The sequence below is a fragment of the Mycobacterium scrofulaceum genome, from assembly GCF_001667885.1.
GTDB classification, from domain to species: domain Bacteria; phylum Actinomycetota; class Actinomycetes; order Mycobacteriales; family Mycobacteriaceae; genus Mycobacterium; species Mycobacterium scrofulaceum_C.
Genome location: NZ_LZJW01000062.1, coordinates 1 through 57,671 on the forward strand (window position 1 = coordinate 1; position 57,671 = coordinate 57,671).

General features: G+C 68.7%; 48 protein-coding genes, 2 pseudogenes and 1 riboswitch (1 of these 51 running past the window's edge). Of the genes and pseudogenes, 32 read left to right on the forward strand and 18 right to left on the reverse strand.

The window, feature by feature from the left end; all coding sequences use genetic code 11:
* Positions 1 to 73: 73 nt before the first annotated feature.
* The 9 genes and pseudogenes from A5681_RS08990 to A5681_RS09030 form a co-directional block, all read left to right on the forward strand.
* Positions 74 to 1,063 (forward strand): annotated as a pseudogene (locus A5681_RS08990) (S8 family serine peptidase); the annotation flags it as partial.
* A gap of 19 nt (positions 1,064 to 1,082) precedes the next feature.
* On the forward strand, positions 1,083 to 2,279 hold the full coding sequence (gene eccE / locus A5681_RS08995; RefSeq protein WP_067272477.1) for a type VII secretion protein EccE: 1,197 nt from the start codon (positions 1,083 to 1,085) through the stop codon (positions 2,277 to 2,279).
* Complete coding sequence (eccA, locus tag A5681_RS09000; protein WP_067272481.1) at positions 2,276 to 4,108, forward strand: type VII secretion AAA-ATPase EccA; 1,833 nt, start codon at positions 2,276 to 2,278, stop codon at positions 4,106 to 4,108. The genes eccE and eccA overlap by 4 nt, the downstream gene beginning before the upstream one ends.
* Before the next feature lie 238 nt (positions 4,109 to 4,346).
* Positions 4,347 to 4,632: pseudogene (locus tag A5681_RS09005) on the forward strand (WXG100 family type VII secretion target).
* A 618-nt stretch (positions 4,633 to 5,250) separates the two neighbouring features.
* The gene (locus A5681_RS09010) at positions 5,251 to 6,510 is read left to right on the forward strand and encodes a PPE family protein (protein WP_067272484.1); all 1,260 of its coding nucleotides are present in this window, start codon (positions 5,251 to 5,253) and stop codon (positions 6,508 to 6,510) included.
* Positions 6,511 to 6,565: 55 nt separating this feature from the next.
* The gene (locus tag A5681_RS09015) at positions 6,566 to 7,978 is read left to right on the forward strand and encodes a PPE family protein (RefSeq protein ID WP_067272487.1); all 1,413 of its coding nucleotides are present in this window, start codon (positions 6,566 to 6,568) and stop codon (positions 7,976 to 7,978) included.
* A 96-nt stretch (positions 7,979 to 8,074) separates the two neighbouring features.
* Complete coding sequence (locus A5681_RS09020; protein ID WP_067272490.1) at positions 8,075 to 8,398, forward strand: DUF732 domain-containing protein; 324 nt, start codon at positions 8,075 to 8,077, stop codon at positions 8,396 to 8,398.
* 91 nt (positions 8,399 to 8,489) lie between these two features.
* Positions 8,490 to 8,810, forward strand: coding sequence for a DUF732 domain-containing protein (locus A5681_RS09025; RefSeq protein ID WP_067272493.1), 321 nt, complete (start codon positions 8,490 to 8,492; stop codon positions 8,808 to 8,810).
* Between the two features lie 179 nt (positions 8,811 to 8,989).
* Positions 8,990 to 9,700, forward strand: coding sequence for an MgtC/SapB family protein (locus tag A5681_RS09030; RefSeq protein WP_067272496.1), 711 nt, complete (start codon positions 8,990 to 8,992; stop codon positions 9,698 to 9,700).
* Here A5681_RS09030 and A5681_RS09035 read toward each other — a convergent pair.
* Entirely contained in the window at positions 9,697 to 10,893 is a 1,197-nt protein-coding gene (locus A5681_RS09035; RefSeq protein WP_067272499.1) for an NAD(P)/FAD-dependent oxidoreductase, read from the reverse strand. The genes A5681_RS09030 and A5681_RS09035 overlap by 4 nt on opposite strands.
* A 95-nt stretch (positions 10,894 to 10,988) precedes the next feature.
* Between A5681_RS09035 and A5681_RS09040 the strand changes: the two genes are divergently transcribed.
* Positions 10,989 to 11,927, forward strand: a complete 939-nt coding sequence (locus tag A5681_RS09040) for a sterol desaturase family protein (RefSeq protein WP_419866302.1) — start codon at positions 10,989 to 10,991, stop codon at positions 11,925 to 11,927.
* A 94-nt stretch (positions 11,928 to 12,021) separates the two neighbouring features.
* A complete protein-coding gene (locus A5681_RS09045) occupies positions 12,022 to 12,702 on the forward strand; it encodes a hypothetical protein (RefSeq protein ID WP_067272504.1) in 681 nt (226 codons plus the stop codon).
* A gap of 5 nt (positions 12,703 to 12,707) precedes the next feature.
* Here the strand turns inward: A5681_RS09045 and A5681_RS09050 are convergent, their stop codons facing one another.
* Positions 12,708 to 13,163 (reverse strand): nitroreductase/quinone reductase family protein, encoded by a 456-nt coding sequence (locus A5681_RS09050; RefSeq protein WP_067272506.1) that lies wholly within the window; start codon positions 13,161 to 13,163, stop codon positions 12,708 to 12,710.
* A gap of 113 nt (positions 13,164 to 13,276) precedes the next feature.
* Here A5681_RS09050 and A5681_RS09055 point away from each other — a divergent pair, with 113 nt between their 5' ends.
* The 3 genes from A5681_RS09055 (at position 13,277) to A5681_RS09065 (ending at position 16,094) form a co-directional block, all read left to right on the forward strand.
* On the forward strand, positions 13,277 to 13,960 hold the full coding sequence (locus A5681_RS09055; RefSeq protein WP_197498556.1) for a TetR/AcrR family transcriptional regulator: 684 nt from the start codon (positions 13,277 to 13,279) through the stop codon (positions 13,958 to 13,960).
* Between the two features lie 120 nt (positions 13,961 to 14,080).
* Complete coding sequence (locus A5681_RS09060; protein ID WP_067272512.1) at positions 14,081 to 14,581, forward strand: VOC family protein; 501 nt, start codon at positions 14,081 to 14,083, stop codon at positions 14,579 to 14,581.
* Between the two features lie 49 nt (positions 14,582 to 14,630).
* Entirely contained in the window at positions 14,631 to 16,094 is a 1,464-nt protein-coding gene (locus tag A5681_RS09065; RefSeq protein WP_067272515.1) for an FAD-binding protein, read from the forward strand.
* A 52-nt stretch (positions 16,095 to 16,146) separates the two neighbouring features.
* On the opposite strand, the gene A5681_RS09070 is transcribed toward A5681_RS09065, so the two are convergent.
* On the reverse strand, positions 16,147 to 18,072 hold the full coding sequence (locus tag A5681_RS09070; protein WP_067272518.1) for an ABC transporter ATP-binding protein/permease: 1,926 nt from the start codon (positions 18,070 to 18,072) through the stop codon (positions 16,147 to 16,149).
* Positions 18,073 to 18,165: 93 nt separating this feature from the next.
* On the opposite strand from A5681_RS09070, the gene A5681_RS09075 reads away from it, so the two are divergent.
* From A5681_RS09075 to gcvP, 12 genes are all read left to right on the forward strand, one after another.
* Positions 18,166 to 19,818, forward strand: a complete 1,653-nt coding sequence (locus tag A5681_RS09075; RefSeq protein ID WP_067272520.1) for an acetolactate synthase — start codon at positions 18,166 to 18,168, stop codon at positions 19,816 to 19,818.
* Positions 19,819 to 19,915: 97 nt separating this feature from the next.
* Positions 19,916 to 22,240 (forward strand): accessory Sec system translocase SecA2, encoded by a 2,325-nt coding sequence (gene secA2, locus A5681_RS09080; protein ID WP_067272524.1) that lies wholly within the window; start codon positions 19,916 to 19,918, stop codon positions 22,238 to 22,240.
* A 98-nt stretch (positions 22,241 to 22,338) separates the two neighbouring features.
* On the forward strand, positions 22,339 to 22,968 hold the full coding sequence (locus A5681_RS09085) for a CDP-alcohol phosphatidyltransferase family protein (protein ID WP_067272527.1): 630 nt from the start codon (positions 22,339 to 22,341) through the stop codon (positions 22,966 to 22,968).
* Positions 22,961 to 23,887 carry a DUF881 domain-containing protein gene (locus A5681_RS09090; RefSeq protein ID WP_067272530.1) on the forward strand — a complete coding sequence of 309 codons (927 nt, stop codon included), beginning with the start codon at positions 22,961 to 22,963 and terminating at the stop codon, positions 23,885 to 23,887. The genes A5681_RS09085 and A5681_RS09090 overlap by 8 nt, the downstream gene beginning before the upstream one ends.
* A 55-nt stretch (positions 23,888 to 23,942) precedes the next feature.
* Positions 23,943 to 24,275 (forward strand): small basic family protein, encoded by a 333-nt coding sequence (locus A5681_RS09095; RefSeq protein ID WP_067272533.1) that lies wholly within the window; start codon positions 23,943 to 23,945, stop codon positions 24,273 to 24,275.
* The gene (locus A5681_RS09100) at positions 24,238 to 25,176 is read left to right on the forward strand and encodes a DUF881 domain-containing protein (protein WP_082968281.1); all 939 of its coding nucleotides are present in this window, start codon (positions 24,238 to 24,240) and stop codon (positions 25,174 to 25,176) included. Before A5681_RS09095 ends, A5681_RS09100 begins: the two co-directional genes overlap by 38 nt.
* 28 nt (positions 25,177 to 25,204) lie before the next feature.
* Positions 25,205 to 25,603 carry a glycine cleavage system protein GcvH gene (gene gcvH, locus A5681_RS09105; protein ID WP_067272536.1) on the forward strand — a complete coding sequence of 133 codons (399 nt, stop codon included), beginning with the start codon at positions 25,205 to 25,207 and terminating at the stop codon, positions 25,601 to 25,603.
* A 262-nt stretch (positions 25,604 to 25,865) separates the two neighbouring features.
* Entirely contained in the window at positions 25,866 to 26,327 is a 462-nt protein-coding gene (gene garA, locus A5681_RS09110; protein ID WP_276038948.1) for a glycogen accumulation regulator GarA, read from the forward strand.
* Positions 26,327 to 27,082, forward strand: coding sequence for a MerR family transcriptional regulator (locus tag A5681_RS09115; protein ID WP_067272539.1), 756 nt, complete (start codon positions 26,327 to 26,329; stop codon positions 27,080 to 27,082). Before garA ends, A5681_RS09115 begins: the two co-directional genes overlap by 1 nt.
* Before the next feature lie 105 nt (positions 27,083 to 27,187).
* Positions 27,188 to 27,682, forward strand: coding sequence for a bifunctional nuclease family protein (locus A5681_RS09120; RefSeq protein WP_046184273.1), 495 nt, complete (start codon positions 27,188 to 27,190; stop codon positions 27,680 to 27,682).
* 281 nt (positions 27,683 to 27,963) lie between these two features.
* A complete protein-coding gene (locus tag A5681_RS09125) occupies positions 27,964 to 28,569 on the forward strand; it encodes a MerR family transcriptional regulator (protein WP_067272542.1) in 606 nt (201 codons plus the stop codon).
* 41 nt (positions 28,570 to 28,610) lie between these two features.
* A riboswitch (glycine riboswitch) is annotated at positions 28,611 to 28,709 on the forward strand.
* A gap of 172 nt (positions 28,710 to 28,881) precedes the next feature.
* Positions 28,882 to 31,719: an aminomethyl-transferring glycine dehydrogenase gene (gene gcvP, locus A5681_RS09130; protein ID WP_067272545.1), complete on the forward strand. Its 2,838-nt coding sequence runs from the start codon at positions 28,882 to 28,884 to the stop codon at positions 31,717 to 31,719.
* Between the two features lie 98 nt (positions 31,720 to 31,817).
* On the opposite strand, the gene A5681_RS09135 is transcribed toward gcvP, so the two are convergent.
* The 6 genes from A5681_RS09135 to A5681_RS09160 form a co-directional block, all read right to left on the reverse strand.
* Complete coding sequence (locus tag A5681_RS09135; protein ID WP_067272549.1) at positions 31,818 to 32,678, reverse strand: haloalkane dehalogenase; 861 nt, start codon at positions 32,676 to 32,678, stop codon at positions 31,818 to 31,820.
* A gap of 67 nt (positions 32,679 to 32,745) precedes the next feature.
* Positions 32,746 to 33,999, reverse strand: a complete 1,254-nt coding sequence (gene kasB / locus A5681_RS09140) for a 3-oxoacyl-ACP synthase KasB (RefSeq protein ID WP_067272551.1) — start codon at positions 33,997 to 33,999, stop codon at positions 32,746 to 32,748.
* Positions 34,000 to 34,234: 235 nt separating this feature from the next.
* A complete protein-coding gene (locus tag A5681_RS09145) occupies positions 34,235 to 36,319 on the reverse strand; it encodes a substrate-binding domain-containing protein (protein ID WP_067272553.1) in 2,085 nt (694 codons plus the stop codon).
* Positions 36,320 to 36,427: 108 nt separating this feature from the next.
* The gene (locus A5681_RS09150; RefSeq protein ID WP_067272554.1) at positions 36,428 to 38,623 is read right to left on the reverse strand and encodes a malate synthase G; all 2,196 of its coding nucleotides are present in this window, start codon (positions 38,621 to 38,623) and stop codon (positions 36,428 to 36,430) included.
* Positions 38,624 to 38,904: 281 nt separating this feature from the next.
* Positions 38,905 to 39,945 carry a hemolysin family protein gene (locus A5681_RS09155; RefSeq protein WP_067272556.1) on the reverse strand — a complete coding sequence of 347 codons (1,041 nt, stop codon included), beginning with the start codon at positions 39,943 to 39,945 and terminating at the stop codon, positions 38,905 to 38,907.
* Complete coding sequence (locus A5681_RS09160) at positions 39,942 to 41,312, reverse strand: hemolysin family protein (protein WP_067272560.1); 1,371 nt, start codon at positions 41,310 to 41,312, stop codon at positions 39,942 to 39,944. The genes A5681_RS09155 and A5681_RS09160 overlap by 4 nt, the downstream gene beginning before the upstream one ends.
* 294 nt (positions 41,313 to 41,606) lie before the next feature.
* Here A5681_RS09160 and A5681_RS09165 point away from each other — a divergent pair, with 294 nt between their 5' ends.
* A complete protein-coding gene (locus A5681_RS09165; protein WP_067272563.1) occupies positions 41,607 to 42,233 on the forward strand; it encodes a GNAT family N-acetyltransferase in 627 nt (208 codons plus the stop codon).
* Between the two features lie 61 nt (positions 42,234 to 42,294).
* On the opposite strand, the gene A5681_RS09170 is transcribed toward A5681_RS09165, so the two are convergent.
* The 4 genes from A5681_RS09170 to A5681_RS09185 all read right to left on the reverse strand — a co-directional run bounded on the left by A5681_RS09170 (position 42,295) and on the right by A5681_RS09185 (position 46,716).
* Complete coding sequence (locus tag A5681_RS09170) at positions 42,295 to 43,731, reverse strand: GuaB1 family IMP dehydrogenase-related protein (protein ID WP_067272567.1); 1,437 nt, start codon at positions 43,729 to 43,731, stop codon at positions 42,295 to 42,297.
* Between the two features lie 42 nt (positions 43,732 to 43,773).
* Complete coding sequence (gene gndA, locus A5681_RS09175) at positions 43,774 to 45,231, reverse strand: NADP-dependent phosphogluconate dehydrogenase (protein ID WP_067272571.1); 1,458 nt, start codon at positions 45,229 to 45,231, stop codon at positions 43,774 to 43,776.
* A gap of 100 nt (positions 45,232 to 45,331) precedes the next feature.
* Positions 45,332 to 46,282: a M56 family metallopeptidase gene (locus tag A5681_RS09180; RefSeq protein WP_067272574.1), complete on the reverse strand. Its 951-nt coding sequence runs from the start codon at positions 46,280 to 46,282 to the stop codon at positions 45,332 to 45,334.
* Positions 46,283 to 46,296: 14 nt separating this feature from the next.
* The gene (locus tag A5681_RS09185) at positions 46,297 to 46,716 is read right to left on the reverse strand and encodes a BlaI/MecI/CopY family transcriptional regulator (protein ID WP_067272577.1); all 420 of its coding nucleotides are present in this window, start codon (positions 46,714 to 46,716) and stop codon (positions 46,297 to 46,299) included.
* 305 nt (positions 46,717 to 47,021) lie between these two features.
* Here A5681_RS09185 and A5681_RS09190 point away from each other — a divergent pair, with 305 nt between their 5' ends.
* A complete protein-coding gene (locus A5681_RS09190) occupies positions 47,022 to 47,411 on the forward strand; it encodes a PaaI family thioesterase (RefSeq protein ID WP_067272581.1) in 390 nt (129 codons plus the stop codon).
* A 209-nt stretch (positions 47,412 to 47,620) separates the two neighbouring features.
* Here the strand turns inward: A5681_RS09190 and A5681_RS09195 are convergent, their stop codons facing one another.
* The 4 genes from A5681_RS09195 to A5681_RS09210 all read right to left on the reverse strand — a co-directional run bounded on the left by A5681_RS09195 (position 47,621) and on the right by A5681_RS09210 (position 51,367).
* Entirely contained in the window at positions 47,621 to 49,009 is a 1,389-nt protein-coding gene (locus A5681_RS09195; protein WP_067272584.1) for an NAD(P)/FAD-dependent oxidoreductase, read from the reverse strand.
* A 207-nt stretch (positions 49,010 to 49,216) separates the two neighbouring features.
* A complete protein-coding gene (locus A5681_RS09200) occupies positions 49,217 to 49,597 on the reverse strand; it encodes a DUF4189 domain-containing protein (RefSeq protein WP_067272587.1) in 381 nt (126 codons plus the stop codon).
* Between the two features lie 115 nt (positions 49,598 to 49,712).
* Complete coding sequence (locus A5681_RS09205; protein ID WP_067272590.1) at positions 49,713 to 50,630, reverse strand: LLM class F420-dependent oxidoreductase; 918 nt, start codon at positions 50,628 to 50,630, stop codon at positions 49,713 to 49,715.
* 59 nt (positions 50,631 to 50,689) lie between these two features.
* Positions 50,690 to 51,367, reverse strand: coding sequence for an SDR family oxidoreductase (locus A5681_RS09210; protein WP_067272592.1), 678 nt, complete (start codon positions 51,365 to 51,367; stop codon positions 50,690 to 50,692).
* Between the two features lie 234 nt (positions 51,368 to 51,601).
* Here A5681_RS09210 and modA point away from each other — a divergent pair, with 234 nt between their 5' ends.
* The gene (gene modA / locus A5681_RS09215) at positions 51,602 to 52,360 is read left to right on the forward strand and encodes a molybdate ABC transporter substrate-binding protein (protein WP_067272596.1); all 759 of its coding nucleotides are present in this window, start codon (positions 51,602 to 51,604) and stop codon (positions 52,358 to 52,360) included.
* Here the strand turns inward: modA and A5681_RS09220 are convergent, their stop codons facing one another.
* Positions 52,361 to 55,018 (reverse strand): ATP-binding protein, encoded by a 2,658-nt coding sequence (locus A5681_RS09220; protein ID WP_231996261.1) that lies wholly within the window; start codon positions 55,016 to 55,018, stop codon positions 52,361 to 52,363.
* A 131-nt stretch (positions 55,019 to 55,149) separates the two neighbouring features.
* On the opposite strand from A5681_RS09220, the gene A5681_RS09225 reads away from it, so the two are divergent.
* The 3 genes from A5681_RS09225 to A5681_RS09235 all read left to right on the forward strand — a co-directional run.
* Positions 55,150 to 55,947, forward strand: coding sequence for an ABC transporter permease (locus tag A5681_RS09225; protein WP_197498557.1), 798 nt, complete (start codon positions 55,150 to 55,152; stop codon positions 55,945 to 55,947).
* Between the two features lie 8 nt (positions 55,948 to 55,955).
* Positions 55,956 to 57,053 carry a sulfate/molybdate ABC transporter ATP-binding protein gene (locus tag A5681_RS09230; protein ID WP_067272606.1) on the forward strand — a complete coding sequence of 366 codons (1,098 nt, stop codon included), beginning with the start codon at positions 55,956 to 55,958 and terminating at the stop codon, positions 57,051 to 57,053.
* A 108-nt stretch (positions 57,054 to 57,161) separates the two neighbouring features.
* Positions 57,162 to 57,671 carry the start of an alanine and proline-rich secreted protein Apa gene (locus A5681_RS09235; protein WP_067272610.1) on the forward strand. It continues 555 nt past the right edge of the window, so only the first 510 of its 1,065 coding nucleotides appear in the window; its start codon is at positions 57,162 to 57,164; its stop codon lies off the right edge, out of view.

Genomic DNA, 57,671 nt, shown 5'->3' on the forward strand with positions numbered 1-57,671 from the left:
GGGGTAGTCGACGCCTACCACGTGGCTCCCGCCCGAGTAGCCCGGGATCGTCCCCGTGCCACCGCCGGCGCCGTCGGCCGGCCCCGACGCGTTCAGCGGCGTCGCGCCCGACGTGGACATCATCGCGATCCGCCAGTCCAGCCAGGCCTTCGGCCTCAAGGACGCCTACACCGGTGACGAGGACCCGCAGACGCGGGCGAAGATCGACGGGGTCCAGACGATGGCCCGGGCGATCGTGCACGCCGCCAACATGGGCGCGCAGGTCATCAACATCTCGGACGTGACCTGCATGAGCGCGCGCAACATCGTCGATCAGCGCGCGCTCGGCGCGGCGGTGCGCTACGCGGCGGTCGACAAGAACGCCGTCATCGTGGCCGCGGCGGGTGACACCAACAAGAAGGACTGCAAGCAGAATCCGCCGCATGATCCGTTGCAGCCCAACGATCCTCGCAACTGGAACTCCGTCACCACCGTCGTGACACCGTCCTGGTTCAGCGACTACGTCCTGACGGTCGGGGCGGTCGACGAGGATGGCCGCCCGCAGACCGGCGGCCAGGGCCAGGGATCGACGAGTGTGGCCGGCCCGTGGGTGGGCATCGCCGCGCCGGGCACCGACGTGGTCGGGCTGTCCCCGCGCGACGACGGCGTCATCAACGCGATTGACGGACCAGACAACACGTTGCTCGTTCCGTCCGGCACCAGCTTCTCGGCCGCGATCGTGTCCGGCATCGCCGCGCTCGTCCGGGCCAAGTTCCCGCAACTGTCGGCATACCAGGTCATCAACCGGTTGACCCGCACCGCCCGCGCGCCTGCGCGTGGCGTGGACAATCAGATCGGTCACGGCATCGTCGACCCGGTGGCGGCGCTGACGTGGGACGTACCCGAAGGACCGTTGAAGCCACCGCAGCAGCTTTCGGCGCCGCTCAACATTCCGAAGCCCGCCCCGAACCGGGATATGGTGCCGGTGTGGGTGGCCGGCGGAGGCTTGCTCGCGGCGTTACTGATCGGTGGGGGCGTGTTTGGTACGGCGATGCTGATGAAGCGATCGCGGAAGCAGCAATAAGGGCGGAGCAGTAACAGTCATGAAAGCTCAGCGCAAACTCGGGTTGTCGTTGTCCTGGCCACGGGTCACCGCGGTGTTCCTGGTCGACGTCGCCATCTTGGTGGTGGCCAGCCACTGCCCGGAGTCCTGGCAGGGCACCTACCGCATCGCGTTCTGGGTGGGTGTCGGCTTGGCGGTGCTGGTCGCGTTGCTCTCATTGGTCACCTACCACGGCGTCACGGTGACCTCGGCGTTGGCGACCTGGCTGTGGGATTGGTCCGCCGATCCGGGGACCGCGCTGGGCGCCGGCTGCACGCCGGTGCTCGACTACCAGCGCAGGTTCGGGCGCGACAAGGTCGGTGTGCGCGAGTACGAGGGCCAGCTGGTCTCGGTCATCGCGGTGAACGGCGGCGACGACGACCCGTCGTCGCGCCATCGGCACCGGAACTCGCCGCCGACCCTGCTGGTGCAGGCAGTGGCTGATGGCTTGCGGCAGTTCGACATTCACCTCGATAACATCGACATCGTGTCGGTCAAGGTGCGCCGCGGCGGCAACGCCGCCGAGTTGTCCAAGCTCGACGACTGGGGCCCCGAGGAGTGGGAGGTGGCCAACGGACAGCCCACCTCCTACGTGCGCCGCACCTGGCTGGTGTTGCGGATGAACCCGCAGCGCAACATCGCCGCGGTCGCGGTCCGGGATTCGCTGGCTTCCACTTTGGTGGCCGCCACCGAGCGGCTGGCCCAGGACCTCGACGGGGTCACTTGCGCCGCAAAGCCGTTGACCGCCGAGGAGATCACCGAGGTGGACCGCGCGGTGCTGGCGGATTTGGAGCCCACCTGGAGCCGGCCCGGCTGGCGCCACCTCAAGCACTTCAACGGTTTCACCACGAGCTTCTGGGTGACGCCCGCCGATCTCACCACCGACACCCTCGACGAGTTGTGGCAGGCGGACACCGTCGCCACGGTGCTGACGGTCCGGCTGACCGCCCCCGCGGGCCGGCCGCAGGTGTCGGCCTGGGTGCGCTACCACACCGAGAAGCGGCTGCCCCGCGACGTCGCCGCAGGCCTCAACCGCCTCACCGGACGCCAGTTGGCCGCGGTGCGTGCGAGCTTGCCCGCCCCCGCCACGCACGCCTCGCTTGTCGTGCCGAGCCGCGCCGTGCGGGACGATGACGAGCTCACGCTGTCGGTCGGTCAGTTGCGAGAGAGCCCGGCGGGCGTGCCTGTGGCGCAATGACGCGGCCCCAATCGACCGCTGAGGGCGCCCGCAATGCGATGGTCGCCGGCCTGTTGGCATCGGGAATCTCGGTCAACGGGTTGCAACCCAGCCACAACCCGCAGGTTGCCTCGCAGATGTTCACCACGGCCAGCAACCTGGACCCGGGCATGTGCGACGCCTGGCTGGCGCGCTTGCTGGCGGGGGAGCGCAGCATCGAGGTGCTCGCCGGCGCATGGGCGTCGATCCGGACGTTCGGGTGGGAGACCCGACGGCTCGGGGTCACCGACCTGGAGTTCCGGCCCCAGGTTTCCGACGGGCTGTTCCTGCAGCTGGCCGTCACCAGCGCCGAGTCGTTGGCGTGTGCCTACGCGGCCGTTCTGGCCGAGGCCAAACGCTACGAGGAGGCATCGGAACTGCTCGACGGGGTCGAACCGCGGCAGGCCTTCGAGCAGGAGCTGGTCGACTACGTGCGGGGCGTGCTGTATTTCCGCACTGGGCGGTGGCCGGACGTGCTCAACCAGTTCCCCGAGGGCAAGGTCTGGCGTCAGCCGGAGCTGAAGGCCGCCGGCGCCGCGATGGCGACGACGGCGCTGGCGTCGCTAGGGGTCTTCGAGGAGGCACTGCGCCGCGGCCAGGACGCCGTGGAGGGTGACCGGGTGCCCGGCGCGGCCAACATCGCCCTGTACACCCAGGGCATGTGCCTGCGCCATTTGGGCCGCGAGGACGAGGCCGTCGAACTGCTGCGCCGGGTGTATTCACGGGATCCGAAGTTCAGCCCGGCCCGTGAAGCGCTGGACAACCCGAACTATCGACTGGTCCTGACGAACCCGGAAACCATTGAGGCGCGGACGAATCCGTGGGACCCCGACAGCGCGCCGACCCGCGCCGAGACGGAGGCCGCTCGCCACGCGGAGGAGGCCGCGAAGTACCTGGCCGAGGGCGACGCGGAGCTCAACGCGATGCTGGGCATGGAGCGCGCCAAGCGGGAGATCAAGCTCATCAAGTCGACGACGAAGGTGAACCTGGCGCGCGCCAAAATGGGCCTGCCCGTGCCGGTGACGTCGCGCCACACCCTGTTGTTGGGCCCGCCCGGAACCGGTAAGACCTCGGTGGCGCGCGCCTTCGCCAAGCAGCTGTGCGGCTTGACCGTGCTGCGCAAGCCGGTCGTGGTGGAGACCAGCCGGACCAAGCTGCTGGGTCGCTACATGGCCGACGCGGAGAAGAACACCGAGGAGATGCTCGAGGAAGCCCTCGGTGGGGCGGTCTTCTTCGACGAGATGCACACGTTGCATGAGAAGGGCTACCAGCAGGGCGACCCCTACGGCAACGCGATCATCAACACGTTGCTGCTCTACATGGAGAACCATCGCGACGAACTCGTCGTCTTCGGTGCGGGTTACGCGAAGGCGATGGAAAAGATGCTCGACGTGAATCAGGGTCTGCGCCGGCGGTTTTCGACCGTGATCGAGTTTTTCAGCTATACCCCGGATGAGCTAGTCGCGCTGACCCGATTGATGGGCCAGGAGAACGAGGACGTCATCACCGAGGAAGCAGCCCACTCGCTATTGCCTTCCTACACCAGGTTTTATCTCGACGAGAGCTACTCCGAAGACGGCGACCTGATTCGCGGGATCGACACCCTCGGAAATGCCGGCTTTGTGCGCAACGTGGTGGAGAAGGCCCGCGATCACCGCAGTTTCCGCCTAGACGATGAGGACCTCGACGCGGTGTTGGCCAGCGACGTGACCGAGTTCAGCGAGCGTCAACTGCTGCGATTCAAGGAGCTCACCCAGGAGGATCTCGCCGAGGGCCTGAGCGCGGCGGTCGCGGAGAACAAGCCGACGTAATCCGGCTTCCGCGTTTGGCCCGGTATGCCGGGAATCCCGCATTCGGCAAAGCGGCCGCATCACGCATGCGAAAAGCCCTCACCGGCGGTCTTGCGGTCGTTCGAATTCGGGTGACCGGGCCGTCAACAAACGACCGTCACCGGAAGTAACGGCCTCCCAGGAAACTGTCAGCAGCTAATCAGCGGCGCGGCAGCATACTCCGTTTACCCTTCGTGTTGGTGAACGGTAGGGGTACGGGATGGCAACTAATTACCAGTTCGGCGATGTAGACGCGCACGGCGCAACGATTGGCGCCCGGGCGGTCTCCTTGGAGGCCGAGCATCAGGCCATCGTTCGGGATGTGCTTGCTGCGGGTGACTTCTGGGGGCAGTGCCGGCCCGGTGGCCTGTCAGCAGTTCATCGTCCAGTTGGGCCGCGACTTCCAGGTGATCTATGAGCAGGCCAACGCCCACGGGCAGAAGGTGCAGAGCGCCGGCAGCAACATGGCCAGCACCGACAACGCCGTCGGTTCCAGCTGGGCCTAATTGCGTCTGAGACCGAGGTAATTCTTTCGGGCTGACGCGAGCGGTGGCGCGAATGCTCCGCCACCGCCATTTGCGGCAACGCCGCAAACAGGAATTATTGCTGTCCTTCGATATTGCTCGGGAGGCTTATAGCTTACACGTCGTCGCGCAAATTGAGATCGTTCAGCGGAATGAGCCGGAGTGCTATTTCGTGAATTGACGCATGCAATAAATCGCGGTCTACTAATTCAGTAGACCGTTGCTCGATCCTGTCTGTAACGCAGATCACCTGGCCATATCGATCCGCGGTAAGTAGCTGTCCGCGCAAGGATCTCACAGGGGTCACCCGCCCTGTGACATTCACCTTTTACATTCCGTTACGCGCCGGGAACCCGCACCGAATAAATTTTGCTCACGCTGATCGTATGTTGATTGAGCGGCGTGTGGCGTGAGCCGGACACCAATCTTGTCGGGGGCATCAGCTAAAGGAGAAAATGGTCTGTTGTCTGCAATACGCGAAATAAGCCCATGGCTTCTGTAGCCGATTTCATGTGTTTCCTTAGAACCCCGGCGCGGATGCGGCCGAGGCAGCAAACCCGCGCCTACCATGGCGGCCACTTGGGGGACCGGAGGTAGTCGATGCTGGATTTCGGAGCGCTTCCGCCGGAGATCAACTCGGGGCGGATGTATGTCGGTGCGGGCTCAGGTCCGCTGCTGGCCGCTGCGGCGGCGTGGGACGAATTGGCCGCGGAGTTGCAGGCCGCCGGCGCGTCGTACAACTCGGCGGTCGAGGCGCTGGCGACGGGCCCGTGGACGGGCCCGTCGTCGATCGCGATGGCCGCCGCAGCGGCGCCATACGTCGCATGGATCCATGCGACCGGCGCCCAGGCGGAAGAGGCCGGCGCCCAGGCCAAGCTGGCCGCCGGCGCCTACGAGGCGGCGTTCGCGGCCACCGTGCCGCCACCGGTGATCGCGGCCAATCGCGCCCTGCTGGCGACCCTGATCGCGACCAACATCCTCGGCCAGAACACGCCGGCGATCGCCGCCACCGAAGCGCAGTACATGGAGATGTGGGCACAGGACGCCGCGGCGATGTACGGCTATGCGGCGTCGTCGGCGGCCGCGTCGCAACTGGCACCCTTCGCCGAACCGCCCCAGACGACCAACGAGTCGGCCGGGCCGATGCAGGCGGCCGCCGTCACCCAGTCCAGCGCGCAGTCCGGCGGCAACACCGCGACGCAGCTGTCTCAACTGAGCACGACGACGCAGGCCGCGGTGAACGCCGGCAATGCGGCGCCGAATGCCGGAACAACGGGGACCGGCCTCAGCACCGGGATCGGGCAGAACCTGGACTACTGGAACAACATCTGGTCGGTGTTGACCGGCCCGTATTCCCCCCAGTCATGGAGCAGCGTCCCGGGTGGTCCGTTCCTCTCGTTCGGTCAGGCGTACGCGTGGGGTCAGAACGGCCAGAGCGCCGCTGCCTATCTGTCCGGGCCGAAGGCGATTTCAGGCGCCCTCGCGCCGCTGACCAGTGGCTCGAGCGCGGTGAAGCCGATGCTCAGCTCGGCCGTGGGGCCCGTGTCGGGGTCCATGGGGGAGGCGCGCCTGGTTGGCGCCCTGTCGGTGCCACAGGGTTGGACGCAGGCGGCTCCGGCGATCCGAACGATCGCCCAGGTGCTACCGACCAACCTGGCGGCCGCCCCCGCCGCTCTGGCGGGCGAAGAGGGTGTCTTCAGTCAGATGGCCCTGTCCAGCCTGGCGGGACGCGCGATCGCCGCCAGCGCCACCCACTCTGTCGGTGGCACCGCCGCGGCGGCCGGCTCATTGGGCGGCGCGATCGCCGAGGCCGACCCCGCCGCGGCCACCATCATCGTGATCCCTTACATCGAGGAGTAGCGGCGATGACCAGCACGCACAGCAGTCCGGCACCGGCCCGAGTGAGGGGATAGCGATGTTTTACGGAGCCTTTCCGCCCGAGTTCAACTCAGGCCGGATGTACAGCGGCCCGGGAGTGGGTTCGCTCGTTGCCGCGGCCACCGCCTGGGAGAACCTGGCCACCGAATTGCAGTCCGCCGCGACCGCGTATTCGTCGGTGATCTCGAGCCTGGCCACCGGCCCTTGGGCCGGTCCGGCGTCGATCGCCATGGCTTCGGCGGCGACCCCGTACGTGGCCTGGATGCAGCAAACCGCCGCCCAGGCCCAGGAAGCCGCGTCCCAAGCCGCTTCAGCGGCGGCCGCATACGAGGCGGCGTTCGCCGCCCACGTGCCGCCCCCGGTGATCGCGCAAAACCGTGCGCTACTGGCGCAGCTGATGGCGACCAATCTGTTCGGGCAGAACACGGCGGCGATCGCAGCCACCGAGACCGAGTACGGCGAGATGTGGGCCCAAGACGCGGTGGCGATGGACACCTATGCCAGTTCATCGGAGGCGGCCACGCGGTTCGCAGCGTTCACCGACCCGCCGCAGACCACCTCCGGCGCGGCCACGCCGATGCAAGCGGCGGCGGTGAGCCAGGCCGCCGGCACGTCGGCCGGCAGCGTGGGATCCACCATCAACGCGGCGGCCACCTCGCTCACGGCGGGCCCGGGCAATCCGATACTGGGCTGGCTCTCGCAGCTCGCCACCGAATACAACACCGCCATCACCACCTTCTTGAAGGGCTTCGGCACGACTCCGGGCGGCACCCCGCTGATCACCGCCATGTACAACGCGGTGAAGGTGCCGTTGGGGCTGACCACGCAGTTCAACGACGTCGGGTTGCTGATCAACTTCCCGCTGTCGCAGTGGCTCAAGTTCGCCCCACCCGTCGCCTACGGGGCGCTGCCGAAGGACGCGCTGGGGGCCGGCCTCGGCGCGTTGGGCTTCGGCCGGGGCACGCTCTACGACGCGATCAGCCCGGCGGCGGGCTTTGCGCGTGGCACGTTGGTGGGGCAGTTGACCGTTCCGCCCAGCTGGGCCTCGGCCACTCCGGCCATCAGGACGGTTGCGGCCGCCTTGTCGGCCGCCGGACCCGAGGCCGTGCCAGCGGCCGCGCTGGGCGAGGGCAGCCTGTTCAGTTCGATCGGGATGGCGGGGATGCTGGGCAGCGCCCTGGGTGCCGGCGGACCGACCGTGGTGGGCGCCGGCGTGCGCAACCGAATGAAGCCGATCAAGGACCTCAAAGACAAGCAATCGCCGGAACAACTGAAGCGTCTGGTCGCGCAGATATCGGAAAAACCCGAAACCGTGCAGCACCACAACGTCGACCAGGAGGGGCTCGACGCCCTGCTCGAGCAGCTGGCGAAGAAGCCCGGCATCCACGCGGTGCACTTGAAAAAGGGGGACAAGTCCAAGGTCCTGCCCGCCGATGCCCAGTTGGGTTAAGGGGCAGGGCATTCGGCATCCCGCGACCGGTTGTAACGAATCAGGTCGGCGCGCAACGTGTCTCGACATAATGCCGCCGCCATGAGAAGGTAGGCAATGAAACGGCTACTCGCGCTCCTGGGCGCTCCCCTCGTAATCGTCCTGGCCGCACCGGCATACGCCGATCCGCCGCCCGTGCCGGACGGTGACGACGGCGCGTTCCTCTCCGCGCTGCATCAAGCCGGGTTCAGCTTCGCCAGCCCGGACGCGGCCGTCGGGGCGGGCCGCGCGGTGTGCTCGTGCCTGAACAACGGCGAGTCGGGCCTGGAGCTCGTGCACGACGTGAAGATGCACAACCCGGGAATGGACATGGAGATGGCGTCCAACTTCGCGATGATTTCCGCGAAGTACTACTGCCCGCACCAACTCAGCAAGGCCTGACCCGCGCCGGCCGAGTTGAGCTGAACGGTAAGGCGATTCAGCCGTGATTCAGCGCTGCGCTCGACGTGCCGTCGTGAGACAATCCTCGGCTATGAGGCTGCTGGTGACGCTGATCGGCGTCTGGGCTGCGATCGGGCTCGCCGTGCCCGCGTACGGTGACCCGGATTCCGGCGCCGTCGACGAGTCGGGCTTTCTCGCCTCGCTCCGCAGCGCCGGCATCACCTATAAGACGCCCGACGCGGCGGTCCAGTTCGCCAGGGCCGTGTGCGAATCGATGAACAGCGGCGAGTACGGCCCCCAGATGGTCAACGAGTTGAAGGCCCAAAACCCCGGGCTCACCGACGATCACGCGACGTCGTTCCTGGCGATCGCCGCGAAGTACTACTGCCCGCAGAAACTGAGCGCCCGATAGCGCGAGACGCGCCCGAGGGCCCCGTCTTGACCGCGACGCAACCGTAAGGCGCCCCACAGGTTTCGCGCGCGTTGCCGCATCGCATCCGGTTCGGTTAGGGTCCACCCGCTGTTCACCTGGGCCTGATTAGCTGCGGCTACAGCTGCGCGCCCGGGTTGAACGAGGGGGAAGGAGTGCCGATGGAGACGCTGAGCGTCGCCGACTTCGCGCTTCGGCTCGCCGTCGGGGTGGGCTGCGGCGCCCTGATCGGCCTGGAGCGGCAATGGCGGGCGCGCCGGGCCGGCTTGCGCACCAACGCCCTGGTGGCGGGCGGCGCGACGTTGTTCGTTCTGTACGCCGCGGCCACCGCGGACACCAGCCCCACCCGGGTCGCGTCGTATGTGGTGTCCGGCATCGGGTTCTTGGGCGGTGGCGTGATCCTGCGCGAGGGAGTCAACGTCCGGGGCCTCAACACCGCCGCGACCCTGTGGTGCTCCGCGGCGATCGGCGTCCTGGCCGCGTCCGGGCACCTGGTGTTCGCGTTGATCGGCACGGGGACCGTCATCGCGATCCACCTGTTCGGGCGCCCGCTGGGCCGCCTGATCGACCGCGACAACACCGGCGACGAAGACGAAAGCCTGCGGCCCTACCTGGTGCAGGTGGTGGCCCGCCCGAAGCACGAGAAGTACGCGCGCGCCCAGATCGTGCAGCACGCGAGCGGCAACGACATCACGCTGCGCGGAATCCACACCGCGCACGCCGGCGACGACGAGGTCACCTTGACCGCTCACCTCCTCATGGACGGGGACGCCCCGTCCCGGCTGGAGCGGTTGGTCGCGGAGCTCTCGCTGCAGCCGGGGGTCCGCGCGGTGCAGTGGTACGCCGGCGACCAAGCGCAGTCGGAGCGCTAAGGGCGGGACTGTAGTTGCGGCGCCGCCGCGGCCAGCAGGTCGGCGCGGTCGCCGGTCAGCGGGGGATAGATCCGCCGGGTGTTGATCGTCCGCTTCGTGTCCTTGGCCGCCGCGCCGCTCGATACGACAACCCGATCCCACCCTTCGGTATAGACCGCGCCGGCCGGTCCGAGATCGAGAACCGTGACATACCAAGGGATCCGGAGGCGCAGAAGGGGTTCCCCGAACAGGTCGCTGATGACGTTGTATCCGGCATAGCGGCCCATAGGCCGGCCGTGTTGGCACGACATCACCGAGAGGTGGTCGTCGTCCATGCGAGCGGCGGCGACGTCACCCGCGGCGAAGACCGCGGGCACCCCGATGACGCGGAGATAGTCGTCGACGCGCACCCGCCCCAGGCCGTCGCGCTGCACCGGCAGTTGCTCGGTCAGCGGGCTGGCCCGCATGCCGGCACACCACACCACGGTGGCCGCGCTCAGGTGCTCGCCCGAGGTGAGTGACACCCCGCCCTCGTCGATCGCGGCGACGCCCACCCCGGCCAGGGCCTGCACGCCGTTGGCCGACAAGGCCTCCTCGATCACCGGACGCGCCGAGGCGCCCATGTCGGAGCCGATGCGGCTGCGATCCAGCAACACCACCCGGGGAGCGACCCCCCTCCCGGCGAACAGCCGCCGCAACCTGTCCGGCAGTTCGCAGGCGACTTCGATCCCGGTCAGCCCCGCCCCGACGACCACGACGGTGCCGGCCGCTTCCGTCGGCGGACCGCCGGCCAGGTCGCGGAGGTGGTCACCCAGCGCGAGCGCGCCGGCATAGGTGTCGACGTCGAAGGCGAACTCCCGCAGGCCCGGGAGGGCGGGTTTGACCACGCGGCTGCCCGACGCCAGCACCAGCCGGTCGTAGTCGTATGTCGCACCGTCCGACGTGGCGATGGTGCGGGCGGTGGTGTCGATGGCGGTCACCTCGGCGGCGACGTGTGCCACCCCGGCCGGGTCGAGCACGTCGGCGAGCGGGATGCGGCAGGGGGCCAGGTCGGCCTCGTAGTTGCGCACCCGGATGTCGTGAAAGGGCTGCGTGGACACCACGGTGATGTCGACGGCGCCCGCCGGGACGGCGAGCTCGTCGAGCCGGCGGGCGGCGCCCAGCGCCGCCCACAATCCGGCGAACCCCGAGCCGATCACCACCACCGCGCTCAATGCTCGACACCTCACGTCGGTCGATCCCGTCCCCACAGTGTGGGCCGCATGCCGGACCAAGGCGACCCGGCGTTCCGGTCAGTCGTCGTAGTCTTATGCCTGTGAGTGCGCTTTCCGATGTCGTGGCCGCGCTGCCCCCGCAGATGCGGGACCCGGTGCTGCTCGCCATTCCCTTCTTTTTGCTGCTGTTGACCCTGGAATGGGCGGCGGCCCGCAAGCTGGAAAGCATCGTCGAGGACGGCCGGCCGGCTTCCGGCTCGTACCTGACCCGCGACTCGCTGGCCAGCATCTCGATGGGGCTCGTTTCGGTGGGCACGACGGCCGCGTGGAAGACGCTGGCCTTGCTGGGCTACGCCGCGCTCTACGCATACGTGGCACCGTGGCATCTCTCGGTCGGCCGGTGGTACACGTGGGTGATCGCGCTCGTCGGCGTCGACCTGCTGTACTACGCCTATCACCGGATCGCGCACCGAGTGCGGTTGATCTGGGCCACCCACCAGGCGCACCACTCCAGCGAATACTTCAACTTCGCCACGGCCCTGCGGCAGAAGTGGAACAACAGCGGCGAAATCCTGATGTGGGTCCCGCTGCCGCTGCTGGGGATACCGCCGTGGATGGTGTTCTTCAGCTTCTCGATCAGCCTCATCTACCAGTTCTGGGTGCACACCGAGCGGATCGACAAGCTGCCCCGGCCGTTCGAGTTCGTCTTCAACACCCCGTCGCACCATCGGGTGCACCACGGGATGGACCAGATCTACCTCGACAAGAACTACGGAGGCATCCTGATCATCTGGGACCGACTGTTCGGCAGCTTCCAAGCCGAACTGTTCCGGCCGCACTACGGCCTCACCAAGCGGGTCGACACGTTCAACATCTGGAAGCTGCAGACCCGGGAATACGTCGCGATCGCCCGCGACTGGCGTTCGGCGACTCGCCTGCGCGATCGGTTGGGCTACGTCTTCGGGCCGCCCGGATGGGCGCCGCGCGGCGCGGCGCAGGTCGAACCGGCCATGCCGGTGGCGACCTCGCCGTAACGCGGATGGCGGACGGCGCGAAGACTTCTGCGTAACGCAAAGTCACGCCGTAATCTCAAATCGGTCGAGATTTGGCCCCGACGGATCGGAGTTCATGGTGCGTCGCCTGGCAATGCGCGCATTCATCGCGTCGGTCACCGTCGTGGCGCTCGCGCACTGGCTGCCGCTTGCGCCGGCCGAGGCCGACCCGGTCGTGGTCTATCCGGGCATGGAGATTCATCAGGGCAACCGCGTCTGCACGCTGGGCTATGTCGACCCCGGCCTCAAGATCGCGTTCACCGCGGGGCACTGCCGGGGCGGCGAGGGGGTCGTCACCGACCGGGGTGGAGCGGTCATCGGCCGCCTGGCGGCCTTCCGGGACAACACTCCCAGCGGGACGACGGTGGCCACCGACCAGTTGATCACCGACTATGAGGCGATCGTGCTGGACAACGGCGTCATGGCCAACAACGTCCTGCCGGGCGGGCGTCAACTGATCTCGAACCCGGCGGCCGCGCTGGCACCCGGGCAGGCGATCTGCCATTTCGGCGTGAGCACCGGCGAAACCTGCGGGACGGTGGAAAGCGTGAACAACGGCTGGTTCACCATGTCGCACGGCGTGCAGAGCCACAACGGTGACTCCGGCGGCCCGGTGTACCTGCCGTCCAGCGCCGGTCCCGGGCTGCTCGTGGGGATCTTCAACAGCGTCTGGGGCGACTTTCCGGCCGCGGTGTCGTGGCGGGCCACGTCCGAAGAGGTCCGTGAGGATCTCGGGGTGGCGCGGGGCGCCCGGTAGGCCGGTCAGCGGGTCGCGTCGACCTCGGCCAGGGCGAACACCGGGATGGTGGGCGCGACGGCGCGGAATTGCTCTTCGGTGCTGTCCGGGGTCAGGCCGGCGACGTAATCCTTGACCTGCCAATACCAGCGGTCCAGATAACGTCGCAGCAGGTCGGGCTTGGCCGCATCGGCCACCTCGCTGACCCGGGCGCGCCGCCTGCGCCACCGGGGACCCGCCTCGACGACGCCCGCGGCCCGGACGTTGCGGGCCCACTGGGTGTTGCCGCGGGGCGAGACCAGGTAGTCGACGCCGTCGACGGTCAGCAGGTTGACGACGACCGCCCGCGGTTTACCGCTCTTGCGCCCGCGAACCCGCAGCGCATGGGTCCCGGCGATGCTGACACCCATCTCGGCGAGCCAGCGAATCACCGTGTTGGCGGCCCGTGCCGCCCGGTTCGGTTCCTCGTAACGCGTCGTCATGTCGCGTCCCTTTCTCGCAACTTGACGAGAGCAGTGCTCTCTTTGGGGCAGACACTGCCACACGCCCGGCCAGGAAGCAAGAGCGGTGATCTCGGTTGTGTCAGACTGACCGCGTGGGCAAACGGCAGGACACCCGGGAGCAGACCGAGGCGCGCATCATCGCGCTGGGCCGCCAGCAGCTGGTGGATCGCGGGGCGGCCGGGCTGTCCGTGCGGGCGATCGCCCGGGAGCTCGGCATGGTGTCGTCGGCCGTGTACCGGTACGTGTCCAGCCGCGACGAATTACTGACGTTGCTGTTGGTCGACGCCTACTCGGACCTGGCCGACGCCGTGGACCGCGCGCGCGAGACGGCCGGGGAGCTGTGGAGCGACGATGTCACCGCGATCGCCCGGGCGACCCGGCGGTGGGCCGTCGCGCACCCCTCCCGCTGGGCCCTGCTGTACGGCAGCCCGGTGCCGGGGTACCACGCACCGCCCGAGCGCACGGTGGCCGTGGGCACCCGGGTCGTGGCGGCCCTCTTCGACGCCGTCGCATCCGGCATCGCCACCGGGGACATCAGGCTGACCGATGTCGTTGCCGCAGAACCGATGTCGTCGGACTTCGAGCGGATTCGCCACGAATTCGGATTTCCCGGCGACGACCAGGTGGTCGCCAAGTGCTTTCTGCTGTGGGCCGGCGTGCTGGGTGCGATCAGCCTGGAGGTGTTCGGGCAATACGGCAGCGACACCCTGACCGACCCCGAAGCGGTGTTCGATACGCAGCTTGGGCTGCTGGTCGACGTGCTGAGTCAGCATTGACGGCTCCCGCCCCAAATTAGAACGTGTTCACCCAGCTCCGGGGGACAAAGGCGGTGCCCAGTGGGCAAAGTTTTCCCGACCCTTTCTGGCGGCCCCCGCACTGGACTATCCTGCGAAACGATGACCCTCCCCGCCCAATCGCCGACGCAGATCGCGTGGGTGACCACCGACCTCGATGCCACCGAAACCGCCCTCACCGGCCTGTTAGGGGTACGCAAGTGGGTACGGATACCCGAGGTGCACTTTGCTCCGGAGTCCTGCAGCTACCTCGGCGAGCCGGCCGATTTCGTCGCCAGCATCTCGCTGAGCTATCTCGGCGACATGCAGCTGGAGCTGATCCAGCCGGTGCGGGGGAAGAACATCTATAGTGACTTTCTGCGCGACTCCGGGCAGGGCCTGCACCACATCTGCATGGAGGCCGAGAGCCCTGAGCAATTCGACGCGGCGTTGGCGGACGCGGTCGCATTCGGGGCCTCGATCGTGCAGCAGGGCGTGATGCCCGGCGGGATCCAGTTCGCCTACGTGTCGGCGCCGCAAGCCGCGGTGCCGTTCGTGGAAATCGCCTACATAGCGCCCGAGATGAGGGCGTTCTACGACTACATCAAACAGGAACAGCGGTGAGCCGCGCCGGCGACGAGGTCGTGCGCAGCGATGAAGGGGAGTGGCGCCAATGAGCACCGAAATTCCGGCGACGGTCAACGCGGACGACGTCACGTCGTGGTCCGATGACGTCGACGTGGTGGTGGTCGGCTTCGGCATCGCGGGCGGCTGTGCGGCCGTCAGCGCCGCGGCCGCCGGGGCGCGGGTGCTCGTGCTCGAGCGCGCCGCCGTGGCGGGCGGCACGACTTCGCTTGCGGGCGGCCACTTTTACCTCGGCGGGGGTACGGCGGTCCAGCAGGCGACCGGGCACCCCGATTCGCCCGAGGAGATGTACAAGTACCTGGTCGCGGTGTCCCGGCAGCCGGACCACGAGAAGATCCGGGCCTACTGCGAGGGCAGCGTCGAGCATTTCAATTGGCTCGAAGACTTGGGCTTTCAGTTCGAGCGCAGCTACTTCCCGGGCAAGGCGGTCATCCAGCCCAACACCGAAGGGCTGATGTTCACCGGTAACGAGAAGGTGTGGCCCTTCCTGGAAAAGGCGGTGCCCGCACCGCGCGGCCACAAGGTCCCCGTGCCCGGTGACACCGGGGGCGCCAGCATGGTGATCGATCTGCTGCTGAAGCGGGCCGTCAGCCTGGGCGTGCAGATCCGGTACGAGACGGGAGCCACCGAGCTCGTCGTGGACGGTTCGGGCACCGTGTGCGGCGTCATGTGGAAGCACTTCGCCGAAGCCGGTGCGATCAAGGCAAAGTCGGTGATCGTCGCCGCCGGGGGGTTCGTGATGAACTCGGAGATGGTTGCCAAGTACACGCCGAAGCTGGCCGAGAAGCCGTTCGTGCTGGGCAATACCTACGACGACGGGCTGGGGATCCGCCTGGGTGTATCAGCGGGCGGCGCAACCGAACACATGGACCAGATCTTCATCACGGCGCCGCCCTACCCGCCGTCGATCCTGCTGACCGGGATCATCGTGAACAAGCTCGGAAAGCGCTTCGTCGCCGAGGATTCCTACCATTCACGGACGTCCGGGTTCATCATGGACCAGCCGGACAGCGCGGCGTTCCTCATCGTCGACGAGGCACATCTGGAACACCCGAAGATGCCGCTGGTTCCGCTGATCGACGGCTGGGAGACGGTACCGGAAATGGAAGCGGCGCTTGGCATTCCGGAGGGCAACCTGGTCGCGACGCTGGAGCGCTACAACGCCAACGCCGCCCGCGGCGAGGACCCCGACTTTCACAAGCAGCCAGAGTTCCTCGCCCCGCAGGATCAAGGCCCCTGGGGCGCGTTCGACATGTCACTGGGCAAGGCGATGTATGCCGGGTTCACCATCGGTGGTCTCGCCACATCCGTGGACGGCGAGGTGCTGCGCGACGACGGCACCGTCGTGCCGGGCTTGTACGCGGCCGGCGCCTGCGCCTCCAACATCGCCCAGGACGGCAAGGGCTACGCCAGCGGCACGCAGCTGGGCGAGGGTTCGTTCTTCGGGCGCCGCGCCGGAGCGCACGCGGCGCGTGGCGCCGGGGGCGCGTAGGAGCGTCGAGACATAGCGCCGGAGCGCACGCGGCGCGCGGGGCGCGTAGGCGTTAGACGCGCGCGGGCTCCTTCTTCTCCTCCACGGGACCCAACCGCCACGGGCCGCCCCCGAGCAGTTGCAGTTCTTGTTCGTGGTGCTGCTCGACGGTGGGCCGATGACTGACGCTGACCACCACGCAGTCCGGCAGCTCGGTCCGAACCAGTTGGTAGAGCGCGAATTCCAGCCCCTCGTCGAGCGCCGAGGTGGCCTCGTCCAGGAAGACCGCCTTCGGTTTGGTCAGCAGGATGCGCGCGAAAGCGACCCGCTGCTGTTCGCCGGGGGAGAGCACCTTGGCCCAATCCCGCTCCTCGTCGAGGCGCTCAATCAGCGGGGCCAGGGCGACTTTGGTGAGCACCTCACGCAACTCATCGTTGGACACCCCGTCCGGCGAGTTCGGATAGCACACGACGGTGCGCAAGCTGCCCAGCGGCACGTACGGCAATTGCGAGAGGAACATCGTCGCGTTCTCACCGTCGGGGCGGCACAGGGTCCCGGACGCGTAGGGCCACAATTCGGCCAGGCTGCGCAGCAGCGTGGTCTTGCCGGCGCCCGACCGCCCGGTGATCACCAGCGAATCGCCTTCGGCCAGTTGAACATCCAGCGGATCGATCAGCCTGTCGCCGCCCGGCGTGCGGACCTCGACGTCGCGAAGCTCGACGGCGGTCTCCTCGCTCGGCTTGACCAGCATGGTGGGCAGCGCGCGGCCCTGACTGTTGGCGTCGACCAGACCGTGCAACCGGATGATCGCCGCCCGGAAGGCCGCGAAGGCGTCGTAGTTGTTGCGGAAGAACGACAACGAATCGTGAATGTTGCCGAAGGCGGTCGCGCTCTGGCCGACGTCACCGAAGTCGATCTGCCCGGCGAATAGGCGCGGCGCCTGAATCACCCACGGCAGCGGGACGATCGCCTGCGACACCGACCAGTTCCAGCCGTTGAAGATGATGGTCCGGCGCACGAACTTGCGGTAGTTGTCGATGATCGGGGTGAACCGCCGCCACAGCTGCGCCCGCTCCACCCTTTCACCGCGGTAGAAGCCCACGGCCTCGGCGGCGTCGCGAAGTCGCACCAAGGCATAGCGGAAGGCGGCGTTGAGTTTCTCGTTGTTGAAGCTGAGCCAGATCAGCGGATGCCCGAGCCAGATGGCAACGAGCGTGGCGACCAACACGTACACCAGGACCGTCCAGAACATCGCGCGCGGCAGCTCGACGCCGAACACGTTGAGGTTTCCGGACAGGTTCCACAGGATGGCGGCGAAGGAGATGACCGAGGCCACCGCGTTGACAGCCCCGAACAGCAACGTGCTGCCGGTTCCGTTCGACGGGATGTTCGGGGTGCCGCCCGCATTCGCGGTGAAGATGTCGATGTCCTGCTGGATGCGCTGGTCGGGGTTGTCGATCGTGTTATCGATGAACAGGTCGCGGTAGTAGGCCCGGCCGTCGAGCCAGTCGTCGGTGAGGTGCGACGTCAGCCACATGCGCCACGCGATGATGAACCGCTGCGTCAGATAGATGTCGATCATGAACCGGATGACATAGAGGGTGGCCAGCACGCTGAAAATCGCGATCGACATCCAGAAGCCGTGAATGCCGGACTGTTTGACCGCGTCGTCGTCGGCCGCCACGCCCTGCACCGCCTTCTGGACCGCGGTGTACAGGTCGTTGCCCTGGTAGCTGAGCAACACCATGAGCCGCACCGAGAGCAACACCGACAGCAACAGCACGCCGAGCATCACCCACACGCCGATGCTGCGCGCCCCGACGAAATACCCGCGCGTGATGCGCCAGAATTGCCGGCCCCACGGCGTGAGATATCTGAACAGGACCAGTGCGACGAACAGGCAGACGGCGCTGATCAGCCACGCGATGGCGACCCACCGCAACGAATCCACGGCGGCCGCCGACCAGTTGATCGAGGGCTTGAACGGCTTCGGGCCCATGGTCGCTGTCTCCTCACGGTCGAGCTGCTGGACTTGGGTGGGACTTCAAATCCTTCGGCGAAGGTACCCGACGGATCTGGATAGGCTGCGGTTATGAGCACCGACGCCATCCCCACACAAACATTGCACGCCGGCCGGCTCATCGCTCGGCGCCTGCGGGCCAGCGGTGTCGACACCCTCTTCACGTTGTCCGGCGGCCATCTGTTTTCCGTGTACGACGGCTGCCGCGAGGAGGGGATCCGGCTGATCGACACCCGCCACGAGCAGACCGCGGCCTTCGCCGCCGAAGGGTGGTCGAAAGTGACGCGGGTGCCCGGGGTCGCCGCGCTCACCGCGGGGCCGGGCGTCACCAACGGGATGAGCGCGATGGCGGCCGCCCAGCAGAACCAGTCGCCGCTCGTCGTGCTCGGTGGCCGGGCGCCGGCCGGGCGGTGGGGCATGGGTTCGTTGCAGGAGGTCGACCACGTGCCGTTCGTGGCGCCGCTGGCCCGCTTCGCCGCGACGGCGCAGTCCGCCGAGGACGCCGGCCGGCTCGTCGACGAGGCGTTGCGGGCTTCGGTCGGCGCGCCGTCGGGGGTTGGCTTCGTCGACTTCCCCATGGACCACGTGTTTTCCATGTCCGAAGATCACGGGCGTCCCGGTGCGCTCACCGACCTGCCGCCGGGGCCCGGCGTGGACGACCTGGACGGCGCGGCCCTCGGCCGCGCCGCCAGCCTGCTGTCGGGGGCCAGGCGGCCGGTCATCATGGCGGGCACCAACGTCTGGTGGGGGCGCGGTGAGGCGGCCCTGCTGCGTCTCGCCGAGGAGCTACAGGTCCCGGTGCTGATGAACGGGATGGCCCGCGGCGCGGTGCCCGCCGATCACCCGCTGGCGTTCTCCCGGGTGCGGGGAAAAGCGTTGGGCGAGGCCGATGTTGCGCTGATTGTCGGGGTGCCCATGGATTTCCGGCTGGGCTTCGGCGGGGTGTTCGGGCCGCAGACCCGGCTCATCGTGGTGGACCGCGCCGAACCCGAACGCAAGCATCCCCGCCCGGTCGAGGCCGAGCTCTACGGCGACCTGCTGTCCATCCTCGCGGCCCTCGCGACCGGTAGCGGGACCGACCACCGCGACTGGATCGACGAACTGCGCACCGACGAGACCGCCGCGCGCGGAAAGGAAAAAGCCGAACTCGCCGACGAGCGCGTGCCGCTGCATCCGATGCGGGTGTACGCGGAGCTGGCGCCGATGCTGGACCGCGACGCCATCGTCGTCATCGACGCCGGCGACTTCGGGTCCTACGCCGGGCGGGTGATCGACAGCTACCAACCGGGCTGCTGGCTGGACAGCGGCCCCTTCGGCTGCCTCGGCTCGGGGCCCGGTTACGCCCTGGCCGCCAAGCTGGCCCGGCCGGACCGTCAGGTCGTCCTGCTGCAGGGCGACGGCGCCTTCGGGTTCAGCGGCATGGAATGGGACACCCTGGTCCGGCACAACGTGCCCGTCGTCTCGGTCATCGGCAACAACGGCATCTGGGCGCTGGAGAAACATCCGATGGAGGCGCTGTACGGCTACTCGGTCGTGGCGGAACTGCGGCCGGGAACCCGTTACGACGAGGTGGTGCGCGCCCTGGGCGGCCACGGCGAGCTGGTGTCCGCGCCGGCCGAGCTGCGGCCCGCGCTGGAACGGGCCTTCGCCAGCGGCCTGCCCTCGGTGGTCAACGTGCTCACCGATCCCAACGTCGCCTATCCCCGCCGGTCCAACCTCGCCTGAACACACGCCCCACTGGGGCGCACCGGCGCCCGCCGGCGCGGCGTGTCGCGCAAACACGCGCGCCCACGCCGATTTGCGGTTCACGTACCGTTGACCTGTGCCAAAGACCACCCGCGCGCAGCCCGGCCGCCTGAGCAGCCGCTTCTGGCGACTGCTCGGCGCCAGCACCGAGAAGAACCGCAACCGCTCCCTTTCACAGGTCACCGACTCCTCCGAATACGACGAGGAAGCGGCCGGCCTCACCGACGAGCAGCTGCGCAAGGCCGCCAAGCTGCTCAAGCTCGAGGACCTCGCCGAGTCCGACGACATCCCGCAATTCCTCGCGATCGCCAGGGAGGCGGCCGAGCGGGCCACCACGCTGCGCCCGTTCGACGTCCAGCTCCTCGGCGCGCTGCGCATGCTCGCCGGCGACGTCATCGAGATGGCCACCGGTGAGGGCAAGACGCTCTCCGGGGCGATCGCGGCCGCCGGCTACGCCCTCGCCGGGCGGCACGTGCACGTCGTGACGATCAACGATTACCTGGCCCGCCGCGACGCGGAGTGGATGGGCCCGCTGATCGAGGCGATGGGGTTGACCGTCGGCTGGATCACCGCCGAGTCGACCAGCGAGGAGCGTCGCGCCGCCTACGGCTGCGATGTCACCTACGCCTCGGTCAACGAAATCGGTTTCGACGTCTTGCGTGACCAACTCGTGGTCGACGTCGACGACCTGGTGTCGCCCAATCCCGATGTGGCGCTGATCGACGAGGCCGACTCGGTGCTCGTCGACGAGGCCCTGGTGCCGCTGGTGCTGGCCGGCACCACGCACCGGGAGACGCCCCGGCTGGAGATCATCAAGCTGGTCGGCGAACTGTCGCCGGACACGGATTACGACACCGACTCCGACAGCCGCAACGTCCATCTGACCGACGTCGGGGCGCGCAAAGTGGAGAAGGCGCTCGGCGGCATCGACCTCTACTCCGAGGAGCACGTCGGCACCACCCTGACCGAAGTGAACGTGGCGCTGCACGCGCACGTGCTGCTGCAGCGCGACGTGCACTACATCGTCCGCGACGACGCCGTGCACCTGATCAACGCCTCCCGCGGACGCATCGCGCAATTGCAGCGCTGGCCCGACGGCCTGCAGGCCGCGGTCGAGGCGAAGGAAGGGATCGAGACCACCGAAACGGGGGAGGTGCTGGACACCATCACGGTGCAGGCGCTGATCAACCGCTACGAAACCGTGTGCGGCATGACGGGCACCGCGCTGGCCGCGGGGGAGCAACTGCGCCAGTTCTACAAGCTCGGTGTGTCGCCAATTCCGTCCAATAAGCCCAACATTCGCGAGGACGAGTCCGACCGCGTCTACATCACCGCCGCCGCCAAGAACGACGGGATCGTCGACCACATCGCCGAGGTGCACGAGACCGGTCAGCCGGTGCTGGTCGGCACCCGCGATGTGGCCGAATCCGAGGAACTGCACGAGCGGCTGTTGCGCCGCGGCGTGCCCGCGGTGGTGCTCAACGCCAAGAACGACGCCGAGGAGGCCGAGGTCATCGCCGAGGCCGGCAAGTACGGGGTGGTCACCGTGTCGACGCAGATGGCGGGGCGCGGCACCGACATTCGGCTCGGCGGCTCCGATGAGGCCGACCACGACCGCGTCGCCGAGCTCGGCGGCCTGCACGTGGTGGGCACCGGGCGGCATCACACCGAGCGGCTGGACAACCAGCTGCGCGGGCGCGCGGGCCGCCAGGGCGACCCCGGCTCGTCGGTGTTCTTCTCGAGTTGGGAAGACGACGTCGTCGCGGCCAACCTCGACCACAACAAGCTGCCGATGGAAACCGACGAGGACGGCCGGATCGTCAGCCCGAAGGCGGCCGGGCTGCTCGACCACGCCCAGCGGGTCGCCGAGGGCCGGATGCTGGACGTGCACGCCAATACCTGGCGCTACAACCAACTGATCGCCCAGCAGCGCGCCATCATCGTCGATCGCCGTAACACGTTGCTGCGCACCGCAACCGCGCGCGAGGAGCTCGCCGAACTGGCGCCCAAGCGGTACAAGGAGCTTTCCAAGGAAATCCCGGAGGATCGCCTGGAGACGATCTGCCGGCAGATCATGCTCTACCACCTGGACCGCGGGTGGGCCGACCATCTGGCGTACCTGGCGGACATTCGCGAGAGCATCCACCTGCGGGCGCTGGGCCGGCAGAACCCGCTGGACGAATTCCACCGGCTGGCGGTGGACGCGTTCGCGTCGCTGGCCGCGGACGCCATCGAGGCCGCGCAGCAGACGTTCGAGACGGCGAACGTCCTCGAGGAGGAGCAGGGCCTGGATCTGTCCAAGCTGGCCCGGCCGACCTCGACGTGGACGTACATGGTCAACGACAACCCGTTGTCGGACGACACGCTGTCGACGCTCAGCCTGCCCGGGGTCTTCCGCTAAGCCGTTCAACGGCGGGCGCCGAATGTGCGTCCAGCCGCACACTGGGGACCGAGTGTGCGTCCAGCCGCGCACTCGGCGTTCGGCTAATGTCACGGCTTATGGAGCCGGCGCTTCCACCCGACCGGGTGCTGACGGTGCCCAACGCGCTGAGCGCCATTCGCCTGGTGCTCATCGGAGTGTTCGTCTACGCCCTGCTGTTCGCCCACGCCAACGGTTGGGCGGTCGGGATCCTGATGTTCAGCGGCGCGTCGGACTGGGCCGACGGCAAGATCGCCCGGCTGCTCAACCAGTCTTCGCGGCTCGGCGTCCTGCTCGATCCTGCGGTCGACCGCCTCTACATGATCTGCGTGCCCGTGGTGATGGCGATGAGCGGGATCGTGCCGTGGTGGTTCGTCGGCGTCCTGCTGGCGCGCGACGGCCTGCTGGCGGCGACGCTGCCGCTGTTGTGGAGCCGGGGCTTGTCCGCGCTGCCGGTGACCTACATCGGCAAGGCCGCCACCTTCGCGTTGATGTCGGGCTTTCCGCTGGTGTTGCTGGGCACGTGGGACGCCCTGTGGAGCCGGGTGGTCGGGGCCTGCGGCTGGGCCTTCCTGATCTGGGGCATGTATGGCTATCTGTGGGCGTTCGCGCTGTATGTGGTGCAGATGACGCTGGTCATCCGCCGGATGCCCCGCCTCAAACACGATGCGCACCGGCCCGGGACACCCAAGGCGGTCGATCGTGGCTGACCCGGACCGCCTGCTGGGCGGCTACGACCCCAACGCCGGGCGCAGCGCACACGTGGCGTCGCGGCCGCAGTTGATCCCGGTGCCGTCCCTGCTGCGCGCCCTGCTTTCCGAGCACCTCGATCCCGGCTACGCCGCGGCCGCTCAGAAGCGTCGCGAGGCTGCCACGCCGGGGGGCGGGCGCGAACGCGCCTTCGGCTGGCTCTGGCAGGCGCTGGCGGCGCTGCTGATCGCCACCGTCTTCGCCGCCGCGGTCGCACAGGCGCGTTCGGTCGCGCCCGGTGTGCGCTCCGCGCAGCAATTGTTGCTGGGCAATGTGCGTTCGACGGAGAGCACCGCGGCCAAACTCGCCCAGCGGCGCGGCGAGCTGTCCTCTCGGGTCGACGACGTGCAGCGCCGCGCACTGGCCGACGACGCCGAAGGGCAGCGGCTGTTGGCTCGTCTCGACGCGCTCGGCCTGGCGGCGGCGAGCCGGCCCGTCATCGGTCCCGGCCTGAAGGTGACCGTGACCGATCCCGGCGCCGGCCCGAACCTTTCCGACGTCTCCAAGCAGCGGGTCAGCGGCAGCAGGCAGATCATTCTGGACCGGGATCTGCAGCTGGTCGTCAACTCGTTGTGGGCGAGCGGGGCCGAGGCGATCTCGGTCGGCGGCGTCCGCATCGGTCCCAACGTGACCATTCGGCAGGCCGGCGGGGCGATCCTGGTCGACAACAACCCCACCAGCAGCCCGTACACGATCCTCGCGGTGGGCCCGCCCCGCGCCATGCGGGACGTCTTCGACCAGAGCTCCGGCCGGCAGCGCCTCAAACTCCTCGAGGTCTCCTACGGTGTCGTCGTCACGGTCGACGCCGCCGACGGGCTGACGCTTCCCGCCGGATCGATCCGCGATACCAGGTTCGCCAAACAGATTGGGCCACAGTGAGGAAAGTCCTCGGCAGACATCTCCGCCGGTGCGCGTCACGGAACGGAAACCGAGCATGATCGGCATCGCGGCGCTGGCGATCGGGATCGTGCTCGGCCTGGTGTTCCACCCCGCGGTGCCCGAGGCCGTCCAGCCGTACCTGCCCATCGCGGTGGTGGCGGCGCTCGACGCCGTGTTCGGCGGGCTACGCGCCTACCTGGAGCGGATCTTCGACCCGAAGGTCTTCGTGATCTCGTTCGTGTTCAACGTTTTCGTGGCCGCGCTGATCGTCTATGTCGGAGACCAATTGGGTGTGGGTACCCAGTTGTCCACGGCGATCATCGTGGTGCTGGGCATCCGCATCTTCGGCAATGCCGCCGCGCTGCGCCGCCGGCTGTTCGGGGCGTGACGGGCGGCGCGACGATGCGGAGCGAAGCGATGAAGGGGATCGGCGCCATGGCCAAGGCGAGGCCGGCGTGAGCGAGGAACCGCCCGGCGACGCCGCCGAAAGCGCGGAAAGCCGTGTCCCGCACGGGCGGCACGAATTACCGTCCAAGCGCCCACGCCCCGAGATCGGTCCGGTGCGCCGCACCGGACTGTCGGGGATGGTCCGCGGCGGTCGCTCCCGGCTGGCGTTCGGGACGTTGGCGGTGCTGTTGTGCCTGCTGCTCGGCATCGCCATCGTGACGCAGGTCCGGCAGAACGAGTCGGGTGATTCCCTGGAAACGGCGCGTCCCGCGGACTTGCTGGTGCTGCTGGATTCGCTGCGGCAGCGCGAGGCCACCCTCAACGCCGAGGTGAACGAACTGCAGAACACGCTGAATTCGCTGCAGGCGTCGGGCAACAACGACCAGGCCGCCATCCAGGCCGCGCAGGCCAGGCTCGCCGCCCTGTCCATCCTGGTCGGCGCGGTGGGTGCCACCGGACCGGGCGTCACGATCACGATCGACGACCCCGGGCCCGGGGTCTCGCCGGAGGTGATCCTCGACGTGATCAACGAACTGCGGGCCGCCGGCGCCGAGGCAATCGAGATCAACGATGCACACCAGTCCGTGCGCGTGGGCGTCGATACCTGGGTGGTGGGCATGCCGGGTTCGCTGACCATCGACACCAAGACGCTGTCGCCCCCGTATTCGATTCTGGCCATTGGTGATCCGCCGACCCTGGCCGCGGCGATGAACATTCCGGGCGGCGCGGAGGACAGCATCAAGCGCGTCGGTGCGCGGATGTCCGTTCGGCAAGAGGATCGAGTGGACGTGACCACCTTGCGACAACCAAAACCGCACCAATACGCTCAGCCCGTCAAGTGAGCACATCCGCGACAGAACAGGATCACTAGTGAGCGACATCCCGCCCGATCTGCACTACACCGCCGAACACGAATGGGTTCGCCGAAGCGGTGACGACGTCGTTCGGGTCGGGATCACCGACTTCGCGCAGTCGGCGCTGGGCGATGTCGTCTTCGTTCAGCTGCCCGACGTGGGTGCCGAACTGACCGCGGGTGAATCCTTCGGCGAGGTCGAGTCGACGAAGTCGGTGTCGGACCTGTACGCGCCGGTGTCGGGCACGGTGTCCGCGGTCAACGCCGATCTGGAAGGCAGCCCGCAGCTGGTCAACTCCGACCCGTACGGGGGCGGGTGGCTGCTGGACGTTCAGGTGTCCGACGTCGCCGCGCTGGAGTCCGCCATCTCGTCGCTGCTCGACGCCGAGGCCTACCGCGGAACCTTGACCGAATGACGATTGCTAATCTGCCTGCCAGCCCCGCGCGGCGACGCGAGCGGCGCGGAAGGCCGGCGGGGGAAAGGCGGGCAATCGGTCCGCTGATCGTCGGGTGGGGGGCACATTGCAGAGCCATGCGCGGTACCGTCGACAGATCGACACTTGAAGGCAGCAGTCTTAGCAATCGGCAGTACCGGGCGAGTAAACCCAGTGAGCAGCCGGCCGAGCGGCCCGGTCAGACAACGCCACAGCAGCCAGTGAGGAGCAGCGCGTGACGGACATGGACAACGACCAGACCTCTGACGAAGTCACGGTGGAGACGACCTCGGTCTTCCGTGCCGACTTCCTCAACGAACTGGATGCGCCCGCGCAGGCGGGCACCGAAAGCGCGGTTTCCGGGGTGGAGGGGCTTCCCGCCGGCTCGGCGCTGCTGGTCGTCAAACGGGGACCGAACGCCGGCTCGCGTTTCCTGCTCGACCAGCCGATCACGTCGGCCGGTCGGCATCCCGACAGCGACATCTTTCTCGACGACGTCACCGTCAGCCGTCGCCACGCCGAATTCAGGTTGGAAAACAACGAATTCAACGTGGTGGATGTCGGTAGCCTTAATGGCACCTACGTCAACCGGGAGCCCGTCGACTCGGCGGTGCTCGCCAACGGCGACGAGGTGCAGATCGGCAAGTTCCGCTTGGTGTTTCTGACCGGGCCCAAGCAGGGTGAGGACGGAGGATCCGGAGGCTAGTGAGCGCACCCGATAGCCCGGCACTGGCCGGGATGTCGATTGGGGCGGTCCTGGAACTGTTGAGGCCGGACTTTCCCGATGTCACGATCTCCAAGATTCGCTTCCTGGAGGCCGAAGGACTGGTGACGCCGCAGCGCGCTGCCTCGGGCTATCGGAGATTCACCGCGTATGACTGCGCTCGGCTGCGGTTCATCCTCACCGCACAGCGCGATCATTACCTACCGCTCAAGGTGATCCGCGCGCAGTTGGACGCGCAGCCCGACGGCGAGTTGCCTCCTTTCGGGTCGCCCTACGCCGGCCCACGTCTGGTGTCCGTGGCGGGGGTCGGGGACACCGGCGCCGAGCAGGCCGCCGGATCGGATGCGGCCGCGGTCGCGCCGTCGAGCATCCGGTTGAGCCGGGAAGACCTGCTGGAGCGGTCGGGGGTGGCCGACGACCTGTTGACGGCGCTGCTCAAGGCGGGAGTGATCACGACCGGCCCGGGCGGCTTCTTCGACGAACACGCCGTCGTGATCCTGCAATGCGCGCGGGCACTGTCGGAATACGGTGTCGAGCCACGGCACCTGCGGGCGTTCCGCTCGGCCGCGGACCGGCAATCCGACTTGATCGCCCAAATCGCCGGGCCGATAGGGAAAGCCGGTACGGCCGGGGCCCGGGACCGCGCCGACGACCTGGCGCGCGAGGTGGCGGCCCTGGCCATCACGTTGCACACGTCGCTGGTCAAATCCGCCGTTCGCGACGTTCTGCATCGCTGAGGACTAGACTTCGTCGATAGCTTGGTTTTCAGCGGCACAGCGGAAATTCGGCGCCGCCGTTGCGCCAAGAAACGACACGGCAGCATATGCGGAGGGCAGACACAAATGGGTGAAGTTCGTGTTGTCGGCATTCGCGTGGAGCAGCCGCAGAACCAGCCGGTCCTGTTACTGCGCGAAACCGACGGCGACCGATACCTGCCGATCTGGATTGGCCAGTCGGAGGCTGCCGCGATCGCGCTCGAGCAGCAGGGCGTCGAGCCGCCGCGCCCGCTGACGCACGATCTGATCAGGGATGTCATTGCCGCGCTTGGCCATTCACTCAAAGAGGTGCGGATCGTCGACCTTCAAGAGGGCACCTTTTACGCCGACCTGGTCTTCGACCGCAATATCACGGTGTCGGCGCGGCCCTCGGATTCGGTGGCGATAGCGCTGCGCGTCGGCGTCCCGATCTACGTCGAGGAGGCGGTGCTGGCCCAGGCCGGCCTGCTGATCCCCGACGAGACCGACGAGGAGGGCGGCACCGCCGTCCGCGAGGACGAGGTGGAGAAGTTCAAGGAGTTCCTCGACAGCGTCTCGCCCGACGATTTCAAGGCCACCTAAACCCCTTTCCGGCCCCTTCCAGCGGCTTCGCGAACCCCGCCGGCGCCGACTACCCTGGACACCGACATCACGGATCCGTCTCACTTACCACCGGGATGTCGACACGCCTGGCGGATAGCGCCCTCACTTTGCCCGGCGGCAGCCATACTTTGATCACGACTTAAGGGCGCGGTAGCTATCGAAGCGCGTAAGCTCTCTAGCACTCGGGCCTGAGCAAACGTGGCTGCGACGCAGCCAGTACGCAGCTGGAAACGAAAGCGCGATCGGCGAGAGGAAGCACCGTGAGCGAGCAGCCACGTCAAGAACAGCTGGATCTAGCTGAGCACGCGACCGCCGCGCCGGAAGCGCCCGTGCAGCCCGGACTGTTTCCCGACGACTCCGTGCCGGACGAGCTGGTCGGCTACCGCGGCCCGAGCGCCTGCCAGATCGCGGGAATCACCTACCGCCAGCTGGACTACTGGGCGCGCACCTCGCTGGTGGTGCCGTCGATCCGCAGCGCGGCGGGCTCGGGCAGCCAGCGGCTCTACTCGTTCAAAGACATCCTGGTGCTCAAGATCGTCAAGCGGCTGCTCGACACCGGGATCTCGCTGCACAACATCCGAGTCGCGGTCGACCACCTGCGCCAGCGCGGCGTGCAGGACCTGGCCAACATCACGTTGTTCTCCGACGGCACCACGGTTTACGAGTGCACGTCGGCCGAAGAGGTCGTCGACCTGCTGCAGGGCGGCCAGGGCGTGTTCGGCATCGCGGTATCGGGCGCCATGCGGGAGCTGACCGGCGTGATCGCCGACTTCCCCGGCGAGCGGGCCGACGGGGGCGAGTCGATCGCCGCCCCCGAAGACGAGCTGGCCTCGCGCCGCAAGCACCGCGACCGCAAGATCGGTTAACCCCACCCGCGCCACCGGGCCGGGTAAACTAGGCGCTGCATCGCACTCGTGCGGGAGAGCTTCGTGACGGCCAGTCACGGACGCCGAAGGAGCAACACCTCTCCGCTAACCTCTCAGGCACCCCGGACCGCGCGGGTTAACGATGCCTCTGGAAAGCGGTGCCGGCCCCACCGGCCGACACCCGCCGATGGGGAAAGGCGCGCGGGCGGTGCCCGGCGCCGAATCTCTCAGGCGCCCGGCGAACGGGTGAAGACAGAGGGGGAGGGCCGCTAGTCCTCTGCCTTTGTCGATGCCACAGCCAGGAGTTCGCCAGTGCCCGATCAATCAACTTTCGCAGCCCGGCACATCGGCCCGGACGGCCAAGCCGTCGCGGCGATGCTGTCCGTCATCGGTGTCGAGTCGCTGGACGAACTGGCCGCCAAGGCCGTCCCGGCGGGCATCCTCGACAAGCTCACCGGCCGGGGCGTGGCACCGGGTCTGGATGAGCTGCCGCCGGCCGTCACCGAGGCCGAGGCGCTGGCCGAGCTGCGGGCGCTGGCCGAGGCGAACACGGTGGCCGTCTCGATGATCGGGCAGGGCTACTACGACACGCTCACCCCGCCGGTGCTGCTGCGCAACGTCTTGGAGAACCCGGCCTGGTACACCGCCTACACCCCGTACCAGCCGGAGATCAGCCAGGGCCGGCTGGAGGCGCTGCTGAATTTCCAGACGATGGTGGCGGACCTGACCGGGCTGGAAGTCGCCAACGCCTCGATGCTCGACGAGGGCACCGCCGCCGCCGAGGCCATGACGCTGATGCACCGCGCGACCCGCGGTTCGTCGAACCGGCTCGCCGTCGACGCCGATGTGTTCCCCCAGACGGCGGCCGTCCTGGCCACGCGAGCTGAGCCGTTGGGCATCGAGATCGTCACCGCCGACCTGAGCCGTGGCCTTCCCGACGGCGACTTCTTCGGCGTCATCACCCAGCTGCCCGGGGCCAGCGGCCGCATCACCGACTGGGCGGCCCTGGTGGAACAGGCCCACGACCGCGGCGCGCTGATCGCCATCGGCGCCGACCTGCTGGCGTGCACGCTGATCACCCCGCCCGGTGACATCGGTGCCGACGTGGCGTTCGGAACGACCCAAAGATTCGGCGTGCCAATGGGATTCGGTGGCCCGCACGCCGGATATCTGTCGGTGCACGGCAAGCATGCCCGCCAGTTGCCCGGCCGGCTGGTCGGCGTGTCGCTGGACGCCGACGGGTCCCCGGCCTACCGGCTGGCGCTGCAGACCCGCGAACAGCACATCCGCCGCGACAAGGCGACCAGCAACATCTGCACCGCGCAGGTGCTACTCGCCGTGATGGCCGCCATGTACGCCAGCTACCACGGCGCCGACGGGCTGTCCGCGATCGCCCGCCGCGTGCACGGCCACGCCGAGACCATCGCCGCCGCGCTGGGCTCTGCGGCCGACACCGCGCTGGTGCACGAGCAGTTCTTCGACACCGTGCTGGCGCGGGTTGCCGGACGCGCCGACGAGGTGGTGGCGGCGGCGAAGGCGAACGGCGTCAACCTGTGGCGCGTCGACGCCGATCACGTGTCGGTGGCCTGCGACGAGGCCACCACGGACGCCCATGTGGCCGCGGTGCTGGACGCCTTCGGCGTGCCGGCCGCCGAGCCCGTCGCCGTCGACATCGCGACCCGCACCTCGGAGTTCCTGACCCATCCCGCGTTCACGCAGTACCGCACGGAAACGGCGATGATGCGCTACCTGCGGGCGCTGGCGGACAAGGATATCGCCTTGGACCGCAGCATGATTCCACTCGGCTCGTGCACGATGAAGCTCAACGCCGCCGCCGAGATGGAGCCGATCACCTGGCCGGAATTCGCCCGCCAGCATCCGTTCGCGCCGGCGTCGGACACGCCAGGCCTGCGTCGGCTCATCAGCGACCTGGAGAGTTGGCTGGTGCACATCACCGGTTACGACGCGGTGTCCCTGCAGCCCAATGCAGGCTCCCAGGGCGAATACGCCGGGCTGCTGGCCATCCACGACTACCACGCCAGCCGGGGCGAACCGCACCGCAACATCTGCCTCATCCCGTCCAGCGCGCACGGCACCAACGCGGCGTCGGCGGCGTTGGCCGGCATGCGGGTGGTCGTGGTGGCCTGCCACGACAACGGCGACGTCGACCTCGACGACCTGCGCGCCAAGGTTGCCCAGCACGGCGACGCGTTGTCGACGCTGATGATCACCTATCCGTCCACGCACGGCGTTTACGAGCATGACATCGCCGAGATCTGCGCGGCCGTCCACGACGCCGGCGGCCAGGTCTACGTGGACGGGGCGAACCTCAACGCGCTGGTCGGCCTGGCGCGGCCGGGACGCTTCGGCGGCGACGTGAGCCACCTGAACCTGCACAAGACGTTCTGCATCCCGCATGGGGGCGGCGGCCCGGGGGTGGGACCCGTCGCGGTGCGTTCGCACCTGGCTCCGCTCCTGCCCGGGCACCCGCATGCGCCCGAGTTGCCGCAGGGACATCCGGTGTCGTCGGCGCCGTACGGGTCCGCGTCGATCCTGCCGATCAGCTGGGCCTACATCAGGATGATGGGCGCCGACGGCCTGCGGGCCGCGTCGCTGACCGCCATCGCCTCCGCCAACTACATCGCCCGGCGGCTCGACGAGTACTTCCCGGTGCTCTACACCGGGGAGAACGGGATGGTCGCCCACGAATGCATCCTGGACCTGCGGGGCATCACCAAGTCGACCGGTGTGACCGTTGACGATGTCGCAAAGCGCTTGGCGGACTATGGTTTTCACGCGCCGACGATGAGCTTCCCGGTGGCCGGCACGCTGATGGTGGAACCCACCGAGAGCGAAACCCTGACCGAGGTCGACGCCTTCTGCGAAGCCATGATCGCCATCCGGCGCGAGATCGACCGGGTCGGCGCGGGGGAGTGGTCGGTCGACGACAATCCGCTGCGCGGCGCCCCGCACACCGCCGAATGCCTGCTGGTCTCCGACTGGGAGCACCCGTACACCCGGGAAGAGGCCGCCTATCCGCTGGGCAAGAACTTCCGGCCGAAGGTGTGGCCGCCGGTGCGGCGCATCGACGGCGCCTACGGCGACCGCAACCTGGTCTGCTCGTGCCCGCCGGTGGAGGCGTTCGCCTGAGGCCGGACTGGCGGCGAACCTTTCGAACGTCACGTGACTGCGAAATTCGGCCTCGTTTTTCGCAGTCCCGTTGCGCTCGCGACTGAGCCTTGGCCCGGTTAGCCGAAACGCTCGGCGATCGCCGCGGCGATCTGATCCGGCGCGTCCTCCTGGATGAAGTGTTTGGCGTCGGGCAGTTCGACCACGACGTGGTCGGGGAAGGTTGCCCGCATGCGCGGGAGCGTCGGGCCGGGCCGGAACGCGAAATCCTTCATGCCCCAGACGAACAGCGCGGGTTTGGCGCCCAGCTTCGCCGGCACGTCGCGGGCCAGCCGCGCGAGCAGGGGTTCGGCTGCCAGGATCTGCTTGGGCATCTCGGCGACGCCCCTGCGCGCGTCGGCGTTGGGCTGCACCGCCCGGTAGTGCTCCATCACCGCGTCGCTCGGCCGGCGCTGCACGCCGGCGGGGATGAGTCGCTCGACGAAGAAATTGCGGTGCAGCACCGCGTATTGCAGCGGGGGGCTGGACATCACCCGGCTGAACATCTTCGTCGTGAACACGTCGGTGGGCCAGAACCAGGTGTTGCCCAGGATGACGCCGCGCACTCGCTCGGCCCGCTCCACCGCCACCGCCATGCTGATCGGGCCGCCCCAGTCCTGACCCATCGTCAGGTAGCCCTCCAAGTCCAGGTGGTCGACGAACTCGCCGAGCACCCGGGCGTGCTCCTCGATGGTGTACCCGAATCCCGCGGGCCGGTCCGACAGCCCGAACCCCAGGTAATCCGGTGCGACGCAACGGAACCGGTCACGCAGCGCGATGACGATGTTGCGATACAGGAAGCTCCACGTCGGGTTGCCGTGCCACAGCAACAGCGGAGGCCCGGCGCCCTCGTCGATGTAGTGCAACCGTCCCCGCGAGCTGTCGAACCAGCGCGACTGGAACGGGTAGAGCCGCGCGTCGGGTGTGAAATCGATGCTCATGGCGCTCCTTCGGTAGCGCACATGATGCTAGGCCGCAAGTGTGACAACTACCGGGCCGAAGCCGCGGTCAGTACCGGCCGAACGCCAGGGCGACGTTGTGCCCGCCGAACCCGAACGAATTGTTGATGGCATACCGGTAGTTGCCCCGCCGGGGATTGCCCGCCACCACATCCAGATCGATTTCCGGGTCCAGATTTTCCAGGTTCAGCGTCGGCGGAACGATCTGGTCGCGCAACGCCAGCACGGTCAGGATCGACTCCACCGCGCCCACCGCGCCGACGGAATGCCCCAGCGCCGACTTCGGCGCGTACACCGCGGGCTTGTTGCTGCCCAGTGCGTTGTTGATGGCCTTGCCCTCGGCCAGGTCACCGATCTGCGTCCCGGTGGCGTGGGCGTTGACGTGGTCGATGTCGTCGGGCGTGAGACCGGCGAGCTGGATGGCGCGCGTCATCGCCTGGCCGGCGCGGCTTCCGCTCGGGTCCGGGGCCACCATGTGGTAGCCGTCGGACGTCACCCCGGCCCCCATCAGGCGGGCCAGGATGCGCGCCCCGCGCGCCTTGGCGTGCTCCTCGGTCTCGAGGATCATCAGCGCGCCGGCCTCGCCGAACACGAAACCGTCGCGGTCCTTGTCGAACGGGCGACAGGCGCCGGCCGGATTCGCGTTGTTGGTCGACATCACGATCCGCATGTTCGCGAAGGCCGCGATGGGCACCGCCTCGATCCTGGTCTCGACGCCGCCGCAGATCGCGACGTCGGCCTCGCCGAAGACCATCGCCTGCCAGGCCCGGGCGATGGCCTCGGAACCCGACGCGCACGCCGACACCGGCGTCATCACGCCGGCCCGGGCGTGCCGTTCCAGGCCGACGGCCTGCGCGGCGGCGTCGGGCATGTACTTGCTCACGGACAGCGGCGAGACCGCCTTCACGCCGCGGGCGCGCAGGTTGTCCAGGCTGAACACCAGCTCCTCGCCGGAACCGAAACCGGTGCCGATCGACACCATCAGGCGATTCGGGTCGACGTCGGGTGAGCCGGCATGGTCCCACGCCCGCCGGTTGACGATGGCGGACATCCTCGCCAGGTAGCCCGTCCTGCGCAGCTCGGCGGGGTTCAGCTCGCTGTCGAATTCCTCCAGCAGGTGCCCGCCGATGCGCACCGGCAGGTCGAACTCGTCCACGAACGGGTCGTCGAGCTCACGGATGCCGCTCTGGCAGTCGAGGAGCAGCTTCCAGGTCGTGTCCGCGTCCGTGGCCAAAGCGGTGGTCATGGCGAACCCGGTGACCACCACATCCGGAAGCCCTTGTCCAGTAGTCAGTTTCGTCATCGCTGTCGTGGATCATCCTTTCGCGGCGCCGGCCCGGCAGTCGTCACGGACACGCGCAACATCGGGTCACCCTCCGGATGGTGCGCAAGCGCTCAACCGAAAGCCTTCGCACCGCTCCCCATAGCGTCGGCCGTGGAATCAACCTCTTTTGAAGCCTAGCGGCAACTTGCGGTCCAGACGGTGAAGACCCCGCCGCAACCTTCGCTTGCCCGCCCCGTACGAGGGTAACCCGGCCTCAGCTCAGGAAGGCGTTGAGTGCCGCGGCGAGGTCGGGGGACGCCGACGTGGCGAGGTTCTGGTAGCCGCCGCCGCTGAGCTGGGCGACGGCCTCCCACGTCGCGCGGTCCGGGTCGCCGCCGAAGTCGATGACGTTCACCGCGATCGGTTTGGCCGGGTCAGCGCTCTTGCGGATGAAGTCCTGCAGCCCCGGCCCGTCGAGGGTTTGGTCGGTGTGCGGCCCCGCGGTGATGACCAGGATCGAGTTGGTCTGGCCCGCGTGGTAATTGGCCTGCAGCTCCTGGTAGATCATCCGCAGCGTGGTGAACGACACCGCACCGCCGGCCGACGAGTACTGCTTGTCCAGCGCCGCAGTCAGCGCCGCCGAGCGCGGCTGGCCGCTGGTCGGAGTGACCGGGTCGCCCAGCGGCCCGCCGGGCACCTCCGAGCGGCCCTCGTGACCGTCGAACGTCCACAGGCCCACCACGGACGTGGGCGGCAGCGCCCTGATCTTGTCCTGAAGTGCGGCGATCACGTTCGCCAACCGGGACTTGCCGCCTTCCTGGCCGGGCATCGACTGGTCGAGCATGATGGTCGCGGCCAGCCCGCTCGACGGGGACGCCATCGCCTCGGCCAGCGTCGCGCGCATCGCGTCGTCGCCCACGGACAGTGTCGCGGGCAGTGCCGGGAACGTGGTGACGGGGCTGCTCGGCGGCGTGACCCCGTTGACCCGGAAGCCGGCCTTGGCCAGCTTGGCGAGCTGCTCGGGCTTGTGCATGTAGCGGGCGAACTCGCTGGCGGCCGCGGTCTGGTCCTGGGTCAGCCACGAGCCGCTCAGCAGCACGGTGGGGTAGTCGGCGACGGGCGCGGGGCCGGACGGCAGCCAGGGAGCCAAGGCGCCCTTGGCATTTGGCAGCGACTGTCCGCGCTGGAACAGCTGCTGCTCGGTGGTGATCACCGCGTGCACCGGCGCGGCCGCCGCGTCACCGGGTTTCACCAGGGTGTTCATCGCCTCGGTCAGGGAATTGTCCGCCAGCTTGGGCTGCGCGTTCAGCACCGCGCGCACCGCGCCGGTGCCTTGGGTCGCGGGCGCGCCGGGCGGTGCCGATGACGCCGCGATCGCTTCCCCGGCGAGGAACGCCGCGTCGCCGTTGCCGTTCATCGGCACGGCCAGCCGCAACGACCCCCACGCCGGGAGGTTCACGCCGGCCAATCCGTTCGGGTTGGTTTGCAGCCCGGGCAGAGCCGCCCAGTTCTGGTTGCCCAGGGCTGACGCGAGTTCGGGCCGGACGGCGAGCACCACCGGCGACGTCACCAGCGAGCGGCTGTCGGTGATCGTCTTCTGCGCGCTGGCCCCCGCGAGCCGCGCGGCCGAGACCGAGCTGCCGGGAACCCACAGGGCCGGCTGCCCGCCCAGCTCGGCGGGCCACTTGCCGATGAAGCCGTTCAGGACCGCGTCCGAGCCGGCCGGTTTGACGCTGACCTCCACGCAGTGGTCACCGATCGGGCCGGCCGTGGAGTTGTAGCTCTGCGCGAACTGCTGCACGGAATCGGCGATCGTCGGGTCGGCGATGACGGCCACCGTCTCCTTGCCGCCGACGCAGCGGCCGGCGGCCTGGTGCGAGCGGTTGGACAAGGCGTCACCGAAGAAACTCCACAGGATCACGGTGCCCACCACGACGACCACGGCCACCAGGGCCACGATCACGCCGATGCTGACCCCACGGCGCCCGCCCTCGCTGCGGTGGCCGCCCCGCCAGTCGCCGAGTCCCCGGTGCCCGCCGCGGAACAGCGACGGCGACGCGGCCGGTGGCTCCGCGGCGGGCGGGCCCGGCTGTCGCGGCGGGAACTCGGGATACTCGTCGGCGGTGTCACCGGCGGCGTAGGGCTCTTCGCCGGAGAAGACGTCGGCGTCCGAAAAGCCGTCGGCGTCCGAGAAGCCGTCGGCGTCCGAGAAGTCGTCCGCGAAGTCGTCGTCGGCCGGGTAGTCGCCCGCGTCGGAATGGCCCTCGCTGACGGCGTCCCGGTGACGGTCGTCCGTCTCACCGCTTTCGTACGGCTGGTCGACGGAGTCCTCAGGGTCGGGCAAACTGTGCCTACCCATAGCGGTGTCCGTCGCCTTTCCGTCGATAGATCCGTCTTGTTGTCAACCCGCCGCTGATCTTAGTCACCAGCGGCATCGATGCGTGCCGAGCCCGATTAAGGCACCGGCTCAATTTGATTGCGCCGCGCGGGCCTTGGCTTCGCGCCGACGGCGATGCAGGATCGGCTCGGTGTAGCCGTTGGGCTGCTGGGTTCCCGTCAGGATCAGGTCCTGGGCGGCCAGGAACGCCAGGCTGTCGTCGAAGTCCGGCGCCATCGGCTTGTAGGCGGCGTCCTTGGCGTTCTGCTCGTCGACCAGCGGCGCCATCCGTTCCAGGCTGGCTCGCACGTCCTCCTCGGTGATGACGCCGTGGCGCAGCCAGTTGGCCAGCAGCTGGCTCGAAATCCGCAGCGTCGCACGGTCTTCCATCAGGGCGACGTCGTGGATGTCGGGCACCTTCGAGCAGCCGACGCCCTGGGCGACCCAGCGCACCACGTAGCCGAGGATGGACTGGCAGTTGTTGTCGACCTCCTCGCGGATCTCCTCGGGAGCCCAGGCCAATTCCTTGGCCAGCGGGATGGTCAGCAGTTCCTCGATGGTGGTGCGCTTCTTGCCCGCCAGCTCGTCCTGCACCGCGCCCACGTCGACGTAGTGGTAATGCATCGCGTGCAGGGTGGCGGCCGTCGGTGAGGGCACCCACGCGGTGGTCGCGCCCGCCTTCGGCTGGCCGATCTTCTGCTCGACCATGTCGGCCATCAGCTCGGTCATCGCCCACATGCCCTTGCCGATCTGCGCCTTGCCCTTGAAGCCGGCGGCCAGGCCGATGTCGACGTTGGCGTCCTCGTAGGCCTTGATCCAGGCGGTGCTCTTCATCGCGCCCTTGCGGATCATCGGCCCAGCCTCCATCGACGTGTGGATCTCGTCGCCGGTGCGGTCCAGGAAGCCGGTGTTGATGAACACGACCCGGTCTGCCGCGGCCTTGATGCAGGCCTTGAGGTTGACGGTGGTGCGACGCTCCTCGTCCATGATGCCGACCTTCAGGGTGGCCTGCGGCAGGCCCAGCACGTCCTCGACCCGGCTGAACAGCTCGCAGGTGAAGGCGACCTCGTCGGGCCCGTGCATCTTGGGCTTGACGATGTAGATCGACCCGGTGCGGCTGTTGGCCAGCGGGCCGTTGGCGTCGCCCGTCTTGAGACCGTGGATCGCCGTCAGGCCGGTGAACAGCGCGTCCATGATGCCCTCGAACACCTCGTTACCGTCGGCGTCGACGATCGCGTCGTTGGTCATCAGGTGACCCACGTTGCGGACGAAGAGCAGGCTGCGGCCGGGCAGGGTCAGCTGGCCCTCACCGTCGGGCGTGGTGTAGGTGCGGTCCTGGTTGAGGACGCGGGTGAAGGTCTTGCCGTCCTTGGCGACTTCCTCGGACAGGTCGCCCTTGTTCAGCCCGAGCCAGTTGCGGTAGCCCAGCACCTTGTCGTCGGCGTCGACGGCGGCCACCGAGTCCTCGAAGTCCATGATCGTGGTGACGGCCGATTCCAGGACCACGTCCTTGATACCGGCGCGGTCGGTCTTGCCGATCGGCGATTCGGGGTCGATCAAGATCTCGATGTGCAGGCCGTGGTTGGCCAGGAGCACCGACCAGTCGGGGGAGCCGAGCTCGCCGGTGTAGCCGGCGAACTTCTCCGGGCTGGCCAGGCCGACGGACCCGTCGGCGGTCGCGACCTTCAGCTGGCCGTCCTCGACCGACAGTCCGGTGGCGTCGGCCCACGACCCGGATTCCAGCGGCACCGCCTGGTCGAGGAAGTTGCGGGCGTAGGCGATGACCTTGTCGCCGCGGACCTTGTTGTAGCTGGTGCCCTTCTCGGCGCCGTCATCCTCGGGGATGACGTCGGTGCCGTAGAGGGCGTCGTACAGCGAGCCCCAGCGCGCGTTCGCGGCGTTCAGCGCGAAGCGGGCGTTGAGCACGGGCACCACCAGCTGCGGACCCGCCGTCGTGGTGATCTCGTCGTCGACACCCGAGGTCGTGATCGTGAAGTCCTCGGGTTCGGGCAGCAGGTAACCGATTTCGGTGATGAACTCGCGGTAGGCCTCGACGTCGAACGGCTCGATCACGCGTTGCCGGTGCCACTTGTCGATCTGGGCCTGCAGCTCATCGCGGCGGCGCAGCAGATCCTGGTTCTTGGGCGTCAGGTCGGTGACGACTTTGTCGACTCCCGCCCAGAAGCTGTCCGGGTCGATGTCGGTGCCTGGCAGGGCCTCGTTGTTCACGAAGTCGTAGAGCACTCGGGCGACGCGCAGGTTCCCCGCCGACACGCGATCAGTCATGTTTCTCCTCCGTAATGAAGCCACACCGAGCCGCCATTGGCTCGGAGCGGCAATGCCTTCAGCGTACCGAGCAACAGCCTGGTGAGCGTATCCGCCCAACCCGCCGCACCAGGTCAGGCCGCGCTGGCAGCTCCAAACCATGCCGCTGCGGCGAGCCAGGGGACCGATTTACAGCAACGCATCAGCGCGCCTGAGATCCTGCGCCCTCCAGCACTTTCTTGACTGGCAGCCGATGAAAATCATACGGGCTCGCCGCACCCCCCTTCGGCGACCCGGTACCCCTACGCGTCGCGCATGGTGCCGACGAGGTCCTCAACCAGGTCTTCCATGGCCACCATCGCGACCACTTCGCCGCCCGCGCCGGTCACCAGCGCCAGATGGCTGTTGCTGCGGCGCATCCGCGACAACGCGTCGGCCAGCGGCAACGACTTGGGCAGCCGCGGAAGCGGGCGCACCATCGCCAGGTCGATCACGGTCTCGGGGTCGTCGCCGAGGGTCAGCATGTCCTTGATGTGCAGGTAGCCGATGAAGTCGCCGTTGACGTTCGAAACAGGGAACCGCGAGTAGCCGGTCTGGGCCAGGGCCCGCTCGACGGCCCCGATCGTCGGGCCCGAACCCGGCGCGGCCACCGGCACCGCGTGAACGTCGGCGAGCGGAACGGCCACGTCGCCGACCACGCGGGTACCGATCTGCAGCGCCCGGGTCAGCCGGGTGTGCTCCTCCCGGTCCAGCAGGCCCTGGGACTCCGATTCGGCGATCATCTCGCTCAGCTCGACGGGGGACACTGTGAGCTCGAGCTCCTCCTTGGGCTCCACCCCCAGCGCGCGCACCACCACGCTCGCGCATTTGTTGTAGAACGTGATGAACGGCCGGACGGCGCGAACGTAGGCCAGGTAGGCCGGCACCAGCAGCATCGCCGTGCGCTCGGGACCGGCCAGGGCGATGTTCTTGGGCACCATCTCGCCCAGCAACACGTGCAGCGTCACCACGATCGCCAACGCGATCGCGAACGACAGCGTGTGCAGCAGCGGCGGGGGGATGCTGGTCAACCCCAGCGCCGAGCGCAGCAGGCTGGAGACCGCCGACTCGCCGATCCGCCCCAGCAGCAGCGAGGCGGCGGTGACGCCCAGCTGGGCCCCGGCCAGCATCGCCGGCAGCTGCTCGCCGGCGCGGATCACCGTGACCGCGCGCGCCTTGCCCTGTTCGGCCAGCGCTTCCAGCCGGTCGCGCCGGGCCGAGATCAACGAGAATTCCGCGCCGACGAAGAAGGCGTTGACGCCGATCAGCAGGATCGCCAGGAGCACGCCAAGGGGATCGCTCATCGCTGGCCCCCCGGGGCCTCGGTGACGCCGTCACCCTGCAGCTCGTTGAGCTCCAGCAGGTCGATCCGCCGGCCCTCCATCCGGATGACGGTCGCCTGCCAGCGCAGGGAGGTGTCCAACAGCCCGTCGGCGTCCAGGGCCGGCAACTTCACGGTTTCGCCGGCCACCGGGATGTGGCCGAATTCCCGCAGCGCCAGCCCGCCGATGGTCTCGTAGGGCCCTTCGGGGGCCCGGAATCCGGTGGCGGCGGCCACCTCGTCGATGCGCAGCAGGCCCGAGACCCGCCACCCGGTGCCGGCGGCGACGACATCCGGGGTGGCGTCGTCGTGTTCGTCGCGGACGTCGCCGACGATCTCTTCGATCAGGTCCTCGACCGTGACCATGCCCGCGGTGCCGCCGTATTCGTCGACGACCATCGCGGTCTGCAGGCTGTTCGCGCGGATCTCGGCCATGACGGCGTCGCCGTCCAGCGTCGAGGGCACCACCGGGACGGGCTGCGCCACCTTCGTCAGCGGCGTGCGCGCCCGGTCGGCCGCCGGGATGGCCAGCACCTGTTTGACGTGCACGATGCCGATGGTCTCGTCGAGGTCGCCGTCGACGATCGGGAACCGGGAGAAGCCGGACTCGGCGGCCGTGGCCACCAGGTCGGCGACCGTGTCGTCCGTCTGCAGCGCGACGATCTTGGATCTGGGCGTCATGAGTTCCTCGGCGGTCAGGGTGCCGAACTGCAGCGAGCGCCGCACCAGCGACGCCGTCGCCGGATCCAGGGAGCCGCTGCGCGCCGAGGAACGCACCAGCGACAGCAGCTCCTGCGGCGACCGGGCCGACCGCAGCTCCTCGGCCGGCTCGATGCCCAGCCGGCGCACGATCCAGTTCGCCGCGCCGTTGGTGAGCCGGATCGCCGGGGTGAACAGCAGTGAGAACAGCAGCTGGACGCCCACCACGGCGCGGGCGGTGGACAGCGGCCGCGCGACGGCGAGGTATTTCGGGACCAGCTCGCCGAACACCATCGACACCGAGGTGACGATGATCAACGCCACGACCGCCATGATCGCGTCGGCCACTTTGTCGGGTATGCCCATCGCGTCGAACCACGGGTGCGGCAGGTCGGCCAGCATCGGATCGGTCAGGTAACCGGCCGCCAGCGTGGTTGCGGAGATGCCCAATTGGGCGCCGGACAGCTGGAACGACAACTTGTGGTGGGCTCGCCGGATCGCGCGGTCGCGCCGCCCGCCGCGGCGGGCGTTGGCTTCCACCGCGCTGCGGTCCAGCGTGGTGAGCGAGAACTCGGCGGCGACGAAGATCGCGTTGCCGAAGATGAGCACCGCGATGGCCAGGACGCTGATCGCGGCGACGCTGACGTTCATCGATCACGCCGCCCGCGGCCCGATTGCGTCGCCCGGATCGCCGGGGAAGGCTCCGCATCGGGCGGCGCGTCCGACGGCTGCCGCGCCCGGAAGCCCATGGGCTGCACGGGTGCCTGCGGCACGTCATTCCCTTCGCTGCCTGAAACCGGTGCGGACGCGGTCGCCTCCGTCTTTGCTGATTTATCGTAGCCGGGTTCGCCTCTCGCTCGGTCAACGACCGTTTTCGCCGGCGCTGCGTCCGGCCTCGGCACCCAAGTATGGTTTGCCTAACCTTACTCGATAGGCTGGCGCACTATGGCGTCCGAAGCCCCACCCGAAACCGAACCGGCCCAAGTGCTTCCGCGCGAGCGCTTCGACATCTCCGACGAGGTGGCCCACATCGGGCGGCCGCCGGCACCCGCGCTCGAACCGCCCTTCGCGCTGCGTGTCGCGCGGCGGGAGGACGCGGGCATGGTGGCGGAGTGGATGAACCGCCCGCACCTGGCGGCGGCCTGGGAATACGACTGGCCGACCGCGCGGTGGGAGCGGCATCTCGGCGCGCAGCTGGACGGAACGTATTCGCTGCCACTGCTGGGCAGCGTCCGCGGCGACGACTGCGCCTACCTCGAGTTGTATTGGGGGGCAAAAGATTTGATCTCACACTACTACGACGCCGAACCGTATGACCTGGGGCTGCACGCCGCCATCGCCGACCCGGCGCTGCTCAACCGGGGGCTGGGCCCGATGCTGTTGCCGCAGATCGTCGGTAGCGCCTTTGCCATGGAGCCCCGCTGCCGGCGCGTGATGTTCGACCCCGATCACCGCAACACCACGGCGCGCCGGCTGTGCGAGTTCGCCGGGTGCACGTTCCTCGGTGAGCACGACACCGGGAACCGGCGCATGTCGCTTTACGCGTGGGAACGTCCGGCCGCCGGCGCATAGCCCACGAAATGGCTTGCGCCGCCGCAGGTTTGCATCTGGCATTACAGCGGGCCGGGGGGTCTCACCAACCCAAGGGCAACGGGTGGCCCTCGGCGAACCCCGCGGCCGACTGCACACCCACGACGGCTCGCTCGTAGAGGTCCGTCAGGTTGGCGGCGCCGACGTAGGTGCACGTGCTGCGCACGCCCGAGGTGATGTGGTCGATCAGGTCCTCGACGCCGCCGCGGTCGGGGTCCAGGCCCATCCGCGAGGTCGAAATGCCTTCCTCGAACAGCGCTTTGCGCGCGCGGTCGAAGGCGGTGTCGGCGGCGCTGCGGGCGACCACCGCCCGCTTGGACGCCATGCCGTAGCTCTCCTTGTAGGCCTGGTCCTCGCGGTCGCGCATCAGGTCCCCGGGCGATTCGTAGGTGCCGGCGAACCACGACCCGATCATCACGTTGGACGCGCCGGCCACCAGCGCCAGCGCCACGTCCCGGGGATGGCGGACCCCGCCGTCGGCCCAGACGTGCCCGCCCAATTGCCTTGCCGCCGCGGCGCATTCGACGACGGCCGAGAATTGCGGGCGGCCCACCGCGGTCATCATCCGGGTGGTGCACATCGCCCCCGGCCCGACACCGACCTTGACGATGTTCGCCCCCGCGCCCAGCAGATCGCGGGTGCCCTCCGCGGAGACGACGTTGCCCGCCACCAGCGGCACACCGAGTTCGAGCGACGACACCGTGCGGATCGCCTCGAGCGTCTTCACCTGGTGCCCGTGCGCGGTGTCGATGACGAGCACATCGACACCCGCCTCGACCAGCGAGCGAGCCTTGGCGCCCACGTCGCCGTTGATGCCGACGGCCGCGCCCACCCGCAGCCGCCCTTCGCCGTCGACCGCCGGGGTGTACAGGCCGGTCCGCACGGCCCCGGTCCGGGTGAGCACACCGGCCAGCGTGCCGTCCGCGTTCGTCACGACGGCGACGCCGATCGGCGCGTGCTCGAGCAGGTCGAAGATCTTGCGCGGCTCGGTCCCGACCGGGGCGGTGACGAAGTCGGTGATCGCGACGTCCCGCACCCGGGTGAAGCGGTCCACGCCCAGGCAGCACGATTCGCTCACCAATCCCATCGGTCGGCCCTCGAAGACCACGACGGCGACCCCGTGCGCGCGCTTGTGGATCAGCGCCGTCGCGTCGGAGACCGAATCGTCGGGACCCAGCACCACCGGGGTGTCGAGCACCAGGTCGCGGCTCTTGACGAAGTCCAGCGTCTGCTGCACCGCGGTGATCGGAATGTCCTGCGGCAGGATGACCAGGCCGCCCCGCCGCGCGACCGTCTCGGCCATCCGCCGCCCGGCCACCGCCGTCATGTTGGCGACCACCACCGGGATGGTGGTGCCCGAGCCGTCCTGGGTGGACAGGTCGACATCGAAGCGCGACGCGACCTCCGACCGGTTCGGCATGACGAAGACGTCGTTATAGGTCAGGTCGTAGCCGGGCCGATGCCCATCCAGGAATCTCATCGCTGTCGCCGTGCCCCCTCGTGTCCTCTCAGTAGTACCCCGCTAGGCGGGAACTTCGCTGCGGTCCCCGCTCCACAGCGTGTGGAAACGCTGATCGGGGTCCGCGTCGGTCCGGCCGTAGGTGTGGGCGCCGAAGAAGTCGCGCAAGCCCTGGGTCAGCGCCGCGGGCAGCCGCTCGGTGCGCAGCGCGTCGTAGTAGGACAGCGCCGAGGAGAAGCCGGGGATCGGGATGCCCAGCTGCGTGGCCGTCACCACGACGCGGCGCCAGCCGTCGATCGCGGCCTCGATCGCGCTGCGGAAGTAGGGCGCGACGATCAGGGTCGGCAGGTCGGGGTCCTCGTCGAACGCGTCTTTGATGCGGTTGAGGAACTTGGCGCGGATGATGCAGCCCCCGCGCCAGATGGTGGCCAGGTCGCCCGGCGTGATGCCCCAGTCGTATTCGGCGCTGCCGGCCTGAATCTGGTTGAAGCCCTGGGCATACGCGATGATCTTCGACGCGTACAGGGCCTGGCGCACGTCCTCGACGAACTGCTGCGCGTCGGCGGGTTTGCCGCCCAGCTCGCCCGAGGCCAGCCCCGTGGTGGCCTTGCGCTGGGTCACCGAACCCGACAGCGCGCGGGCGAACACCGCCTCGGCGATGCCGGTGACCGGGACGCCGAGGTCCAGCGCAGACTTCACCGTCCAGCGGCCGGTGCCCTTCTGCTCGGCCTCGTCGAGGATGACGTCGACGAGCGGTTTGCCGGTTTTGGCGTCGGTCTGGCGCAGCACCTCGGCGGTGATCTCGATCAGGAAGCTGTCCAGGTCGCCCTTGTTCCATTCGGCGAACACGTCCGCGATCTCGGGCGCGGACTTGCCCAGGCCGTCGCGCAGCAGCTGGTAGGCCTCGCCGATCAGCTGCATGTCGGAGTACTCGATGCCGTTGTGCACCATCTTGACGAAGTGGCCCGCGCCGTCGGGTCCGATGTGGGTGCAGCACGGGACGCCGTCGACGTGTGCGGAGATCTCCTCGAGCAGCGGGCCCAGGGAGGTGTAGGACTCGGCGGGGCCGCCCGGCATGATCGACGGGCCGTTGAGCGCGCCCTCCTCGCCGCCGGAGATGCCGGCGCCGACGAAGTGCAGCCCCCGTTTGCGCATCGCCTTCTCGCGGCGAATGGTGTCGGTGTAGAGGGCGTTGCCGCCGTCGATGATGATGTCGCCTTCCTCCATGGCGTCGGCGAGCTCGTTGATGACCGCGTCAGTGGGGTCGCCGGCCTTGACCATGATGAGCACCCGGCGCGGCTTTTCGAGCGCGTCGAGGAACTCGGCGATGGTTTCCGATCGCACGAACTTGCCCTCGTCGCCGTGCTCCTTGAGCAGCGCGTCGGTCTTGGCGATCGACCGGTTGTGCAGCGCCACCGTGTAGCCGTGCCGGGCGAAATTGCGAGCGATGTTCGAGCCCATCACCGCCAGACCGGTGACGCCGATCTGCGCGGTAGCGGTCTTTGATTCCGACGAACCCATGTCTTCGCCTCTCGAGTCGGAGAACTGTGCCCAAAAGCTTTCCGTCACACTGTGGCACAGGGGACAGGCGTCCGCCCGGGGTGCTGGGCTCTCGGCGGCCTCAGAGGTTGAACAGGCGCCGCAGCTCCGTGAGCCACGGCACGGCCAGCGCGACGGTGGGCACGACGAACACGGCGGCCGCGGCCAGGTATGCGGCCGCCCCCAGCGCCAGGCTGTTGCCGCCCCCGCACAGCCGGCGGACGCGGACCACGGTGCTCGGCCCGCCGGCGGCCAACGCGCCCGACGGAGCGCGCCCGGACGCGCAGGCGACCAGCGCGCGAGCCAGGGGAGCGCGGCCGGCGGCGCGCACGGCGGCGTCGTCGGCGAGCAGCTCGACGAGCAGCTGCACCGCGCCGAGCGCGTTGGCGCTGCGCACCAGCCGCGGGAAGGCCGCGTGCACCGCGGTGAAGGCCTCCAGCACGAGGTCGTGCCGGGCCCGCAGATGGGCCCGTTCGTGGGTGAGGATCGCCGCGACCTCGGCGTCGGCGAGCGTGCTCAGCGCGCCCTCGCTGACCACCACCCGGCTCCGGACCCCCGGCAGGCAGTAGGCGAGCGGCTGCGGCACATCCAACACGCGAAGGTCGCGGGTGTGGGCGCAGGGCTGGGGCAGCGCCCCGCCGCGGCCGAGGCCTACCAGATCGACGACCATGCGGTGATGGGCGCGCCGACGCCGGTTGGCGATGGCTACCCGAACCACGGCAACCATCAAACGGGCGCCGACCAGCACGGTCAGCGCGAAGACGCTGATGTAGGCGGCCCACAACGGCCACCCCAGGCGCCCGGCGGCGCCGAGGATGCTGGCGGTGGGCCGCCCGTCGGGACCGGGCATGAACAGCCGGGTCGCGATCGCAATCCCGGCGCTGAACGCCGAGAGGACCGCGGCCAGGGCGATGGCCTGCCACAACACCATCGCGGCGCGGGGAGCGCGCAACGGCCAGCTCGCGCGTGCCAACAAGGCCGGCACCGGACCGACCAGCAGCACCGCGAGGATGGTGAAGGCCAGCGCGGACACGCTGTCAGTCTCCCTCAGTCCTCCGGCGACGCGCCAGCGGATGGCGCGTTATTGCGTTGATTGGCTTCCAGTTCGGCGAGCGCTCGCCGAAGCGCGTCCGCCTCGTCCGCGCCGACCCGCTCGACGAAGTGGACCAGAGCGGCCTGCCTGCCGCCGGGGTCCTCGGCCTGGGCCAGCGCGTCGACCATCAGCCCGGCGACCAGTTCGTCGCGGCCGTGCACGGGTGCGTACCGGTGGGCGCGGTCGTCGCGAATCTGCGAGACCAGGTTTTTCTTGGCCAGTCGTTGCAGGACGGTCATGATCGTCGTGTAGGCGAGGTCGCGTCGCGCGGACAACGCCTCGTGGACCTGGCGGACCGTTTGAGGTTCCGGTGTGGACCACAAGTGGTCCATCACGGCGCGTTCCAGATCCCCCAGCCGGGTCAGTTTCGCCATAGTCCGTTCTCTCCTGACGTCGACATCATCGTACTCCGCTTACTACCGACGGTCGTACCGACGCTTCTGGCCCGCCGCCGGATAAGCGCTTGCGAAATTAGGGCAGCCTTGCCTATGCTAACCCAGTCGAGCGAACAACGACCGCGGCAGAGTCCTGAGGGCTGCAGTGACCCCCGGTCTACTCGATCGGCGAGCCCCGTGCCCTCGCGGCACGGGGCTCAGCCGTTTCCGGGGCCCGCATCCCCGCCGCGAGCGCCGGCGCCCGGCCCATGGTGTAAACACAGAACGTGCCACAGCCGCCGACCATGCCGCCGGACTTCACCGCGCCGTTCGATCAGGAGATCGGGCTGCAATTCACCGAGCTGAGCCCCGACGGCGCCCGCGCCCAACTCGAGGTCACCCCCAAACTGTTGCAGCCGATGGGGCTCGTGCATGGCGGGGTGTACTGCTCGATCATCGAGAGCATGGCCAGCGTGGCCGCCTACACCTGGCTTGCCACCCGTGGCGGCGGCGAGGTGGTCGGGGTCAACAACAACACCGACTTTCTGCGGTCCATCGGGTCGGGCATGGTGTACGGCACCGCCGAACCGATCCACCGCGGCCGGCGCCAGCAGTTGTGGCTGGTCACCATCACCGACGGCGACGGCAAGGTGGTCGCCCGCGGCCAAGTGCGGCTGCAGAACCTCGCGGCGTAGCCAAAGCTTGGGTTACTCACGCGGCGCTGGCTGCGCCGTCGGATCTGTTCTTAATCAACAAGTCTGGCTGGATGCCCATGCGGACACCCTGGGCGCCAAGGGATTTCGCCGTCATTCGGTTCGAAGGCCCCGTCAGACGATTCGATTGCCTTGCGTTGTAACGACTCACACAGGCTGCTCAGCACGTGGCAGGCCGACCGGTTGGCCGGTTAGCTCGCTCGCTTGGCGGCCGTCGGCCGCTTGGCTTCGGCGGCCAGCACCGCCAGCTGCTCCAGGCGGGTGCGGGCGAAGGCCTGCTGTTCGGTGATCGTCAGCTGGCCGCGCCGGGTGCTCAGGAACGTCACCGTCCACGACAACAGTGTGCTGACCTTGGTCTTGAACCCGACCAGGTAGACGAGGTGCAGTACCAACCACATCAGCCAGGCGATGAAGCCGCTGAACTCCAGCGGACCCACCTTGGCCACCGCGGAGAACCGCGAAACGGTGGCCATCGAACCCTTGTCGAAGTACTGGAACGGCTCGCGCTCTGCCGGGTCTGCCCCGCCGAGCTCAGCCTTGATTGTGCCGGCGACGTACTTGGCGCCCTGGATCGCGCCCTGCGCCACCCCGGGGACGCCCTCGACGGCGGCCATGTCGCCGATCACGAACACGTTCGGGTGACCCGGGACCGACAGGTCGGGCAAGACCTTGACGCGGCCCGCCCGATCCAGTTCCACCGACGATTGTTCGGCGAGGTCCCGGCCCAGGCCGCTGGCCTGCACGCCCGCAGACCACACCTTGCAGGCGGACTCGATGCGCCGGATCGTGCCGTCGGAGTCCCTGACGGTGATGCCGTTCCGGTCGACGTCGGTGACCATCGCCCCCAGCTGGATCTCCACGCCCATCTTCTCCAGCCGGGCCCGGGCCCGGGTCCCCAGCTTGTCGCCGAACGGCGGCAGCACGGCCGGCGCGGCGTCGAGCAGGATCACCCGCGCCTTGGTGGAGTCGATCCCACGAAATGAGCCCTTCAGCGTGTGGGCCGCCAATTCCGCTATCTGCCCTGCCATTTCGACGCCGGTGGGGCCGGCGCCGATGACGGTGAACGTCAACAACTTGGCCCGTCGTTCCGGATCGCGCGACCGTTCGGCTTGCTCGAAGGCGCTCAGGATGCGGCCACGCACCTCCAGCGCGTCGTCGATCGACTTCATGCCGGGCGCGAACTCGGCGAAGTGGTCGTTACCGAAGTAGGACTGTCCCGCGCCCGCGGCGATAATCAAGCTGTCGTAAGGGGTTTCGTAGGTGTGGCCGAGCAAATCGGACACCACGAACTTTCGGTCAAGATCGATGTGGGTGACGTCGCCGAGCAGCACCTGGACGTTGCGCTGCCTACGCAGCACGACGCGGGTGGGTGGGGCGATGTCGCCCTCGGACACGATGCCCGTGGCCACCTGGTATAGCAACGGCTGAAACAGGTGGTGGGTGGTGCGGGCGATCAGCTTGATGTCGACGTTGGCGTGCTTGAGTTTCTTTGCCGCGTTGAGTCCACCGAATCCCGAACCGATGATGACGACCTGGTGGCGCCGTTCGGTTCCAGCTGTGGTTTCTGGTGGGGGGCTCATGTTTCCGCTGCTCCTGACGGGGGCTTTTGGACACGCGACTGCAGTTAGCCACAACGCTAGTCAGGCGGATACCCGGAAACCTAGTTGATACGCATGTGTTGTTTGCAACACTAACGGTGTTGGGAGTGAAAACCCTGGTGGGCGACGGCCGCTGTGGCGTAACTATCAGGGCCGCCGGCCCGTCAGCCCGCTTGCATCAAGCCGCCGTTATTGGCCCGAGCCTCCGCCCACGCAGTGGTCGTGGCCCGCCTGGATTGTTCCGCCGGGGGCGCGTGAGAGCGCCTGTGCTTCCGCCTCTTCGGGCGTCGGGCCCCAGCCCCCGAAGTATTTGGTCTTCGACGCGTTCATCACCAGCGCCACGCACCCGCCCTGCCCACTGGCCAGCAGGCGGCAGTCGCTGATCGTCTTGCGGCAGGTCTCCATGACCGCCTTCTCGGCCGCACCCACGCTCGAGGCGCCGTCGGCGATGTCGATGTGGCCGGTGGAGTCCGATATCGCCATCGCGATCCCGTCGCCCCCGGCCTGCGCGACCGGGGGTGCGACAAGCGCCACGCCCGCCGCGACCGCCGCCAGGACTAGTCTCTTCATCGCCTTCCGGTCCCCTACTTCCGCGCTGCGCCGGGGTGGCGCAGGTAAACGCTGCTATTCGGAAGTATTACCGCCGCGCGGCCATTCCGCGACCCCACAGGTGCGGGGTCGGCGGTTACAGGCCGACGACCGGGCGCAGCGCCTCGCCTACGGAGCTGATCACGCCGGGGGCATAGAAGGGCAGGTTGATGATGACACCGTCGATGCCGGCGTCCACCACCTTGGTCTTGATCTGGTCGGCGACCGACTCGGGGCTGCCGACCACCATGCGCTGGGTCATCTCGGCCGGAATCTGGTCGGGCTTGGTGTTTTCGTCGACCAGCACCGTGGTCAGGGTGCTGGTTTCCAGCGTCGCCGGGTCGCGGCCGATCTCCTCGCAGCGCCGCCGCACGACGTCCAATTTGCCCGCCAGTTCGTCGAATCCGGCGATGACGTTGAGGTGATCGAAGTGGCGCGCGGCGAGGGGGATCGTCTTCTTCTCACCGCTACCGCCGATCATCAGCGGAATGTGGTCGCGGAAGCGGGGATTCGCCATCGCCTCGCGCACGTGGTACCACTCGCCGGAGAAGGTCGGCCGCTCGCCCTTGATCATCGGCAGGATGATCTGCAGCGCCTCCTCGAGCCGGTTGAACCTGTCGGTGAAAGTGCCGAATTCGAAACCCAGTTGGTCGTGCTCGAGTTCGAACCAGCCGGTTCCGATGCCCAGGATGGCGCGGCCCTGGCTCACCACGTCGAGGGTGGTGATGGTCTTCGCCAGCAGCGCGGGATTGCGGTAGGTGTTGCCGGTCACCAAGGTGCCCAACTGGACTCGCTCAGTGGCGGTGGCCAGCGCACCCAGGGCCGTGTAGGCCTCCAGCATCGGCTGGTCGGGGTCGCCCAGCATGGGCAGTTGGTAGAAGTGGTCCATCAAGAAGACGGAGTCGAAACCGGCGGCTTCGGCCTCACGCGCCTGAGCGATAACTGTGGGGAAGAGCTTGTCCACCCCGGTGCCGTAGGAGAAGTTGGGAATCTGCAGACCGAGTCGAATAGCCACGCGATCTACCGTAGTGCCGCTCCGCGCGCGACGATACGGCTCGGGCCGCGATTACGCCCTCAGCCGAATTGCGCGAGCGCGCCGTGGCTGACGTGCAGCGTCTGGCCGGTGATGTGGCGGGCCGCCGGAGTGGTGAGGAACAGGGCCAGCCGGGCCACCTCGGCGGCGACCGACGGGGGCGTGCGGGAGAGTCCGTCGTAGCCGGGCTGCGCGCTGCGCCCACTGGCCACGGCGTTGACCGTGATGCCGCGCGTGCCGAAGACGCCGGCCTGTCCGGCGACCCAGTTCGACAGCGTCGCCTTGATCGCGGCGTCGACGCTTCCGGCGGGCGGGTTCTCGGGCACCACACTGATGATCGAGCCACCCGAGCGCAGGTGATCACCCACGGTCTGCACCGTCAGCACCGCCGACAGCACAGTGGCATCGAGGGCATTCCGCCACGCGTTGGCCGTGTCGGCGATCGAGTACGTGCGCGGGTCACCGGCCTCCCAGGAGGGCGCCGGCACATTGACGATGGTGTCCAGATGGTGGGGGAAGAGGGGACGGGCCTCGGTCAGGCTGGCCGGGTCGGTGGTGTCGCAGACGATCGCGTCGACGTCCAGTTCCTTGGCGGCGATCTCCAGCTCGCTGCGCCGCGCGCCCACGAGGGTCACCTTGTGACCGTCATCGCGGAAGCCTTCGGCCACTGTGCGTCCAAGTTCAGTGTCTCCACCGGTGACCAGCACTTCCACTGCCATGACCTCCTCGTGTTCAACGTTGAACCCAGATCCTGACGCGGATCGAACGACGGACCGGCCTGGGATCTCAGCACGTTATGGCATCAATACGCGTCCATGTTACTGGACAGTAGCTAGTCGGCGAAGTTGTTCGCGCCGCGACGCGCGGATCATTTCCGTAACTATTCGGCCCTCACTTTTCTGCGCCGTTAGGTCCGCAATAAGTCCGCATCGTCGGCGGGTTAGGGTGCATCCATGCCTCGAATCGGGTTCCTGGCCGGTTTCGTGTCGACGATGCTGCTGGTGGCCCTGGTCGGGTGCGGATCGAAACCGGCGGCGCCCGGAACGCTGGCGGTGTTCGCCGCCGCCTCGCTGAAGCCCGCGTTCACCCAAATCGGTGCGCACTTCAAGGCCCAGAACCCCGGCAGCACCGTCGACTTCGAATTCGCGGGTTCGTCGGAACTGGCCACCCAGCTGACGCAGGGCGCCACCGCCGACGTCTTCGCATCGGCGGACACGGCGCAGATGAACACGGTCGCCGAGGCCGGCTTGCTGTCCGGCGGCCCGACGAACTTCGCGTCGAACACGCTCGTGATCGTCACCGCGCCGGGCAACCCCAGGAAGGTCGGATCATTCGCCGACCTCGCGAGGCCGGGGTTGGCCGTGGTGATCTGCCAGAAGCCGGTGCCGTGCGGATCGGCAACCAAGCGTGTCGAGGACAGCACCGGCGTCCACCTCAACCCGGTGAGCGAGGAGCTGAGCGTGACGGACGTCCTCAACAAGGTCACCAGCGGCCAGGCCGACGCGGGGCTCGTCTACGTGACCGACGCCCACAGCGCCGGGAGCAAGGTGACGACCGTCAGCTTTCCGGAGGCCGCCGGCGCGGTGAACGTCTATCCGATCGCTGTGTTGAAGAAGGCGCCGCAGCCGACGCTGGCGCAACGGTTCGTGGCCATGGTGACCGGTGACGTCGGTCGAAACATCTTGGCTCAGTCGGGCTTCGCCAAACCCTGATCAGCGGCGCTGTTCGAATTCCGTTCGGGCCCGGTCGACTTGATCATAGGCGTAGGCCACCATCTCAGCGGTGGTCATGGTCTCACCCCGGCGGGCTAGCGATGCGTAGGTCTGATCACCGAGGACCTCGCGCAGGTGGGTGATCGTTGCGCCCAGTTCGGGCAAGGTGGTGGCCGCCATGGGGCTGACGGCCGCCAAACCGGCGATGGTGGATGCCGGTTCGTAGCGTCCGAGCCGGTCGAGGAGCACGGCGAGGACGGCCAGCGCGTTGTACAACATGCCGATGTTGCCCGACTCGTGATTGTTGCCGATGGCCACGGCGAGGTAATCCACCGCCGCCCCCGGGTCGCCTTGCTCGGACACCAGTCCGGCCGCCCAGTACGGGAATTGTGTTTCGTAGAACCGGTTTCCGCTGTCCCGCGCGACGAGCAGACTACGGCGCAGCGCCGCCAGGGCGCGATCCGGATCGGTGGCGCGGACGGCGTAGCCGGACACGAAAAGTGCGTACGCAAGCACCCATGGATTGCCGGTGGCTTCGGCGGCATCGATGAGGCCCTCGCCGGTTGCCATCGCCTCATCAACCGAACCGGAGACGGCGAGAGCGAACACCAGGTTGGCCCTGGCGAACGTGTTGGCGTCGCCGGTGCGCGCCAGCTGGGCGCGACACAGTTCGAGATACCGTTTGGGTTGCGCGACAAACAAATACGCACTGCCGAGAAAGGACTCACCGAAGTAGGACACCTTGTCGGTGGCCGCGGCGATGACCGTCTGGCCCACCTCGCTGTAGTGGACGGCCTCTTGGAACCGGCCGACAAGAACGCACAGCGACGCGCCCACACACACGGCGGCGAGCCGCGGGTGGTCGGCGGCACGGAGGCGTTCTACCAACTCCTCGGCCCACGCGATGGGTTCGTAGTTCTCGAGGAACGGACCGAGCAACCCGGCGTACGCCGCGATTGCGGCGCCCGCGTCCAGGTCGCCGTGGTCGGTGGCCCACCGAAAGGCGGTGCGTAGGTTGGCCAACTCGACCGTCAGCCAGTCGTACGCCTCGCGTTGACGCGGGCCGTCCCACAGGTCCATGATGTCGGCCTCACGCGCGGCGAAGTAGCGGGCATGCGCGGCACGGATCTCCTCCGCGGTGCCGCAGGCGACGAGTTGTTCCTCGGCGAACTGGCGGATCGTCTCGAGCATCGAAAACCGGGTGCGCCCCGAAGACCGGTCAGCGACCAGCAACGACTTGCGCACCAAAGCCTCGAGCAGGTCCAGGATGACGTAGTCATCGTCGGAATCCATTACGGCGCAGGCGCTTTCGAGGTCGAATCCGCCCGCGAACACCGAACAACGGTTCAGCACCGTCTTTTCCGCCTGGCCGAGAAGGTCATAGGACCAGCCCACGGCGTGCCGCAGCGTGTGGTGACGTTCCAAGCCGCGCCGCGAGCCGACCAGCAGCCGGAACCGGTGATCGAGACGATCACGCACCTCGCCGGCCGTCATCGACCCCATCCGCGAGGCGGCCAGCTCGATGGCGAGGGGAATCCCGTCCAGCCGCTGACAAATCTCGGTGACCGCCGCGGCTTCACCATCGTCGGCCATCGAGAAGCCCGCCGAAATGCCTTGGGCACGTTCGGTAAACAGGGTCACCGCCGCGGAGTCGATACCCGCCGCCACGTCCAGAGAACGGACCGTGCGCACCTGCTCATCGGGAATTCCGAGTCCTTCGCGGCTGGTGGCAAGGATCTTCACGGTCGACGATCGCGCGAGGACGGCTTCGACCAGGTCGGCGGCGGCGGCGAGCACGTGCTCGCAGTTGTCGAGCACCAACAGCCTGACCCGGCCCTCCAGAGCGGCGGCGACCGACTGGCTGACGGTCTTGCCCGGCTGCTGGGTGACGCTCAACACCGCCGCGACCGCATCGGGAATCGCCGCCGGATCGGTGACCGTGGCCAACTCGAAAAGCCAGACCCCATCCGGGAATTCGTCGGCCAAGCGAGCGGCCACCTCCAGCGCGAGGCGGGTCTTGCCGACCCCACCCACTCCGGTCAGCGTCACCAACCGATGCGTCTTGACCGCCGCTTCAATGTCGGCGACGGCTGCCTCTCGGCCGATCAAGCGGGTACCGGCGGGCCGCAGGTTTCCCGGGCTCGTATCGAGGGCCCGCAGCGGCGGAAAGTCCACCCGCAGGCCTGCGGCTCGGACCTGAAACACGCCGACCGGCGCCGGGATGTCCCGCAACCGCCGGGGGCCCAGGTCGAGCAGGTCCACGCCGCTCAGCAGGCCTGCCGTCGACTCGGCCACCAGGATCTGACCGCCGTGCCCGGCGGCCATCACGCGTGCGGCGCGATTCAGCACGGCGCCGAAGTAGTCACCGCCGCGCAGCTCGGCCTCGCCCGTCGCCAGCCCCATCCGCACCGGCAACGCGAGCGCGCGCTGCGCTGCCACCGCGGCATCCACCGCCGCGCGGGGTGAGGCGAACGCGGCGCACACGCCGTCACCGGTGTGCTTGAACAACCAGCCGCCGTGCGCCTCGATCGCCTCGCGCAACGCGTCGTCGTGGGCCGCGAGGGCGGCCCGCATGCCGTCCGCGTCGGCCTCCCACCGACGCGTCGAACCCTCGACGTCGGTGAACAGAAACGTCACGACACCCGAAGGCGCTGGCACCTCTGCAGAATCTCACAACGGACGCCCCTTGAACTGGCACATCGGCGGAAACCCGGCGCTCTGCCCGCTTGGCGATCGCGCGCGGCGCTAGGTTGAGGCGGTAAAGGTCTCCCGGCCAGAGGAGTGTCGGTATTAGCGGGCGTCGCGCGGATCTGCCGCGGTGGGTGTACGTGCCCGCCGCCGTGGGAGCCGGGTTCGTCGTGCTGCCGCTTCTCGCCATCGCGGTCAAGGTCGACTGGCCGAATTTCTGGTCGCTGATCACCAGTGCGTCGTCGCGAACGGCCTTGTTGCTCAGCCTCAAGACGGCCGCGGCCAGCACCGTGCTTTGCGTGCTGCTGGGCGTACCGATGGCCCTGGTGCTGGCCCGCAGCACCGCGCGACTGGTGCGGCTGCTGCGGCCGTTGATCCTGCTGCCCTTGGTGCTGCCGCCGGTCGTGGGGGGGATCGCGCTGCTGTACGCGTTCGGCCGGCTCGGGTTGCTCGGCCGGTATCTCGAGGCCGCCGGTATCAGCATCGCGTTCAGCCCGACCGCCGTGGTGTTGGCGCAGACCTTCGTGTCGCTGCCGTTCCTGGTCATTTCGCTGGAGGGCGCCGCGCGCACCGCCGGGGCCGACTTCGAGGTGGTGGCCGCGACCTTGGGAGCGCGTCCCAGCACCGTCTGGTGGCGAATCACCCTGCCGCTGCTGCTCCCGGGCCTGGCGTCGGGGGCGGTGCTGGCGTTCGCGCGTTCGCTGGGGGAGTTCGGCGCCACGCTGACGTTCGCCGGGTCTCGCCAGGGGGTGACCCGCACGCTGCCGCTGGAGATTTACCTGCAGCGGGTCACCGACGCCGATGCCGCGGTCGCGCTGTCCATCCTGCTGGTCGCGGTGGCGGCGCTGGTAGTGCTGGGGCTCGGCGGCGGCCGGCTGACCGGATACGCAACGAGATAGCCCGGGCCATGAGCGAATTGCAGTTGCGTGCCGTCGTCGCCGACCGCCGCCTGGACGTGGAGTTCTCCGTGTCGGCGGGCGAGGTCCTCGCGGTCCTCGGGCCCAACGGCGCGGGCAAATCGACCGCGCTGCACGTCATCGCCGGGCTGATTCGCCCGGACCACGGGCTGGTGCGGTTGGGCGACCGGGTGCTGACCGACACCGCGGCCGGGGTGGATGTGGCGACCCATGACCGCCGCGTCGGCCTGCTGTTGCAGGACCCGTTGTTGTTCCCGCACATGAGCGTTGCCGCCAACGTGGCCTTCGGGCCGCACAGCCGGCGCGGGTGGTTGCGTCCACGCCGGGCCGCGGGGCGGGCGGCGGCGCTGCGCTGGTTGCGCGAGGTGGACGCCGAGCGGTTCGCCGACCGCAAGGCGCGGCAGCTGTCCGGCGGGCAAGCCCAGCGCGTGGCGGTCGCGCGGGCGCTGGCCGCCGAGCCCGACGTGTTGTTGCTCGACGAGCCGCTGAACGGCCTCGACGTCGGGGCGGCCGCGGGCATCCGCGCGGTGCTGCGGCGTGTGGTTACCCGCACCGGCTGCGCGGTGGTCCTGATAACGCACGACCTGCTCGACGTGTTCACGCTGGCCGACCGGGTGCTGGTGCTGGAGTCCGGCAAGATCACCGAGAGCGGCCCCGTCTCCGAGGTGCTCACCGCGCCGCGCAGTCACTTCGGGGCGCGGATCGCGGGCATCAACCTGGTCAACGGGACCGCCGCCGCCGATGCGGCACTGGATGCGCGCTCGGGGATCCGCTGGCACGCGGCCCCGGGAGGTGACGAGCTCGCCGCCGGGCAGAACGCGATCGCGGTGTTCCCGCCGACGGCGGTGGCGGTGTATCGGGAGCGGCCGCACGGCAGCCCCCGGAACACGGTCGCGGTGACGGTGGCGGAGCTGGACATCCGCGGGGCGGCGGTGTTGGTGCGCGGGGAGCAGCAACCAGACGGCGCGCCCGGCCTGGCCGCGGAGATCACGGTCGATGCCGCATCGGAGCTACGGCTGGCGCCCGGCGAAACGGTGTGGTTCTCGGTCAAAGCGCACGAGGTCGCGCTGTATCCGGCGGCGCACTGAGCGGTGAAATTGGGCGCCTGGTTGCACATCGGCAACATCGGCAAAACGACGATGCAATTGTCCGCAAGGCTCCTTGCGTCACAGCGGTAACACGGTAGGTTCGTCGCCATGGAGCAGGTGGATCCGAACTCGACACGTCGCCGAGGCCTCTGGGCGACGCTGGCGATAGCCACAGTGACCAGTGCCAGCGCCGTCACGATCGCATTGCCAGGAACCGCGCACGCCGACCCGGAGGTGCCGACCCCGGTCCCGCCGACGACCACGACGGCGCCGCCCCCGCCAGCCAACCCCGCGGCTCCCGCGACCACTCCGCCGCCGGCCGCGCCGGCGCCGGGCGCGCCTGCCGCACCGGTTGACCCGAACGCGCCACCACCGCCGCCGGTCGACCCGAACGCACCGCCGCCGCCCCCCGTCGACCCGAACGCCGGGCGGGTCGCCAACGCCGTGGGCGGTTTCAGCTACGTCCTTCCGCCCGGCTGGGTGGAATCGGACGCGTCCCACCTCGACTACGGCTCGGCGCTGCTGAGCAAGACGACGGGACCGCCGCCGATGCCCGACCAGCCGCCGCCGGTCGCCAACGACACCCGCATCGTGATGGGGCGGTTGGACCAGAAGCTT

Bases quoted from the DNA above. Each gene is read 5' to 3' on its own strand.
- eccE (WP_067272477.1), top strand. From the start codon at position 1,083: ATGAAAGCTCAGCGCAAACTCGGGTTGTCGTTGTCCTGGCCACGGGTC.
- eccA (WP_067272481.1), top strand. From the start codon at position 2,276: ATGACGCGGCCCCAATCGACCGCTGAGGGCGCCCGCAATGCGATGGTC.
- A5681_RS09010 (WP_067272484.1), top strand. From the start codon at position 5,251: ATGCTGGATTTCGGAGCGCTTCCGCCGGAGATCAACTCGGGGCGGATG.
- A5681_RS09015 (WP_067272487.1), top strand. From the start codon at position 6,566: ATGTTTTACGGAGCCTTTCCGCCCGAGTTCAACTCAGGCCGGATGTAC.
- A5681_RS09020 (WP_067272490.1), top strand. From the start codon at position 8,075: ATGAAACGGCTACTCGCGCTCCTGGGCGCTCCCCTCGTAATCGTCCTG.
- A5681_RS09025 (WP_067272493.1), top strand. From the start codon at position 8,490: ATGAGGCTGCTGGTGACGCTGATCGGCGTCTGGGCTGCGATCGGGCTC.
- A5681_RS09030 (WP_067272496.1), top strand. From the start codon at position 8,990: ATGGAGACGCTGAGCGTCGCCGACTTCGCGCTTCGGCTCGCCGTCGGG.
- A5681_RS09040 (WP_419866302.1), top strand. From the start codon at position 10,989: ATGCCTGTGAGTGCGCTTTCCGATGTCGTGGCCGCGCTGCCCCCGCAG.
- A5681_RS09045 (WP_067272504.1), top strand. From the start codon at position 12,022: ATGGTGCGTCGCCTGGCAATGCGCGCATTCATCGCGTCGGTCACCGTC.
- A5681_RS09050 (WP_067272506.1), bottom strand. From the start codon at position 13,163: ATGACGACGCGTTACGAGGAACCGAACCGGGCGGCACGGGCCGCCAAC.
- A5681_RS09060 (WP_067272512.1), top strand. From the start codon at position 14,081: ATGACCCTCCCCGCCCAATCGCCGACGCAGATCGCGTGGGTGACCACC.
- A5681_RS09065 (WP_067272515.1), top strand. From the start codon at position 14,631: ATGAGCACCGAAATTCCGGCGACGGTCAACGCGGACGACGTCACGTCG.
- A5681_RS09070 (WP_067272518.1), bottom strand. From the start codon at position 18,072: ATGGGCCCGAAGCCGTTCAAGCCCTCGATCAACTGGTCGGCGGCCGCC.
- A5681_RS09075 (WP_067272520.1), top strand. From the start codon at position 18,166: ATGAGCACCGACGCCATCCCCACACAAACATTGCACGCCGGCCGGCTC.
- A5681_RS09085 (WP_067272527.1), top strand. From the start codon at position 22,339: ATGGAGCCGGCGCTTCCACCCGACCGGGTGCTGACGGTGCCCAACGCG.
- A5681_RS09095 (WP_067272533.1), top strand. From the start codon at position 23,943: ATGATCGGCATCGCGGCGCTGGCGATCGGGATCGTGCTCGGCCTGGTG.
- A5681_RS09100 (WP_082968281.1), top strand. From the start codon at position 24,238: ATGCCGCCGCGCTGCGCCGCCGGCTGTTCGGGGCGTGACGGGCGGCGC.
- garA (WP_276038948.1), top strand. From the start codon at position 25,866: ATGGACAACGACCAGACCTCTGACGAAGTCACGGTGGAGACGACCTCG.
- A5681_RS09120 (WP_046184273.1), top strand. From the start codon at position 27,188: ATGGGTGAAGTTCGTGTTGTCGGCATTCGCGTGGAGCAGCCGCAGAAC.
- A5681_RS09135 (WP_067272549.1), bottom strand. From the start codon at position 32,678: ATGAGCATCGATTTCACACCCGACGCGCGGCTCTACCCGTTCCAGTCG.
- kasB (WP_067272551.1), bottom strand. From the start codon at position 33,999: ATGACGAAACTGACTACTGGACAAGGGCTTCCGGATGTGGTGGTCACC.
- A5681_RS09145 (WP_067272553.1), bottom strand. From the start codon at position 36,319: ATGGGTAGGCACAGTTTGCCCGACCCTGAGGACTCCGTCGACCAGCCG.
- A5681_RS09150 (WP_067272554.1), bottom strand. From the start codon at position 38,623: ATGACTGATCGCGTGTCGGCGGGGAACCTGCGCGTCGCCCGAGTGCTC.
- A5681_RS09155 (WP_067272556.1), bottom strand. From the start codon at position 39,945: ATGAGCGATCCCCTTGGCGTGCTCCTGGCGATCCTGCTGATCGGCGTC.
- A5681_RS09160 (WP_067272560.1), bottom strand. From the start codon at position 41,312: ATGAACGTCAGCGTCGCCGCGATCAGCGTCCTGGCCATCGCGGTGCTC.
- A5681_RS09165 (WP_067272563.1), top strand. From the start codon at position 41,607: ATGGCGTCCGAAGCCCCACCCGAAACCGAACCGGCCCAAGTGCTTCCG.
- A5681_RS09170 (WP_067272567.1), bottom strand. From the start codon at position 43,731: ATGAGATTCCTGGATGGGCATCGGCCCGGCTACGACCTGACCTATAAC.
- gndA (WP_067272571.1), bottom strand. From the start codon at position 45,231: ATGGGTTCGTCGGAATCAAAGACCGCTACCGCGCAGATCGGCGTCACC.
- A5681_RS09185 (WP_067272577.1), bottom strand. From the start codon at position 46,716: ATGGCGAAACTGACCCGGCTGGGGGATCTGGAACGCGCCGTGATGGAC.
- A5681_RS09190 (WP_067272581.1), top strand. From the start codon at position 47,022: ATGCCGCCGGACTTCACCGCGCCGTTCGATCAGGAGATCGGGCTGCAA.
- A5681_RS09195 (WP_067272584.1), bottom strand. From the start codon at position 49,009: ATGAGCCCCCCACCAGAAACCACAGCTGGAACCGAACGGCGCCACCAG.
- A5681_RS09200 (WP_067272587.1), bottom strand. From the start codon at position 49,597: ATGAAGAGACTAGTCCTGGCGGCGGTCGCGGCGGGCGTGGCGCTTGTC.
- A5681_RS09210 (WP_067272592.1), bottom strand. From the start codon at position 51,367: ATGGCAGTGGAAGTGCTGGTCACCGGTGGAGACACTGAACTTGGACGC.
- modA (WP_067272596.1), top strand. From the start codon at position 51,602: ATGCCTCGAATCGGGTTCCTGGCCGGTTTCGTGTCGACGATGCTGCTG.
- A5681_RS09230 (WP_067272606.1), top strand. From the start codon at position 55,956: ATGAGCGAATTGCAGTTGCGTGCCGTCGTCGCCGACCGCCGCCTGGAC.